At 47.5% G+C, this 57671-nt stretch carries 43 protein-coding genes and 1 tRNA gene (1 of these 44 cut by a window edge); 22 read left to right on the forward strand and 22 right to left on the reverse strand.

Features of this window, described 5'->3' with window-relative positions; genetic code table 11:
• Nucleotides 1-166 precede the first annotated feature (166 nt).
• From AC4BAP_RS09890 to AC4BAP_RS09905, 4 genes are all read right to left on the reverse strand, one after another.
• A complete protein-coding gene (locus tag AC4BAP_RS09890) occupies nt 167-622 on the reverse strand; it encodes a hypothetical protein (RefSeq protein ID WP_490582480.1) in 456 nt (151 codons plus the stop codon).
• Between the two features lie 420 nt (nt 623-1042).
• Nucleotides 1043-3094 (reverse strand): copper-translocating P-type ATPase, encoded by a 2052-nt coding sequence (locus AC4BAP_RS09895; protein ID WP_490582652.1) that lies wholly within the window; start codon nt 3092-3094, stop codon nt 1043-1045.
• A gap of 83 nt (nt 3095-3177) precedes the next feature.
• Entirely contained in the window at nt 3178-3336 is a 159-nt protein-coding gene (locus AC4BAP_RS09900) for a hypothetical protein (RefSeq protein WP_490582481.1), read from the reverse strand.
• Nucleotides 3337-3609: 273 nt separating this feature from the next.
• On the reverse strand, nt 3610-4329 hold the full coding sequence (locus tag AC4BAP_RS09905) for a DUF2231 domain-containing protein (RefSeq protein ID WP_490582482.1): 720 nt from the start codon (nt 4327-4329) through the stop codon (nt 3610-3612).
• A 187-nt stretch (nt 4330-4516) separates the two neighbouring features.
• On the opposite strand from AC4BAP_RS09905, the gene AC4BAP_RS09910 reads away from it, so the two are divergent.
• The 4 genes from AC4BAP_RS09910 (at nt 4517) to ppsA (ending at nt 10766) form a co-directional block, all read left to right on the forward strand.
• Nucleotides 4517-4993, forward strand: coding sequence for a DUF305 domain-containing protein (locus tag AC4BAP_RS09910; protein WP_490582483.1), 477 nt, complete (start codon nt 4517-4519; stop codon nt 4991-4993).
• Between the two features lie 296 nt (nt 4994-5289).
• Nucleotides 5290-6813, forward strand: a complete 1524-nt coding sequence (locus AC4BAP_RS09915) for a vitamin K epoxide reductase family protein (RefSeq protein ID WP_490582484.1) — start codon at nt 5290-5292, stop codon at nt 6811-6813.
• A complete protein-coding gene (locus AC4BAP_RS09920) occupies nt 6803-8101 on the forward strand; it encodes an amylo-alpha-1,6-glucosidase (RefSeq protein ID WP_490582485.1) in 1299 nt (432 codons plus the stop codon). The genes AC4BAP_RS09915 and AC4BAP_RS09920 overlap by 11 nt, the downstream gene beginning before the upstream one ends.
• A gap of 259 nt (nt 8102-8360) precedes the next feature.
• Nucleotides 8361-10766, forward strand: coding sequence for a phosphoenolpyruvate synthase (gene ppsA, locus AC4BAP_RS09925; RefSeq protein WP_490582486.1), 2406 nt, complete (start codon nt 8361-8363; stop codon nt 10764-10766).
• Nucleotides 10767-11175: 409 nt separating this feature from the next.
• On the opposite strand, the gene AC4BAP_RS09930 is transcribed toward ppsA, so the two are convergent.
• Genes AC4BAP_RS09930 through AC4BAP_RS09940 form a run of 3 tightly spaced genes read right to left on the reverse strand, consistent with a single transcriptional unit; the run spans nt 11176 to nt 14430 of the window.
• Nucleotides 11176-12072, reverse strand: coding sequence for a ribose-phosphate pyrophosphokinase (locus AC4BAP_RS09930; RefSeq protein ID WP_490582487.1), 897 nt, complete (start codon nt 12070-12072; stop codon nt 11176-11178).
• On the reverse strand, nt 12069-13580 hold the full coding sequence (locus AC4BAP_RS09935) for a thymidine phosphorylase family protein (protein ID WP_490582488.1): 1512 nt from the start codon (nt 13578-13580) through the stop codon (nt 12069-12071). The genes AC4BAP_RS09930 and AC4BAP_RS09935 overlap by 4 nt, the downstream gene beginning before the upstream one ends.
• 1 nt (nt 13581) lies before the next feature.
• A complete protein-coding gene (locus AC4BAP_RS09940) occupies nt 13582-14430 on the reverse strand; it encodes a restriction endonuclease (protein WP_490582489.1) in 849 nt (282 codons plus the stop codon).
• A 572-nt stretch (nt 14431-15002) separates the two neighbouring features.
• Here AC4BAP_RS09940 and AC4BAP_RS09945 point away from each other — a divergent pair.
• Together AC4BAP_RS09945 and AC4BAP_RS09950 are read left to right on the forward strand one after the other, a co-directional pair.
• Nucleotides 15003-16496 carry a trypsin-like peptidase domain-containing protein gene (locus tag AC4BAP_RS09945; RefSeq protein WP_490582490.1) on the forward strand — a complete coding sequence of 498 codons (1494 nt, stop codon included), beginning with the start codon at nt 15003-15005 and terminating at the stop codon, nt 16494-16496.
• 247 nt (nt 16497-16743) lie between these two features.
• Nucleotides 16744-17211, forward strand: a complete 468-nt coding sequence (locus AC4BAP_RS09950; protein ID WP_490582491.1) for an Hsp20/alpha crystallin family protein — start codon at nt 16744-16746, stop codon at nt 17209-17211.
• Between the two features lie 316 nt (nt 17212-17527).
• Here AC4BAP_RS09950 and AC4BAP_RS09955 read toward each other — a convergent pair whose 3' ends face one another.
• The 4 genes from AC4BAP_RS09955 to AC4BAP_RS09970 all read right to left on the reverse strand — a co-directional run bounded on the left by AC4BAP_RS09955 (nt 17528) and on the right by AC4BAP_RS09970 (nt 24482).
• Nucleotides 17528-18475, reverse strand: coding sequence for a hypothetical protein (locus AC4BAP_RS09955; protein ID WP_490582492.1), 948 nt, complete (start codon nt 18473-18475; stop codon nt 17528-17530).
• A 393-nt stretch (nt 18476-18868) separates the two neighbouring features.
• Nucleotides 18869-20212 (reverse strand): TolC family protein, encoded by a 1344-nt coding sequence (locus AC4BAP_RS09960; protein ID WP_490582493.1) that lies wholly within the window; start codon nt 20210-20212, stop codon nt 18869-18871.
• On the reverse strand, nt 20199-23366 hold the full coding sequence (locus AC4BAP_RS09965) for an efflux RND transporter permease subunit (RefSeq protein WP_490582494.1): 3168 nt from the start codon (nt 23364-23366) through the stop codon (nt 20199-20201). Before AC4BAP_RS09965 ends, AC4BAP_RS09960 begins: the two co-directional genes overlap by 14 nt.
• Before the next feature lie 3 nt (nt 23367-23369).
• Complete coding sequence (locus tag AC4BAP_RS09970) at nt 23370-24482, reverse strand: efflux RND transporter periplasmic adaptor subunit (RefSeq protein WP_490582495.1); 1113 nt, start codon at nt 24480-24482, stop codon at nt 23370-23372.
• 417 nt (nt 24483-24899) lie between these two features.
• Here AC4BAP_RS09970 and AC4BAP_RS09975 point away from each other — a divergent pair, with 417 nt between their 5' ends.
• The gene (locus AC4BAP_RS09975; RefSeq protein WP_490582496.1) at nt 24900-25085 is read left to right on the forward strand and encodes a hypothetical protein; all 186 of its coding nucleotides are present in this window, start codon (nt 24900-24902) and stop codon (nt 25083-25085) included.
• A 33-nt stretch (nt 25086-25118) separates the two neighbouring features.
• Here the strand turns inward: AC4BAP_RS09975 and AC4BAP_RS09980 are convergent, their stop codons facing one another.
• A complete protein-coding gene (locus AC4BAP_RS09980) occupies nt 25119-25973 on the reverse strand; it encodes a metallophosphoesterase (protein WP_490582497.1) in 855 nt (284 codons plus the stop codon).
• A 126-nt stretch (nt 25974-26099) separates the two neighbouring features.
• On the opposite strand from AC4BAP_RS09980, the gene AC4BAP_RS09985 reads away from it, so the two are divergent.
• The 6 genes from AC4BAP_RS09985 (at nt 26100) to AC4BAP_RS10010 (ending at nt 31186) form a co-directional block, all read left to right on the forward strand.
• Nucleotides 26100-26951, forward strand: a complete 852-nt coding sequence (locus AC4BAP_RS09985) for a TIGR02587 family membrane protein (protein WP_490582498.1) — start codon at nt 26100-26102, stop codon at nt 26949-26951.
• Between the two features lie 12 nt (nt 26952-26963).
• Nucleotides 26964-27380, forward strand: coding sequence for a hypothetical protein (locus AC4BAP_RS09990; protein ID WP_490582499.1), 417 nt, complete (start codon nt 26964-26966; stop codon nt 27378-27380).
• Nucleotides 27381-27502: 122 nt separating this feature from the next.
• Nucleotides 27503-27808 carry a hypothetical protein gene (locus AC4BAP_RS09995; RefSeq protein ID WP_490582500.1) on the forward strand — a complete coding sequence of 102 codons (306 nt, stop codon included), beginning with the start codon at nt 27503-27505 and terminating at the stop codon, nt 27806-27808.
• An 88-nt stretch (nt 27809-27896) separates the two neighbouring features.
• Nucleotides 27897-28712, forward strand: a complete 816-nt coding sequence (locus AC4BAP_RS10000; RefSeq protein ID WP_490582501.1) for a formate/nitrite transporter family protein — start codon at nt 27897-27899, stop codon at nt 28710-28712.
• Nucleotides 28713-28816: 104 nt separating this feature from the next.
• Nucleotides 28817-29626, forward strand: a complete 810-nt coding sequence (locus tag AC4BAP_RS10005; protein ID WP_490582502.1) for a helix-turn-helix domain-containing protein — start codon at nt 28817-28819, stop codon at nt 29624-29626.
• A gap of 81 nt (nt 29627-29707) precedes the next feature.
• Nucleotides 29708-31186 (forward strand): serine hydrolase domain-containing protein, encoded by a 1479-nt coding sequence (locus AC4BAP_RS10010; RefSeq protein WP_490582503.1) that lies wholly within the window; start codon nt 29708-29710, stop codon nt 31184-31186.
• A 134-nt stretch (nt 31187-31320) separates the two neighbouring features.
• Here the strand turns inward: AC4BAP_RS10010 and AC4BAP_RS10015 are convergent, their stop codons facing one another.
• Nucleotides 31321-31800: a hypothetical protein gene (locus tag AC4BAP_RS10015; RefSeq protein ID WP_490582504.1), complete on the reverse strand. Its 480-nt coding sequence runs from the start codon at nt 31798-31800 to the stop codon at nt 31321-31323.
• 263 nt (nt 31801-32063) lie between these two features.
• On the opposite strand from AC4BAP_RS10015, the gene AC4BAP_RS10020 reads away from it, so the two are divergent.
• Nucleotides 32064-32966: an alpha/beta fold hydrolase gene (locus tag AC4BAP_RS10020; RefSeq protein WP_490582505.1), complete on the forward strand. Its 903-nt coding sequence runs from the start codon at nt 32064-32066 to the stop codon at nt 32964-32966.
• A 104-nt stretch (nt 32967-33070) separates the two neighbouring features.
• The gene (locus AC4BAP_RS10025) at nt 33071-34033 is read left to right on the forward strand and encodes a DUF3179 domain-containing protein (RefSeq protein WP_490582506.1); all 963 of its coding nucleotides are present in this window, start codon (nt 33071-33073) and stop codon (nt 34031-34033) included.
• Between the two features lie 44 nt (nt 34034-34077).
• Here the strand turns inward: AC4BAP_RS10025 and AC4BAP_RS10030 are convergent, their stop codons facing one another.
• The gene (locus AC4BAP_RS10030; protein ID WP_490582507.1) at nt 34078-34404 is read right to left on the reverse strand and encodes a 4a-hydroxytetrahydrobiopterin dehydratase; all 327 of its coding nucleotides are present in this window, start codon (nt 34402-34404) and stop codon (nt 34078-34080) included.
• Between the two features lie 408 nt (nt 34405-34812).
• Here AC4BAP_RS10030 and AC4BAP_RS10035 point away from each other — a divergent pair, with 408 nt between their 5' ends.
• The 5 genes from AC4BAP_RS10035 (at nt 34813) to AC4BAP_RS10055 (ending at nt 43477) form a co-directional block, all read left to right on the forward strand.
• On the forward strand, nt 34813-36201 hold the full coding sequence (locus AC4BAP_RS10035; RefSeq protein ID WP_490582508.1) for an NAD(P)/FAD-dependent oxidoreductase: 1389 nt from the start codon (nt 34813-34815) through the stop codon (nt 36199-36201).
• 4 nt (nt 36202-36205) lie between these two features.
• Nucleotides 36206-37750 (forward strand): 4Fe-4S binding protein, encoded by a 1545-nt coding sequence (locus AC4BAP_RS10040; RefSeq protein WP_490582509.1) that lies wholly within the window; start codon nt 36206-36208, stop codon nt 37748-37750.
• Between the two features lie 466 nt (nt 37751-38216).
• The gene (gene katG, locus AC4BAP_RS10045) at nt 38217-40472 is read left to right on the forward strand and encodes a catalase/peroxidase HPI (RefSeq protein WP_490582510.1); all 2256 of its coding nucleotides are present in this window, start codon (nt 38217-38219) and stop codon (nt 40470-40472) included.
• 511 nt (nt 40473-40983) lie between these two features.
• On the forward strand, nt 40984-41994 hold the full coding sequence (locus tag AC4BAP_RS10050; protein WP_490582511.1) for a right-handed parallel beta-helix repeat-containing protein: 1011 nt from the start codon (nt 40984-40986) through the stop codon (nt 41992-41994).
• Between the two features lie 7 nt (nt 41995-42001).
• Nucleotides 42002-43477: a T9SS type A sorting domain-containing protein gene (locus tag AC4BAP_RS10055; protein WP_490582512.1), complete on the forward strand. Its 1476-nt coding sequence runs from the start codon at nt 42002-42004 to the stop codon at nt 43475-43477.
• Nucleotides 43478-44198: 721 nt separating this feature from the next.
• Here the strand turns inward: AC4BAP_RS10055 and AC4BAP_RS10060 are convergent.
• The 6 genes from AC4BAP_RS10060 to AC4BAP_RS10085 form a co-directional block, all read right to left on the reverse strand.
• Complete coding sequence (locus tag AC4BAP_RS10060; RefSeq protein WP_490582513.1) at nt 44199-47567, reverse strand: type I restriction endonuclease subunit R; 3369 nt, start codon at nt 47565-47567, stop codon at nt 44199-44201.
• Nucleotides 47548-48747, reverse strand: a complete 1200-nt coding sequence (locus AC4BAP_RS10065; RefSeq protein ID WP_490582514.1) for a restriction endonuclease subunit S — start codon at nt 48745-48747, stop codon at nt 47548-47550. The genes AC4BAP_RS10060 and AC4BAP_RS10065 overlap by 20 nt, the downstream gene beginning before the upstream one ends.
• 61 nt (nt 48748-48808) lie before the next feature.
• Nucleotides 48809-49702, reverse strand: a complete 894-nt coding sequence (locus AC4BAP_RS10070; RefSeq protein ID WP_490582515.1) for a TIR domain-containing protein — start codon at nt 49700-49702, stop codon at nt 48809-48811.
• Nucleotides 49699-50349: an SEC-C domain-containing protein gene (locus tag AC4BAP_RS10075; RefSeq protein WP_490582516.1), complete on the reverse strand. Its 651-nt coding sequence runs from the start codon at nt 50347-50349 to the stop codon at nt 49699-49701. The genes AC4BAP_RS10070 and AC4BAP_RS10075 overlap by 4 nt, the downstream gene beginning before the upstream one ends.
• Complete coding sequence (locus AC4BAP_RS10080; protein WP_490582517.1) at nt 50339-51298, reverse strand: CBASS cGAMP synthase; 960 nt, start codon at nt 51296-51298, stop codon at nt 50339-50341. Before AC4BAP_RS10080 ends, AC4BAP_RS10075 begins: the two co-directional genes overlap by 11 nt.
• A 123-nt stretch (nt 51299-51421) precedes the next feature.
• The gene (locus AC4BAP_RS10085; RefSeq protein WP_490582518.1) at nt 51422-53059 is read right to left on the reverse strand and encodes a type I restriction-modification system subunit M; all 1638 of its coding nucleotides are present in this window, start codon (nt 53057-53059) and stop codon (nt 51422-51424) included.
• 430 nt (nt 53060-53489) lie between these two features.
• Here AC4BAP_RS10085 and AC4BAP_RS10090 point away from each other — a divergent pair, with 430 nt between their 5' ends.
• Entirely contained in the window at nt 53490-54035 is a 546-nt protein-coding gene (locus AC4BAP_RS10090; RefSeq protein WP_490582519.1) for a transposase, read from the forward strand.
• Nucleotides 54036-54654: 619 nt separating this feature from the next.
• Here AC4BAP_RS10090 and AC4BAP_RS10095 read toward each other — a convergent pair.
• Together AC4BAP_RS10095 and topA are read right to left on the reverse strand one after the other, a co-directional pair.
• Nucleotides 54655-54729: transfer RNA gene (locus AC4BAP_RS10095), tRNA-Glu, on the reverse strand.
• A 137-nt stretch (nt 54730-54866) separates the two neighbouring features.
• A complete protein-coding gene (gene topA / locus AC4BAP_RS10100) occupies nt 54867-57290 on the reverse strand; it encodes a type I DNA topoisomerase (protein WP_490582520.1) in 2424 nt (807 codons plus the stop codon).
• 169 nt (nt 57291-57459) lie between these two features.
• Between topA and AC4BAP_RS10105 the strand changes: the two genes are divergently transcribed.
• On the forward strand, nt 57460-57671 hold the 5' portion of the coding sequence (locus tag AC4BAP_RS10105; protein WP_490582521.1) for a SixA phosphatase family protein. 280 nt of this gene lie beyond the right edge of the window; only the first 212 of its 492 coding nucleotides appear in the window; the start codon lies at nt 57460-57462; its stop codon lies beyond the right edge, outside the window.

Raw genomic sequence — 57671 nt, forward strand, 5'->3', positions numbered from 1 at the left:
TTTTGTTTTAGGAGCTGTACAAAAGTTTACTTAAAATGTAGTACCTAATTCTGCCATTGGTACTGTTTTTTACCAACAATTAAACGGCAATGGCTGCTTTTCCTGTGGCAGTCAAAGGTCATTTTATAAGCGCTTCACAGACTCTTTATTACAAAGTATAAGTTAGCTACTTACGGGGCATTTTTTGCTTCATGCGTTGCATACATGCATCGTCCATCATGCCCTGTTGGTGCATCTGTTGCATCATCTGCATCATCATAGGTCGGTTTTGCATCATCATATTGGCCATCATGTTGCATTTAGCTGAGTCTGCGGCGCAGGCAGCCATCATTTGCTGCATCATGCTCTGCATCTTATTAGGGTCCATGCCACCTTGCATGTGCATGGCACTATCGCCAACCATCATCTGGTGATCTCTGCCCATCATACCATCGGCTCCCATCATGCCGTCCATGTTATGCTCACGCATCACCTGCATCATTTCCTTGTGCATCTCCGGGTTCTCCATGATCATGTTATAGACCTCACGGCGTTGGACCTCATTGTCCATAACCTCTTGCACGGTTGCCTCACGCTGGCAACTTAACAGGCCTACCACCAGGCAAGCGGAAAAAATTTGCATCACTTTTTTCATAGTAGTTATTATTTAGATGTATTGATTTTAATACTTCTGTTTCAGGGTGATTTATGCAGAGTTGATCTACTAAAGTTTTACCAACCACAGCCCCTCCGAGGAGGGGAATTGAGAACGATTAACACCCCCCCTACCCCCTTCGAATCAAGTCCGGGATCTGCGACTTCAAAGGGGGACAGTCATGCACGAGAGCTCCCCTCCTGTTATTAGGAGGGGCTGGGGGAGGTGAATTTCCCCTCCTCGGAGGGGCTGGGGTGGGTAAATACTCAATGGTATTTGTCAGCGAAGGCTATACTTTACAGCTACTCCGACATTTTCTGGCTAGTTTCTCTATTTTACTTGTTGTCAACCAGCATTTTTAATTTAAGTCTTGAATCGATTTAGAATCACCACTTCCTCACTCAACTACTACTTTATCTGCTTGCGTAGCAACTGGGCATTAATAGCCACTATTACAGTACTCAAACTCATTAAGGCAGCCCCAACAGCCGGCGAAACCATGATGCCCTGCTTGTACAGCACACCTGCAGCCAGGGGCAATGCAACTACGTTGTAAGCCGTGGCCCAGATCAGGTTCTGGATCATTTTGCGGTACGTGGCTTTACCAAAAAGTATAAGTGAGCTGATGTCCTGTGGGTTGCTGTTCACCAGTATGATGTCTGCGGTTTCGGCTGCCACGTCGGTGCCTGAGCCAACCGCAATCCCGACCTCGGCCTGGGCAAGGGCAGGGGCATCGTTCACGCCGTCACCGGTCATGGCCACAAATTCTCCCTTAGCCTGCAGCTCTTTCACTTTCTCCTGCTTTTCATGCGGAAGCACATTGGCCAGGTAGCCATCCATGCCCAGTTTATCGCTCACACTTTTGGCTACACGCTCATTATCGCCTGTTAGCAACAGGTTCTTGATACCGTTCTCTTTCAGTATTCTGATCGCTTCTTCTGACTCAGGCCGTATCTGGTCTTTCAATGTGATAAAGCCTGCCACCTGCTGGTCTATCATGATATAAACCACAGTTTCCACGCCTTCTTCTGCATCGTTTTCGGGAACTTGTATGTTGTACTCCTTAATGTAGTTTGGCCCAACTACCTTTACATCATTTCCTTCAACGGTTCCCTCCAAACCCTTGCCGGGCAGGTAATGAAAGTCAGAGGATGCAGGTATGGCAATACCTTCTGCCTCGACCTTGCGCAACACGCCCTGCGAAATGTAGTGCTCCGAGTTTTGCTCGACTCCGGCTGCTAACCTTAGTAATTCCTGCTCTGAGTAGGCCGGGTTCATCGATACCACCCTTGCCACTTCATGCGAGCCTTGGGTAAGGGTACCTGTTTTGTCGAAGATGATGGTGGTGATGTTGCGGGAGTTCTCAAAAGCGGTACGGTTCCGGATCAGGAGGCCATTGTTTGCAGATACAGCTGTAGAGATAGCCACCACTAACGGTATAGCCAAACCCAGCGCATGCGGACAAGAAATAACCATAACAGTAACCATACGCTCCAGGGCAAAGCCAAACTCAGCACCTGCAATTAGCCAGGCAACTAAGGTTAAAGTACCGGCAGTAAGGGCAATGTAAGTCAGCCATTTTGCAGCTTTGTCAGCCAGACGTTGCGTATCAGATTTTGTTTTCTGGGCCTCCTGCACTAAGGTAATTACCTTATTCAGGTAACTGTCTTTTCCGGTGCTTTGCACGCGCACCTGCAGCGAGCCGTTTCCGTTTATGGAGCCACCAATCACCTTGTCTCCTGGTTTTTTCTGTACCGGCTTGCTCTCACCGGTCAGCATGCTCTCGTTCAGGTAGCTGTCTCCTTGCACCACCTCGCCATCGGCAGGTACTTTCTCTCCGGGCTTTATCAGGATAAGGTCATCGGCTTTTAGCTCTTCCACCTTCACTTTTATGGTTTGCCCGTCTTTAATAAGTGCAGCTTCGGCAGGCATCATACTTACCAGTAGCTCAAGGGCTTTGGAGGCACCCAACACGGATCGCATCTCAATCCAGTGGCCCAGCAGCATTACTACGATCAGGGTGGCAAGCTCCCAGAAAAAATCCATGCCTTTTAGCCCGAAAGCCACTGCCGTGCTGTAAACATAGGCCACGGTAATAGCCACCCCGATCAGCGTCATCATGCCCGGAGTCTTTTTCTTAACCTCCTCGGCAAGTCCTGTTAAAAATGGCCAACCCCCATAAAAGTAGATGATGCTGGAAAGCACAAAGGAGATCATCATGTTGTAGGGGATATTCAAGGAATAGCCCAAGATATCCTGTATCATAGGGCTGATGATAATAACCGGAACTGATAGCGCAAGTGAAACCCAGAAGCGCTTCTTAAAGTCCTCGATCATCATGCGGTGATGGTCGTGGTGGCCCTCATGCTCGCCATGTTCCGCATGCTCATCGTGGGGAGGGTGGTGCCGGGTGTCGCTGTGCATGGCTTCCGAGTGGCCGTGCAGTGTTTTCTCCTCCAGCCTTTCTTCTATGCCTCTTACTTCCTCTTTTTTATGTTCTTTATGCTCTGAGTGATGCTGGTGTTTAGGATCTCCTTTCATGCTTAATGGTCTTCTGAACGATAGTCTGCTTTAAGTTTCTGTGCCATTTCTGGGGTGACAGATGTGGCGTCAGCCCCGTAGGCATCTACGAGCACGCCATTAATACCGTGCTTTTCTGAAGTGATGGCATACACCACAGAGTTGTCTGAGGGGTTGGTCATCCCCTCAAACCGGTATACTTCATCTATTTCAAAGTCTTCAGGGTGTAGGGTAAGTTGTTGGCCGGGACACTCCAGGCAGTCAGATTTCAGGTTCAGGTCTTCGGTGTAACCTTTCTTTCTGAGTGCGTTAAGCGTTTCACTTAAGGTTTCGTAGTTGTTTTAGTGTATGTGCATTTTGCTTTCTCTTTGATTATCTAACAAGACACACCTACCTAAACGAAAAGCGGCACAGTATGGGTTACTGTGCCGCTTTTCGTTATGCTCTGGTTATACTTAGTGGGAGTGCCCTGTGTCGAGGTACTTGCCTTGTGGGCCAACGCCCTCGATAAACACCAGTTGCGCACCGTAATGCCCGGCCATGGCCACGCTGTAAGCAGCACCTGCAAGTATAAGTGCCACCACAGCCACGCTCCAGCGCTTACCTTTAAACGGGAACTGGTTCAGCACCTGTGCCACCAATGCGATACCAGCCAGCCAAATGGTCCAGATTGCGTAAAGGTCGTGTTGCTCCAATACAAGTTTGGCATGAGCCGTCAGGCCTTCGGTGTGCGGGTGGTCAATTTCAGTTACATAGTAGGCAAACACGAAGCTTACCAATACGCCCACTGTCACCACCCAGTCCAGGGACTTGCGCAGGAAGAAGATGTTAGCTAGTTGCACACCTGCTGCTGCCAGCAAAAGCACGATCGGGAAGTGTACAAATAGCGGGTGGCGGTTCGGGAAGTCGTCTAAAGAAGCGTGAACTGAAGACGGGTTTTGCTCGTGCCCTGCGTGCTCTTCTTCCGTTACTGTTGCATGCTCATCGTGTTGTGCAGCTGCCTCCTGTGGTTTTGCCTCATACTTTACGGTGTCATGCGGAGCTTCAACTGCAGCCTCTGTTTTTGTTTTCTCTTTTTTGTCCCCGTGCTTCTCACCGCCATGTGCCAAGGCAGTAAAGGCCGTAGCAAACGACAGCAAAAGTATAAATAAGATACAAGAAGGGTGCTTTTTCATGAATACAATAGAACTAATTTGGAATGTTTTAAACGCGTAGTAAATAAACAACAATTACTTATGCCGTTCAAGAAGATGCCAAATCATTATGTTAAATGTAGGTGTACTGTGCTGTAACAGGCTTAGATAAACACACGTTTTAGGGTAGCGTTTAAACTACTATATAGAAATTTTAAATTGATCAACCATGATGCAATTTGACCATAAATCCAGCAAAGGAAGCTATAACAGATTCTTGTTGATGCTTCTTTTTTCCTTTTTAGCCATGTACTTTACTATGTACCTCAATACCTATACATTCGATCATGTATATTTCAGTATGACACGATTTTACATGGCATGCCTAGGAATTTCTGCAATGGCTATTATCATGTTCTTGTTCATGAGGCACATGTATCAGAATAAAAAGAAAAATATGGCCATTGTACTAGGTAGTATCGCCTTGTTTTTCAGTGCTTTGATTCTTGTAAGAGCTCAAGAGCCTATTGGTGATGTACTTTGGATGAAAGCCATGATCCCGCACCACTCTATTGCAATTTTGGCAAGTGAGCGAGCTGACATAAAAGACCCAGAGGTAAAAAAACTATCTGAAGAAATTATTAAAGCTCAGAAAAAAGAAATTGTGGAAATGAAAGCAATGCTTGACAGGTTAAGCAAGGAATAAATCCTCATAGGGTCATTGCTATCAACCTGTATGCTATGCCAGAACTGAGCTATGATTTTACTTAATCCTGAACCAGGATAAACATGGACTCAACGCTATCTGATTTAAAAGGATAAGAAGAAATATGTAGTATATTGCATTTTGGCCTCCGGATCTACTTCTTGTTCATTTTCAATCCTTTAGTATGTATTGGCTTCTGTCAATAAGCTGTTTTATAACCCTTTTAGTTTCTGCTTGGTAAACCTATTAATACAATAGGAAATCGAGTTGCTGCATCAATTATATTGTATTAAACTATGGTTAATAAAAAGCATCAAGACAATAACATGGGCATGCGCGGTGTAACCAGGCCCATGGCCGAAAAGCAGGTGCGCGAGCATAACCAGCAAATGCACGAAGGAAACGGGGAAATGAAGATGGACCCTGAGATGCGTGAGAAAATGCTGCACATGCACCATATGCAAACGCTTTGGGTGTACTGGATGATCGTCATTCTCGGCTTTTGGGTACTGCTGTCACCGCTGACGTTTAGTTATAGTATAGGAACGGTAGCGCCTTCCGGGGGGCGCGAAGTATGGCTGTCGCTGGAGCAGCGCATCCAGTTTATGAAGTGGAGCGATATCATCAGCGGTGCCCTGCTTATATTTTTTGGCTGGCGCGGACTTACGCCCAACCGCCCTGTCAGCCTCTGGATCTGTTGTTTTGTGGGCATCTGGCTTACCATGGCACCCATACTTTTCTGGTCTCCATCAGCAGTGGCCTACCTAAACGATACCATGGTGGGAGCCCTTATTATTGCATTAACCATACTTATCCCGGGCATGCCCAATATGCTCATGTACATGGAGATGGGGCCAAAGGTACCACCGGGATGGAGTTATAACCCTAGCAGCTGGCCACAGCGCTGGATCATGATGGTGCTGGGCTTCTTTGGGTGGGTGGTGTCGCGTTACCTGACAGCCTTCCAACTGGGCTATATCGACTCGGTCTGGGACCCTTTCTTCGGTTCGCAAAGTGAGCAGGTGCTTAACTCTAAAATGTCGCACTCACTGCCCATATCCGATGCCGGCCTTGGGGCAATTGCTTATACTTTTGAGTTTTTGATGGGCTGGATGGGTAGCCCGGCCCGCTGGCGCACCATGCCCTGGATGGTAGCTGTGTTTGGTATACTGGTCATTCCGCTGGGGCTGGTGCACATCTTTCTCGTTATTTCGCAGCCAATTGTGGTGGGTGCCTGGTGTACGTTCTGCCTGCTGGCAGCCGCCATTATGTTACCCATGATTCCGCTGGAAGTGGATGAGGTGATCGCCATGATACAGTTTGTGAAAAAGAAAATGAAGCAAGGCGAAGGCTTCTGGAAACTGTTCTGGAAAGGTGGTACCATAGAGGGTGGCGAAAAAGAAGAGCATGCCCCGGAGCTTATGAAGCTTCCGCAGGAGCCTGCCAAAGTATACTTAGCCTCTGTGTGGGGCGTAAGTGTGCCCTGGTCGCTTGCCGTGGCTACATTGCTGGGTGTGGCTATGGTATTTGCGCCTGGCATTTTTGGGGTGCCGATTGAGGATACGGTTGCAGACGTGCTGCACCTGACAGGCTCTTTAGTGGTGGTCGTGTCTGTTATCTGCATGGGTGAGCCGCTGCGCCTGGGCCGTTATCTGAACGTGTTGCTGGGCCTGATCGCTGCCGGTGTACCATGGTTTGTAGGTGGCGATACCATGTTGAACATTACGTCGCTTATACTTGGCCTGGCGGTGGCAGCCCTTGCCATACCCTTAGGTCCGGTTAAGCAGCATTATGCCGGTTGGGATGAGTATGTCAAGTAATGTTGCAGCAGATAGTTTGCTCTCGGATGAGGAACTGACAAACAGGGTGCGCGACCTGCTGCACCGCAATATGATCAGTGGGGAACGAGCCGGATTTGATTACCATTTCACCAAGCCCTCACCGGGTACTTACCCTTTCCAGTTTTTCTGGGATACCTGCTTTCATGTGTTTTCGCTGGTAGCTTTAGGCGAAGTAGACATGGCCAAGAAACACATGCGGAGCCTTTTTGAGATGCAGCGCCCAGATGGCTTTGTTGGCCACATCAGCTACTGGAAGCGGCTCTGGCCGGGCCGGGTCACAGACCTGCTGCAACTGTTGCCCCGCGATGCGATACGGCTTCACAAACCACACATGTCGGCACTGGTGCAGCCGCCGCTGGCTGCGCAGGCAGTATTGTGCATTTACAAGGGCGATCAGGATCAGGCATTTGTACAGGACATGCTGCCACGCCTGAAGCGCTTTTATACCTGGCTTAGTGAGCACCGCGATTTTGAAGGAGAGGGTCTGCTTAGTATCATTTCACCTTTTGAGTCGGGTATGGATTGGAAGGCCAGCTATGACCCCGTGCTTGGCTACGAAAAGGGCAAAGCAGGACCCTTGCTGTTCTGGAAAGTGCTGAAAGTGGATGCCTTTAATTTCTTTAAGAACTATAAGCTACTCGATATCTACAAGCATAATAAGTTTATTGTAAAAGATGTTGGCTTTAATACCATCTATGCCCAGAACCTGGAGGTAATGGCCCAGCTCTGCGCCATACTTGGCGATGCAGACGAGGCAAAGTATAAAGAGAAGGCGCGTTTTGTAGGGGAGAAAATAATGGAGCACATGTACGATGAGCAGGATGCAGCCTTCTACGACCTTGCAGGGCACCAGTTCGAAAAGCTAAGGGTGCGCACCGGAACCATCTTTTTTCCGGTAGTGCTAAAGGCTGTTAATCAAGAGGTTTGTCAGTGGGTTTTGGACAGGCACCTTTTCCACAGAGACGGTTTCCATGTACCTTATCCCATCCCGTCACTAGCCATAGATGAACCAGCCTTTGACCCTGATGAGTCGGTGTACATCTGGCGTGGGCCCACCTGGGTCATATTTAACTGGTATATGCAGGGCCACCTGCTGGAAAGAGGGTATACAAAAGAGGCTGATGAGTTGGTGGAAAGCATCCGGAAATTAATCAGTAAAAGTGGTTTCAGGGAGTATTACAACCCCTTTACCGGCGAAGGTCATGGTGCCGAGGACTTTACCTGGAGCGGTCTGGTGGTAGATATGATTCAAAGGCAGAAAGAATAGTTGAAAGTATAGAGCATTTATTAGGTGATGTACTACAAATTACCGCTTCGCTCAAACTTGCGGTATTATGTATAACACTCATCACTTTAATCTTCTCCATCCTAACCGCTTAATAACTAGAACCCATCCTCCGCGTTATTCTTAAAGTATACTTTATACTTCTGAATTTCAAAGTATAAACTTGCTACAATTGCGTACTCATACCTACGCCTATACTACACCCGCATAATTTTCATGTACTGCATTCAAACCAATGTGTATGGCTCCTTTCATTAAACTATTCAGCGATATAAGCTACAAAGACCTTAGTAAAGTGGGTGGCAAAAATGCCTCGCTGGGTGAAATGTACAACCAGTTAAACCCGGAAGGCATACATGTGCCCGACGGTTATGCTACTACCTCAGAAGCCTACTGGTTTTTTCTGGAGCAGAATGACCTGAAAGAGCAGCTAAGTACTATACTTGACAGCCTGGACACAGACCATTTCGTTAACCTGGCCGAAGTGGGCAACAAGGCCCGGCAGCTTATACTTTCAGCCAGGTTTCCGGATGAGTTGCGGAAGGAGATCGAGCAGGGATACGACTATCTGAAAGGGGAATATGGCGATAATATTTCTTTAGCTGTTAGGAGCAGCGCCACAGCCGAAGACCTGCCCACAGCCAGCTTTGCCGGTCAACTGGAAACCTTCCTCAATGTGCACGGACTTAATAATTTGATCAAAGCCTGCCACCATAGCTACGCTTCCTTGTTCACCGACAGAGCCATAAAGTATAGGGTTGACAATAACTTTGAACACATGCAGGTGGCGCTTTCGGTGGGGGTGCAGGTGATGGTGCGCTCCGACAAAGCCTGTTCGGGTGTGATGTTTACACTAGACCCTGATACAGGTTTTGATAAAGTAGTGGTGATTTCCGGATCATGGGGCCTGGGAGAGAACATTGTACAGGGTGCTGTAAACACGGATGAGTATGTAGTGTTTGAGCCTATGCTTGGCAAGGCAAAACAGCCGATCATATCACGCAAGCTAGGCAGCAAGGCCAAAACCATGGTGTATGCTGAGAAGCAGGAAAACGAACTGCAATCACCCACAGATGCCATTGTGAACCAGGATACGCCGCCTGAGATGCAGGAAGAGTTTGTGCTGAATGACGACGAGGTGGTGCAGCTGGCCAGATGGGGCAAACGCATTGAGGAGCATTACAAGCAACCCATGGATATTGAGTGGGCAAAGGACGGGGACTCTGGAGAGCTATTTATTGTGCAGGCCAGACCCGAGACTGTGCAAAGTCAGCATAAAGACCAATCGTTTTTTACGGCCTATACTTTAAAAGAAGAAGGGAAGGTGCTGTGCTCTGGCATCGGACTAAGTAACCGTATTGTGTGTGGCGTTGCCCGCATACTTCACTCACCCTCCGAGATTGATAAACTGCAGGAAGGCGAGGTGCTGGTTACCCGCAAAACAGACCCCGACTGGGACCCGATTTTAAAGAAGGCAGTGGCCATTGTAACAGAGCAGGGTGGCCGCACCAGCCATGCGGCCATCGTGGCCCGCGAAGTGGGCGCTGTAGCGGTGCTGGGCACTGACAATGCGACCCAGACCATACAGGATGGTCAGGTGGTAACTGTGTCCACGGCTGGAGGTGAAACAGGATATGTGTATGAGGGGGAGCTGGAGTGGGAAGAAACCAAGACAGACATGAGCAAGCTGGAAAAGCCCAGAACCAAAGCCATGCTTATACTCGGTGACCCGGAGCAGGCTTTTAAGTACTCGTTTCTGCCAAACGATGGGGTAGGGCTTATGCGCATGGAGTTTATCATCAACAACTCGATACAGGTACACCCCATGGCCCTGAAGCATTTTGAGAAAGTGGAGGATAAAGAGGCGCGGGAGAAAATCGAGCAACTCACCCACCATTACCAGGACAAGGAATCATACTTTGTAGACAAGCTGGCAGAGGCCACGGCGATAATTGCGGCAGCTTTTTACCCAAAAGATGTGATCGTGCGCATGAGCGATTTTAAATCGAATGAGTATGCCAACCTGGTTGGGGGGAAGCAGTTCGAACCCGAAGAGTCGAACCCGATGATCGGCTTGCGTGGAGCTTCGCGGTATTACCATCCGCTTTACCAGGAAGGCTTTGAGCTGGAGTGCCGCGCCATGAAAAAAGTGCGCGAGGAAATGGGTTTGACCAACGTGAAGCTTATGATCCCGTTCTGCAGAACTGTTGATGAAGGCAAGAAAGTAATTGACCTCATGGAAAAGTATGGCCTGAAGCGTGGCGACAATGGCCTGGAAGTATACGTGATGGTGGAGATACCCAGCAATGCACTACTGGCAGAGGAATTTGCAGCGCTATTCGACGGCTTCTCCATTGGGTCTAACGACCTAACGCAGCTGACACTGGGTGCAGACAGAGATTCAGGTTTCTTAAGCGACATCTTCGATCCCTTTGACCCGGCAGTGCGGCAACTGATTGTTATGACCTTGCAAAAGGCAAAGAAGACCGGCACCAAAACCGGCCTTTGCGGTCAGGCCCCCAGCGACTACCCAGCGTTTGCCGCTTTCCTGGTAGAAAACGGTATAGACAGTATTTCCTTTAACCCAGACGCGTTCTTTGTAGGGCTCCAGAATATGTTAGAAGCAGAACGGAGAATTAGTTATTAGTTGATAGTTATTAGTTGATAGTTGTTCGTTATTAGAAATGACTTCTGCCATTGTTGGTGTTTTTCACCAACAATTAAAGGGCACTGGCAAATAAACCAGGCAAGTGTGTTTTAATCGTTCACCCAGAAATTCACCTCCTCGGAAGGGCTACGATTAGGACACAAGTTTGCATTCGCTGTTATTCCTGCCGCGAGTTTTCAACTCGTGGCTTATTATGTGGCAAGCTTTCAGCTTGCGTAGGTATGCAGAAGTACAAAAGCGACTCACGCAAGCTGAAAGCTTGCCCGCATGGATAACCATGAGTTGAAAACTCGCGGTAGAAAAGCATTTTATACTTATGTCCTAAGCGTAGCCTCGGAGGGGTTAGGGGTGGGTTAATCGTAACTTGAGTTCATTCATAATTCATCACTCATAATTCATCATTCAGCATTCCCATCAACCCTTCTGCCAGCAGTTCTTCTATACCGATGCCATTAGACGCATGTGCTATGGTGTTGCAGGTGATAACCTGAGCTGCGCCGGCTTGTAAAAGTTCTTGGTAAGCATTGCCGGCAAAAATGGCATGTACCCCAATGCAAACAGGTTTATGGCTACTCAGCTTTTTCAGGTGCAGCACAGTTTCAATCATAGTATGCGCCGTGGATATAATGTCATCAACCAGAACGGGAGTATGGCTGTGATACTGGTCCATGTGGGGGTTGCTTACCTGTACTTCCGTATCGCTGAGGCGAGTTTTTGAAAGTATGATGTAAGGTGCATCTGCCAGGTCTGCCACTTCCTTTACCCACTGCATGCTTTCCTCATCCGGTCCGATGAGCAGGGGCTGGGGCAGGTGCTTTTTTATCCAGGAGGCAACTAAAGGGGCTGCATGCAGCGCAAGCGCCGGTATAGTATAGAGTTCGTGCATATGATGGAACCGGTGCAGGTGCGGATCGATAGTAACCAGGCTGTCAACGGTAGTGGAAAGCAGTGCTGCAAAATGCCTGGTCGTAACGGCCTCGCCGGGGTTAAACTGTTTGTCCTGGCGCATGTAGGACAGGTAGGGCGCCGCCAGGCAAATATGTGCGGCGCCCTGTTCGCGTGCGGCACAAGCCAGGAAGTATAAAGGCAGTAGCTTTGCATCAGGCTGGTACAGTGTGCAGACAAGTATAACCTTTTTGCGTTGCACATCGGAGAGTATACGCACATAAGTTTCTCCATCCGGAAAACTCCTGATCGTGAGTTCTCCTGCCTCGGCATGCAACAAGGTGACAAGCGAAGCTGCAAGTTTTTCGTTGCCGGGCAGGGCAAAAAGTATGGTGCTCATAATGTTGCTAGTTCTACTATGTTGCCTGCGCTGTGCAGGTAGGTTACGGCATAACTTAACTCGCCCTGAGAAGCCGCGAATATCGTGAACAGGGGTTCTCCCTTTTTAACGTGCTTGCCAATCGGGGCTCTGAAAAGTATACCAGCCCCAGGCGCTCTCGGGGCTCCTGCCAGCTTTCCAACCTTTGCCAGTTTTCTGTTATCGATGCTGCGCACAATACCATCTGTAACAGCCAGTATATCATGTTGCAGCGGAGCAGGCACCGGCTCTGTAAATCCTCCCTGCGCTTCGCAGATGCGGTAAAACTTTTCCAGTGCCTGGCCGCTTTCCACTATTTCCAGCGCACGGGCTTTGCCATTGCCGGCGGGTTCAGCCCCGGCTTTCTCCAGCATAAGGCCTGCCAGCTGCACAGCGCGTTCTTTCAGGTCGGCTGGGGCATCGGGTTCGTTTCGCAGCACCGAAAGCACATCTATTGCCTCCAGGGCAGGGCCGATACCACGGCCGACTGGCTGTGAGCCGTCCGTGATCAGCACCTCAACCTCCATCCTGATCGCCAGGCCAACAGCCCGCAGGTAATATTCAAGTAAAAATGCCTCCTCTCTTGTTCTGACCTTGGCTGTTTCGCCCACCGGTATATCAATTACAACGTGCGTGGAGCCGGCCGCCGCCTTTTTAGATAAAACTGAGGCTATCATCTGGCCAGCGCTGTCAACGTCCAAGGCCTTTTCCACGGATATGATCACGTCGTCCACGGGGCTGAGTTTTACGGCACCGCCCCAGGCCATGCAGCCCCCTTCTTTCTGTACTACTTCCTGTATCTTTTCAAGGGAAAGGTTCACCGGGGTCATGGTCTCGATCACATCGGCGGTACCTGCCGGAGAAGTAATGGCCCTGGAGGAAGTTTTGGGTATGATCAGGCCTGCAGCTGCCACGATGGGGACTACAATGGGTGTTGTACGGTTGCCAGGGAGCCCGCCCACGCAATGCTTGTCCACGATCAGAGGGGCATCCCAATGCAGGGTTGCCCCTGAGTTTATCATGGCCTGTGTCAGGTAAATTACCTCATCAAGAGCCAGGTTGTCTCCGGAGCAGACCGTTACAAATGCGGCTATCTCTATTTTAGAGTAGAGGCCACGGCGAATGTCGGTGATGATGCGCTGAATAGCTGGCTCATTTAATTTTCTGCCAAACATCTTGGCCCGTACCTCACTAAACGAAAGTATAGGCTGTACATGGGTCACGGTGATCAGGTCGCCTTCCTGTGCGGCGAGGTTCTGAAAGCCGGCTTCCGATAAACCGGCCTCGCCTTCGTCGATCAGGTCAGAGGTGATGACGTTGAGGGTGGCGATTATACTATTGGCACCATAATTCACAGCTACCCGGGTATTAGCAGTAAAGCCCTCTGAGCGGCATACAGGGGAGTCGGACCGCATAAAAATGATGTTCTCGGTATGCGTGTCGATGCCGAGCCTCCTAAGCCGAACTATGTTGCTGTCTGGTTTGAGCATCTTAATTACCGCATAGTCTTTCTACTTCCTGTAATACCTCTTCAGCTTTATGGTCCCGTATGCCGGCTTGCTCTAACAGGACCCTGTTTTGCAGCAGCTCTTTGCACAGCACAATGTTCTGGTTAAGCAGGTGTTGCTTTTCTGATTTGCTAAGGGTAGTAAGGCATGTAAGCGGGTAAAGCGCAAAGCTGTCCACCATGTCTTTGATGCCTCCATTGCGGGGGTAATCCCAGCCCACGAGGCGCAGGTTCATGCAGCTGGCATAACGCACTGCATCGTCAGTAAAGCGGGTGTTGGTAACCACCCACGCCTGATGAAAGCGGATCTCATACTCCTGTTCTGTGGGCCATACTTTCTCAACATCCTTAAACCTCGACTGGATGTACATGGGCACTTTTACATCGGATTTGTTATGGTGCATGTTGTGATACTTACACTCGATCATATAACGTTCGCCATCTTTTATCGCTACCACGTCTATCTCATGCCGCACACATTGCCCGTCCACAAACACCCCGATCTCAGTGGCATAACCTTGCACTTTCAGAAGCTCTGCTACAAACTTTTCGAAGGGAAATCCGGAGGGGCCCAGTTTCATGATCCCCTGTTTCAGGCTATACCTGGCCGCCGTGGTTTTTGACAGTTTCTTAAGTATGGAAAAAGCATGCTTGTAGATTTTCCTGGTGGTGATGCCTTCGTAAAGTATAGGCTCCAGTTGTGCCATCACCTCCTGCACTAGTTCATCGCTGGCACCAGCCCGGAGCAGTGAGAGCCTTAGCTTACCCGCAGAAAAAAGTGCCTGCTCTCCGGACGATTTCGTTACGATCAACTTCTCCAGGGTTTGGGTCATATATCTGGTCTTTTTTGTCCTCTGAAATATAGCTTTTTAAGCCCTCAGTATAAGAGCCTGTTTAGCGTTTATTAAAATCCATACTGCCTGCCCTTGCTGCGTGTTTTCACCAGCAAGTATAATAGCCAGTGATTTATATTATTGGTGAAAAACACCAACAATGGCGGGTTCGATTTCTTTTAGCCAAAACCCTAAACAGCTTCTAATCTATACTTCAGACTTCCTTATCTAAACCTGCAGCAATTTTACATTACCGGTCCTTTAATTCTGAGTAGCTATCCAGCTTATACTTTACAGGTAATGAGTCCCAGCTGAGTCTTTCACTGATAGTACGTTAGCGGAACATGAACTTGTTCAGGTAGTCCCTAAAAGAAGGAGTATAGGTGCCATGTAAAACTACTGGAGACATTGGTTTTGAAAACCTCACCGACCAGTAAGCGTTGATTTCTAAGAAGTGTTTACACCATTCCGGAGATGTGCGTAAGAAGTATAAACCCATCTTTTGAAGTATAAATTGTTAACTCTATTCGCAGCTGAAAATGGAGGTTAGAAGTATACATAACCACACAAGCATGAAAAGTACAGTTACTATTCTGATTATTGCGGTACTCTCGGCAGCACTGGCCATTGCCGGTTACAGATTTTTTGATGAAAGGCAGAATATTACGCCGCCGGAGGGGCAGCAGGTTTTGTTTACAGGCAGGTCGGTGGCAAGCAGTTCTTCTGCAGGAAACCCTGATTTTGTACGTGCCGCGGCCATGGTTACGCCGGCTGTTGTGCACATAAACACCACTTTTGCCGGCACTGGTAACAACATTGTGTACGACTTTTTCGGAAATGCCCAGCGTGTTCCTCCATCCCGCGGTTCGGGTTCAGGTGTGCTTATTTCTCAGGACGGCTATATTGTAACCAATAACCACGTGATAGAGAATGCTTCGGCAATTGAAGTGGTGCTACCCGACAAGCGCAGCTTTGAAGGTAAGCTTATCGGCAGGGACCCCAGTACAGACCTGGCGCTGATAAAAGTGGAGGGCAAGAACCTGCCGGTGGTTCCGCTAGGCGACTCAGACAGTGTACAGGTAGGAGAGTGGGTACTGGCGGTTGGGTATCCTTATTCACTCAATTCTACAGTTACGGCTGGTATTATAAGCGCCAAAGGCAGGAGCATTGGTATACTTAACCAACCCAGCCAGGATTATTATACCGACCCCGACGAAGTGAGTGCCAACACGGCCATCGAATCTTTTTTGCAGACTGACGCCGCCATTAACCCCGGAAACAGTGGTGGTGCGCTGGTAAACTCCGATGGTTTGCTTATCGGTATTAACGCTGCCATTGCCTCACGCACGGGCAGCTATGCCGGATACGGTTTTGCCATACCCGTTAACCTGATGCGAAAGATCGTGTCGGACTTCAGAAAGTATGGCGAAGTTAGGCGTGGCTACCTTGGGGTAAGTTTTCCGTCGCCAGCGGTGGAAGATGAAATACTGAAACAGCGCGGCATTGATCCGGCTAATATTAAAGGCGTTTACATTATCGGGGTACAACCAGGCAGCGGTGCAGCTGCAGCAGGCCTGAAAGAAGGCGATGTGATACAAAGTATAAATGGTGTCAAGGTTGGTTCTTCTTCAGAGCTTTCGGAAAGGATAGCCCGCTACAATCCCGGTGATAAGGTGCGGTTATCGTACATGCGTGATGGCAAAGAGCGTAAAGCCAATGTTGAGCTAAAAGGAGAGGAAAGTGAAAGTGCCGTGGCTGCCGGAGAGGACTCCGAAAGTGCCCTGGCCGCGAAGCTGGGAGCCTCGTTTGCTCCTGTTCCAAATGCTATTAAACAACGTTACCGCCTGCGTGGTGGGGTGTATGTAACTCAAGTGCAGCGTGGTGGTTTCTTCGAGATGGCAGGTATACCAAAGGGCTCTATTATTACAAGTATAAACGGCGTATCGGTAAGCAGCCTTGCGGACATGAACAAAGCGTTAAAGGCCTCCCGTAACAACATGGTTCGCGTGGTTGGGGTAACACCGGATGGCACTGGATTTGTGTTTAGCTTTCCGCTGGGTGCATAAGTAGTTCGAGGCTTAGTAAAGACTCGACATTACTTGTTAGTCACGAATCTGGAGATTTGCGCCAGGATAAGTTACAACTTAACAATCCTAGATTTGGCTTACCCGGGCAAAGCACAAGCCTGAAGCCAAACACAGGAGGCCCTATAAACCCTATACTTTTGAGTCCGTAAAAAATACTGGACCATAATTATTTGATGATTGTGGTTGTATATCAGTTACTTATGTTTAACTTTAAAACTATGAAGTCATGGCAAACTTAACTAGAAGAAATCAGGGTTCGTCTTCGCCATCGAGATCCGATTTTGGCGATTTCTTCTCTGATATCGATCGCTTCTTTAACAACGACTTCTTCCTGATGCCAATGCAGATGCGCAGACAAATGGAAAGCAGTATGCCTGCCGTTAACATCCGCGACAAGGAGAAAGAATACCTCATCGAGGTGGCTGCTCCGGGCATGAAAAAGGAAGACTTTAACATTGATATGGAAGAAGGCATGCTGACCATAAGCAGCCAGAAAGAGGAGGAAAAGTCCGAGGACAAGGACGATTTCAAAAGACGTGAGTATAACTACAGCTCTTTCAGCCGCTCCTTCAGCCTGCCAGACAATGTGAAGCCTGAGGATATAAAAGCACGTTACGAAGATGGTGTGCTGAAACTAACTGTTCCAAAGAGAGAACAACAGGATAAGCCCAAAAAGAAAATAAAGATAGACTGAGTGAAAGAGATAAGCCGTAACACGCGCTGGTATTACGGCTTATCATACTTTCCGCAGACAGAATTAGCGATGATTCAGGGCTTTTAAAAGTTATGTTCTGCTGTTCGGGATATCAAGATTTAAAAAACCTTTACCATGGAAACGCTAGTAATCTTGTCTGTTTTGGCCTTGTATGGCCTTGGCTATATGTTATACTACATGTATGCCAAAAAATCCTTTTAACCCGGGATAACTTACCATTGCTTACAAAACATGAGGTTTAAAGTATAAACCTCCTGCCATTATTCTCCTTTTACTGTATGCGCACTCTGGCTTTTTACGAAGCCTGATTTGGTTGGTGCCTCAGCAGCAGCCACTCCAAAGCCTCCTCCTCCGAGAAGAAATAGTTCGGCATGTACAGTTTGCTGTTCTCTTTAATTTTCTGGTCTATGGTTTCGGTAACCAATTGCTGCAGGGTGTTCTCTGATGACACAACGGCTATTCTGCTGAGATTCGTCTCAGTGATTATACTGCACATTTGCTGCATTACCCAGCCTTGGTCCTGCACCGATAGCACACCCAGGTTCTGATTGTTTACCATAAATTTATCGAGGTGCTGCTCTCTTATAAGCTGACCCACTTTCTCTATGCCATACCTGAACTCAGGGCTATTAACCTGCTTTAACCAGCGCAGCGAGATCAAGCCATTGCAGCTGTCTACGCTTATCCGCAGATAATCCGTTTCGCAAATTAGCACCGGTGATCCCTCAGTGGCATTATCCATACTTTCAGGTTCAGCGGTTTTAGTTGTATTTGTTTTAACAGCGACTATCTGCTGCATCAGTCCCCGCAGATACTGCATGTCTGTATCAAGGCTGATATCGCACAGGTGATGTGCGTTAGTAGATTCCTGGTACGCATCTTCAAACAGCCATTCCTGTGCCGCAGGTGCGGTGGTAAACATGCTTATCTGGTAGGGCATGTCCTGGGCGCTTTGTATTATTTGTTCATAGGCCTCCGTTTGCCCAAAATCAGCTGGGAATATTCTGGCGCACCGTTGTAGTGCAGTGTTTTTCAATGCCTTTTTAAGGAAATTGGCGGTACACATCTGGTCCTGTAGGGGAAGAGTGCCCACTTTAGAAAAATCTGTTAAAGCATACTGAACATGCAGGGTAGTTATGCTTAGCGCAATCATCCGGATACCGTGGCGGTACTCGTTGCTACTGACCGGGCGCAGCCAATTTGCATGTAGTAGTTTCTTAGCTGGGTTAAAACTAAGAGCCAAAAAGTTTTTGCTCGACATGAGAATCAATTAAGGTTGTTTTCGTTTGCCTGTATCCAGATGATAGCCTTTACATCTGAGTGTGGCATTTATTAAGGTGGGCGCTGTAAAGTTTTGTTTCTGGAACTGTTACATATAATGTTTATGCATAGATAATTCGGTGATTATACTTTACAATATAAGTCAGTTGCAATGCCTGATATCAGAATATAACAATTATATATACTTGTCCGGCTTCACTACTGTTTACAAACTCTCATATATCTTCTTGAGTTCAAGATAATTAAAAAAACTTTACGATGCTGTGAAATTTGGTTTTATTTTTTGGAAGAGAGATAGTTATTGTATTTTACCGGTGCAGGCGGTATGTGTTGTAATTGCCCCCGCGTTAAGGTGTTATTTGCTGGAGCTCTCCAGAAGCAGCCTGCCGGCTAAACGGTAAAGTTCTATTTCGGAGCTTTTAGCCATGATGCGCAGGTTGTTGATGCGGTTTTGCGAGTTGATCAGGTTTAGCTGTGCTGTTCGTAGGTCGGTGCTGTTTATCAAACCGGTTGCGTATGCCTCCTGGCTGCGTTCAAAATTAAGCCTGGACGTTGTAAGGTCATCCTGTGCCAGTTGCAGCAAGTATAAGTTATTGCGGTAGATCTCGTAGGCGTTTCTTACATCCCGCTTCACCTGGTCTACGGCAAGGTCAAGTGCTTCGTCGGAGGCTGCCAGGGCCATGCGTGCGTTCTCTACCTGGGTGCGCTGCTGAAATCCGTTAAACAGGTTGTAGCTAAGCGTAATGGTACCCGAAAAGCCGTCGGTGCGGGAAAGGTTCAGGAAACTGGCTTCGTCTTTAATACGGTTGTAATTGTAGGCTGCATTAACATCTACACGCGGGTAATAGCCGGATCGGGCTATGTTAAGGTTAAGCCGGGCATCCTGCCGCAGGTACTCTGCCAACAGCAGGTTGCTGTTAACGGCCATGGCTTCTGCGAGTAATACTTCCAGTTGCAGGTCACGGTTCAGCGCTATTTCTTCTTCCACTGCCATACTTGCCTCTGGTTCACGGCCAAGCAACAGGTTCAGGTTTCGGAGTGCGTTCCGGTAATCTGCCACAGTGCTCAGGTAAAGGGTGCTGTCGGCATTCAGGTCTACTTTTGCGTTGAGTACGTCCAGTTTGGTGATGGTCCCGAATTCATACTTTATATTCACCCGGTTGTAGCGCTCCCTGCTAATTTCCATGGCCTCACGGTTTATTTCCAGCAACTGCTGCAGGCGTGCGGCCTCCAGGTACTGAATAACTGCCTGTAGCAGGGTGTTTTCGATGGTAAGCCTGGCCTGTACATTACCGATCCGGCTCAGGTTCTGGAGTGAGTTGAACTGGTAGTAACTGCCAAGCCCGTTAAAGACGTTGTAGCTAAGCACCACTGCCCCGTTTAAAGTAGATGAGGCTGCGTTTTGCCTGTTGATGGACTCGATCTGTGGATTGATGAAAGAAGTCTTTACATCGCGGATACTTTTAGTATAACTACCCTGCAGCGAGAGGGAAGGCAGCAAACCGGCATTGCCCAGCGTAACGTTGTTCTCGCTTAAGGCAGCTTCTATGCGAGATACCCGGATGTTGTGGTTCTTCTCCAGGGCAGTAAGTATGGCTTCTTCTAAGGTAAGTACCTGCACCGTATCCTGCACCTGCGCAATGGCCACGTTGCTGCATAGCCAAAGTATAAAACCGGTCAGAATGCTATGCTTTTTCATACTTCTCCCTGTTTCGTTTGTCTTTTACGGCGCGCTCCACGTCTTCCGGCTCAGGTTTATGGCCTGTCCAGAGGTAGGTGGCGTATACTTTGGCCCTGTTTGTAGCTATCAGGAACACAGGCAGGATGGTGGCAATAAAAAAAGACCCGACCAGCAATCCGTAGGCCACGGTGGCTGCCATCGGTATCAGGAACTGCGCCTGAAAACTTGTCTCAAATATTAGCGGTCCCAGGCCGGCGGCGGTTGTGATGGTAGTTAATACCAATGGCCTGAACCTGGATAAACCTGTTTCTTTGAGCGCCTGCTCATACTTTACCCCGTTCCGCAGCTTGTCATTAAGGGTGTTGGTAAATACAAGCCCGTCGTTCAGCAAAATGCCTATCAGCGCCACAAATCCAAGTATGGAAAGCACGCTTACAGGCAGGCCGTGGATATAGTGGCCCCAAATGGCACCAATTAGACCGAAGGGCAGCATCAGTATAAGTGATATAGCCTGAGCATACGATTTGAATGTGAAAATGAGCATGGCCAGCATCAGCAGCAGAATGGGCGGACCGACCAGGCTGGCAGAATTCCCGAGCTTGGCTGTTTCACGCACCTGCCCCTCCAATGTGTAGTCTATACTTGGGTGCCTGGAAAGTATGCCGGGCAGCACGTCCCGGGTCACTTCCGAGATCACATCCACAGACGATACCTCAAGGCTTGCCACATCCGCATCCACGCGTATCTCACGGCGTCCGTCTCGGTGGTTAATGGCGATCGGCCCCTGCTGTTCCTCAATATCAACGAGTTGCTCGAGTGGGAGAGACCTGCCATCGGGTGTGCGTATGCGCATTTCCCGTAGCTGTTCCCTGTTTGCCCGGTCCTGGAGGTCGTAGCGTACCCATACTTTCACCTCATCGTCGCCACGCTGTAGCCGCTGCGCCTCCTGCCCGAAGAAACCGTTGCGCACCTGCGCTATTACCTGCAACGGGTTCAGGCCCAATAATTTTGCCTGCTCGTTCAGGGTTATACTTACTTCCGGTTGGCTCTCCTGGAAATTGTCCACCACGTCTTTCACGGTTTCCATGTTGCGCAGGGATGTCTTCAATTCCTCAGAGGCAAGCCGCAGTTCTTCGTAATTGCTGGATGAAAGTGAAATGGAGATGGGCTTGCCAAAGGCGGACGTAGTCTCGAAGGCGAGTTTGCGGGCACTTGGTACCGGGCCAACTTTTTCGCGCAGGTCGCTGGCAATCTTAAAGCTCCGTAAGGTTCTGTTTTCGGCGGGTGTTAAGTATACAATGGCAGAGGCCGTGTTGCGGGTAGGGCCAACGGTTATCTCCACGTCCTCGATCACGTCCTTCACCTCAGCTTCCTCGTCCTGCTTAAACTGCTGCCGGTAATCCTGGTTTAAGTCCCTTGCCGCAACGGCTATTCTCTTAATGGTGTTTTCCGTGATCGTGTCGTTGGTGCCGGCTGGCAGTTCCAGTACCACGTTTATGGAGTTGGTCTCGATGTTGGGGAAGAAAACTGTGCGCACCACTTTAGAGCGTACGGCCCCGATCGTGAAAATAAACAGGCCGAGGACTACCAGGAAATAAAAGATCTTGTGCCTGATGATAAAATTTAGCAGGGGTTTATACCCGTTGTCGCGCACCCAGAACATGACGTTAGCCACCTTTTCCTTCACCGCGTTTGGTTTGTAGTTCCGGTCCAGGTCTTTGCTGTGGGCAAGGTGTGCAGGCAGAAAAAACATCACCTCCACCAGCGATACCCCCAGTGCACTGATCACCACAAACGATACATCGGAGAAGTACTCACCCAACTGCCCTTCAATAAAAAAGAAAAAGGCAAACCCGATAGAGGTGGTGGTAAGCGCCGATAAGATGGATGGCAGTACCTCCAGGGTACCGTTCACGGCGGCTTTTAAGGGTGGTTCCCCGTCTTCATAGTGCTGGAAGATATTCTCACCTACCACAATGCCGTCATCCACCAGTATACCGATCACCAGTATCATCCCGAAAAGCGAAAGTACATTGATGGTAATGCCAGCCAGGTTTGCCAGAATGATCATCCCCAGAAAGGAGATGGGTATGCCGATGGCCACCCAGAACGCAAGCCGAAGGCGCAGGAACATACCCAACAACAGCACCACCAGAAAGCCACCGATCAAACCATTCTTTTCGAGGAGCCCGATACGCTCGCGCAGGTTTACGGTAGCGTCATCAACGAGTGTGGCTTTTACTTGTTCGTTGCGTGCGTTAAAAACTTCGATGTAGTTGCGGACAAAGGCGGCGGCTTGCAGTATGTCTTCCTGGTTCAGGGTACTGATGGTAAGCAGCACGGCGGGTTTTCCGTTAAAGAACGCCCTGTTTGTGGTTTCCTCGAATTTGTCTTTTACCTCGGCCACATCGCGCAGCCGCACCAGGCGCCCATCGGGCAGCCCCTTCACTACAATGTCCTCCAGTTTCTGGGCGTAGTATGCTTTGTTATCCACCCTGATGATGACATCTTTCTCAGCCCCTTTTATAGTGCCACCGGTTACCTCGATGTTGGCAGCCCTTACAGCGTTTGCCAGGTCTTCGAAGGAGAGGCCGTAGCTACGGAGCAGGTCTTCGCGTGCGGCCACTTCTATCTCTTCGGGTGTGTAACCGGTTATGGCGATCTTTGAAATTTCGTCGGAGGTTCGCAGGTCGTCTTCTGCCTGTTGTGCTTTCTCTTTTAGCGCCTGAAGGGGCACATTACCGCTCAGGGCTACTTTGGCTGTAAAATTCAGGATCTCCTGCTTGTACACTACTACACGCTCCATACCCTGCGGGAAAGAGCTGATCTGGTCCACGGCGTTTTTTACATCCTGCAGCACAATGTCGGGGTCGGCGGTGGAGAGCAATTCTAACTGTATGCTGGCGGCGTTCTCCGAGGAAGTAGACGTAACCCTGTCGATGCCGCTGACACCCTGCAGGTTTTCCTCAATTTTAAGCGTGATGCCTTCTTCTACTTCTTCAGGGGATGCACCTGGGTAGACAGCCTCTACGATAATGAACTTTGTTTTTTGCTTGGGAAAGAAGGAGGAGGTAAGGTTAAGCGCGCTCAGGTACCCGAAGATCACGATGAGCAGGATCGTCAGGTTGATCAGGACTTCGTTGCGTATGAAAAAAGCGATGATCCGGCGCATAGGTTATTGCTTTAGCTGGTATGTAACTTTTGTGCCATTGAACGCTGCGTTCTCATTTGTCTGCATTATCAGAGCGCCTTCGGGCAAACCACCAAGTATAACTTCATCGGATGAGAACTTTAGCACTTCTGCGGGTTTCAGTAAAGCTGTGCTATCCTGTATCACATAAATGCTGCTACCGTTTACCAACACATCCCTTGGCAGCTTGACGGCGTTGTCAAACTCCTGCGCTTTTATCTTTCCCCTCAGGTACATGCCGGCTTTCAGGTCGGGGTGGCTTACCTGTATGTACACCAGCACGGTTTGGGTTTCGTTGTCGATGCTTGCGTTTATGCGGCTAATGCGGCCGGTATAGGTTACTTCGGAGTTAGGCACCTGCAACTGCACCTGGTCTCCTTTTTTAATATACTGTAGTTCCGAGGGGCTTATGGCAGCTTCAAGTTCGTAGACATCAGTCTTAATGAATTCCCCCAGTTTCTGGCCTACACGTACCAGGGTACCTTCGTTGATCAGGGCCTCAGTTAAAGTGCCGTCAAACGGTGCCCGGATAATGTAGTTGCGCAGTTGGGTTTCCTGTTCTTTTAAAGCGTAGTACTGGCTGTACACGTTTCGTCCCGTCAGAAAAAGCTGCTGCCGGTCTGTTGTAACTTTTGGCAGTGGCGGCAGCGGCCTGTTCACATTAAAGTTCACCAGATAGTCACGCCATGGCTCATAAATCTCAGGAAAATCGATCTTCAGGTCCGGCACCACCTGCGCCAGAACATTCAGGAAAGCACTTTTACTACTGATCAGGCGCTGCTGGGCTTCGTCTGCGTCGATCTGCACCAGCACTTCGCCCTTTCGGTAATCGTATCCTACTTTAAAGGGGGTGCCCCTGTCTATAAAAATACCACCCACCTCGGCAAAAATCTCGATCCTGTCTTTGGGGATGACCCGGCCTGTAAGCGTTACATAACTCTGAACTGTACCTGGGGTTACCTGCTGTACCTCCACGTATACTTTCTCCTGCCGTGGCGGACCTTCTTCCTGTTCCTCTTCGCCTAGCCTTGAAGAGAGAAATATAGCCAGTGCCAGAATAACAAATCCCGCTACAATATAAATTTGCCTGCGCTTCATACAACATAAAACGATTTAATGCCTTCATTGTTAAGTAACAATACTAATTGTGAGTTAAGGGCAATGCTGGCTGGATGAAGTATGAATTATAATTCATGGAATAGGGTTAGTACCTTAGTATAAAATTCAAGTTGTGTTTTATGATAAACCAGGCAGGTGTAAACCCAATGCCGTCAATTTAAGAGCTTTGTAATGCTGGTTCGGACATCCTTGTCCGAATCTTTTTCTGCTGCGGACTTCCTAGTCCGCGCATTACAGTAACACGGGGATTAGGAAATCCCCGTCAGAAAGCTTCCGGACTGAGAAGTCCGAAAGAGCTGTTTCCTAAAATTGACGGCATTGGGAGTAAAGCCACCCCTGCACCCCTCCAAGGAGGGGTGAGTAAATCGCAACTTGAATTAAAAAATATACTTTAGTATGGACCTGACAGAAAAAGAATTTGACCAGAAGTTTGCGGAAACACTGGATGCTTTGTTGCAAGCTATGGCAGACAACGAAGAGGTAGACGTGAACAAATTTTACAGCATGGCCTGCATTTTGGAGAACATCAGGTTCTTTAGTCCGGTGCTGTATGGGGTGCTGCTTGTCTCGAAGAAGAACTAGCTATACTTTGTGCTGTATAGTGATAGTGTACTCTTACACAAAGTAATTAAACACAGTAAGCTCTGAACGTGCAAAAAAGCGGAAGGGCAGCGTAGAGGTTCCAAAGCCTCTGGACACATACAGGTAAGGTGGTTTGTCGTTGTACCAGCCGTTTACATAGTTGCCGGATCTGGGTGGCAAAACCGGCACGTAACCCGGTAACCTGACCTGCCCGCCGTGCGTGTGGCCGGCAAAAACATAATCTATACTTAGCCTGTTGTCCTGGTTTCTTTTACTGTTTATTTTCTCCAGTTCTTCTATCGCATGCTCGTGGTGTAGCGGGTTATGCACCAGCAGTATGTGGTTTTCTTCTGCGGGAATGTCATCTACGGCTTTGCTCAGGTTGCTCTGTCCTCTCATTAAATCATCCAGGCCGGTTACCATCAGGCGGGTGTCTCTTATTTCGTATACTTTCGATTCGTTCACCAGCAAGTTGCAGTTATACTTTTCCAGCATTTTCCGGAGCTGGCTTATACTTGTCTCAGCCTCGTAATCGTTGTTCCCCGGCACGGCCACTTTCCGTATACTTTGCTGCAGCATTTCAAAAAAACGGCGGGCTGTTTCCAGCTTTCCACCAGAGTCCAGAATATCGCCGGTGATGAGCAGGAGGTCAGGGTGCAGTTCGTTTATTGTACCAGCCAGCTTTTCATACTGTGGTAGGACCCTGTGCTTAAAGTGCAGGTCGGTTACCAGTGCCAGTTTCATGCTTTTGCCGCCATCTTTCCTGCCAATGTCAAATTGCTTTATCTCAAAAAAGTATTTCTCCAGAAACAGGGCATCCAGCAATACGCCTAATGCCGCCGCCGATGCCAGTGTTGCTCCCAGGTAGAGTAGGTTCTTTTGCTTCATGTGTTTGGGTGCTTCATTCGTGCTATTATACTTTGCTACCATTTTACATGTTTCTAACGTACATGGTCTGGTTACGCAACAAGTGTATACGTTACCTTGATAATCGTTTAACCCTAAGCAGGTGTAATGACAAGTAAGATCAAAGCGAATAGTCGGCCCCTAAATAAATCCTTGAAAGAGTATGCCCGTGGCATTGCCGGGGGTCTGCTCTTCAGCTTTCCGCTTTTATATACCATGGAAGTATGGTGGGCCGGTTTTATTGCAGCGCCATCAGACCTGATGCTCCTCATCCTGTTCACGTATCTTCTTTTACTGGGTTATAACCGTTTTGCTGGCATGCACCCGGATGTTTCATGGGTAAGCGTGTTTGTTGATTCGGTAGAGGAGTTGGGGATAGGTTTTCTGGTATCGTCGGCTATACTTTTCATGCTGGGCAGGCTGGAGCCAGCCACTATGTCTGTTGATGAGATGATGGGGAAGATAATTATTGCGGCGATGGCGGTGTCCATAGGTGTGTCCATTGGTACCGCTCAACTGGGCACTGAGGACGACGACGATAAAGATAGCAGGCAAAGCAAAGAACGCAGGTCTAAGACGGGTGTCTTTATACTGGCGGTATGCGGTGCAGTTATAGTTGGCAGTAACGTGGCGCCCACCGAAGAGATCGTGCTCATTGCCATTGGTGCCAGCCCATTACAGGTGCTGTTAATGGCGGTTGCATCGCTGGGCCTGAGTGTTCTGGTGGTTTTCTTTAGCAACTTTAAAGGTTCCGCGGGCAGTTACAGTGGCAATCTGGTGTTTGACATCACATTTGATACGTGTATCAGTTACCTGTCAGCCCTGGCTGCCTCGGTATTCATACTTTGGTTCTTTGGCCGTTTCGATGGCGTGAGTTTCTGGATCGGCTTTGCTCAGGTAATTGTGTTGGGTGTGGTTGCCATACTTGGTGCCTCTGCAGGCCGGCTTCTAATTAAATAAGTGCGTTCTAAAATGGATAACACATCAGAGAATAAAAAAGACAAACACAAGGATGAGAAGAATTGGCTGGAGTGGCTGGTGTTTTCTGTTTGCCTGACACTGGTTCTGGCTATACTTGGCTACCTGGTATATAAAACCTACACACACCAGCCTACACCGCCAGACCTGGTCATTCACAGTAAATTTGACCCGGCACCCAATGCACCAAACCGCTATCATGTGCAACTAGACAACAAGGGGGGGACGACTGCGGAGGAAGTTATCGTGGAGTTAAGCTTAATAAAGGATGGGGAGCAACTGGAACACGCCCAGCTTGAGATCCCGTTCGCTCCTCAGGCTTCGCAACGGGAAGGTTGGGTAGGCTTCCGGAGTGCACCTGCCGCCTCAGACTCAGTAGTGACCCGTGTTGTAAGCTACAAAAAGCCATAGTTATTCAAAGCGAATATCTGATCAAAAGTATTTTTTACCATTCATTCTGGATAAACGTACATCTATTTTTAAAATATTCTTCCGGTTCTTTAAAGTTGTCTAATCAAGGTTAAAAGATATCTATGAAATCTATTCAAATGACTCAATCAAACTCTATTTTGAGAGTGGCAGGCAGCGATACTACCAGAAGTATGGATTTGAAAGATGTCAGGGTGACCTACTGGCCTGCTTCTGGCAAGCCCATCATACTAACTGTGTTTGATGAAAAAGATATACCTATTTATACAACAGAACTTGGCCGTGATATTGCAGAAAAAGATGGCTCCATTAAGATAGGAGAGAAGTTCGTTTTCTATGATCACATATCCATACATCTAAAATCTCAAAATGAAGATGATGCTTTCAGTTTACACTTGAATTTTGAATGAGTTATACATTTTCATTTATTAAACAGGAGCATGCCCTTAGAATATCTTGTCGCTGTAAAGAGCCATCATCACAAAGAAACTTGACTAAATGAGAGAGGGCAAAGAGCAAAACAAGGATGCTGAAAGAGAGGAAGTAGTTGGATCGCCATCTGCCAGGGCTATACATGATGTTATTTACAGAGAAGCTGAATCTGAGTTAGAGCGGCCTACTGGCAATTTGTTCTGGTCCGGGCTTGCGGCAGGTCTGTCAATGAGTTTATCGATGCTGGTAGAAGGTGTACTGGAGGCGTATCTACCGGATTCGGAGTGGTCTGTGCTGGTTTCTAGCTTTGGGTACTGTATGGGTTTTGTGATTGTGATACTTGGGAAGCAGCAGCTTTTTACTGAGAACACACTTACCCCGATTCTACCACTTCTGCACCATAAATCCATGCTCAAATTCTGGGGGGTGATTCGATTGTGGGGTGTCGTGTTGTTCTCCAATCTGCTGGGAACGTTTCTCGTAGTTCTGGTTGTTGCGCATTCCTCAGCTTTCAGCAAAGAAGCACTGCATGAGTTTGAGAAACTCGGGCTCATGGCAATGGAACCAGGTTTTGGTACCGTTTTACTAAGAGGTATTTTCGCAGGCTGGCTGATTGCCCTGATGGCTTGGTTGATGCCGCATGCAGGCTCCGCGCGTGTCTGGATCATCATACTCGTAACTTATATTGTGGCTATCGGGCATTTCAGTCACGTAATTGCCGGTTCCATGGAAACGTTCACGCTTGCTGCCATGGAGTTGGTACCCTGGAGTGAGGTCCTGATCAACTATACTTTGCCTGCTTTGGTCGGAAATATACTGGGTGGCGTTGTGCTGGTTGCCGCTATCAATCACGCCCAGTCAACAAGTAATAAGAGCGCTTAAAATACCTTAAATCAACTTTCTCAGAAGTTGTTAAGTAGAAATTAACTTTCAATACTCTTGTGAATTGTTTAACTTAAAGCATCAGGAACCATCCAGAAGAGTTAATGCTGCAGTATAGAGAGCACAAAGTTGAAGGGTTTCTTGCTGAACACATCAAAAAGCTGTGGGTACTCGATAACAGTGCCGGCAACCTGCCTGAGAACGGGAAAGCCGTATTGCCGAATGGCTGCTTTAACCTGGCGATCGTCGACGGTAACGGGGCCAGGATCGAGACCTGTGTCGCACGCTTTGATCTGGTGAATGGCGCCTACTTTTGTGGTCAGATGACAAAAGCAGTGCAGGTAAATGTAAAGCCACACACTAAGATCACCATCATTCAACTGTTGCCCTGGGTGCCTTCTCTAATAACAGACACCGACCTGAGTTCCCTGAAAGATCGTATCGTATCGCTACCGGATGTTGCCGACCAAGTAAGGACTCTAAGAAGAAAGGGAACCTACACAGATGAACAGGCGCTGATCAGCAAACTTCAGGAAAAGGCTCTTTTAATGTTGCAGGGCGCTGACGAGAAAGCAACTCTGAAAGACATCTTCAGCTTTATACTTACTTCCGAAGCCAGCATCACTGTAAAGGACCTGGCATTGCAGGCTGGAATCTCGGAAAGGCTGCTGCAGAAAAGATTTAAGCAGGCAACAGGGTTAAGCCCGAAAGAATACCTTAAGATTATTAAGTTGCGGGCTACCGTTGACATGCTGGCCTACCCGGACAAGGAGCCTCAAACCGGTACCACAGTTGCGCACAACAGCGACTATTACGACCAGGCGCATTTTATAAATGTTTTCCGAAACATCACCAGCACCACACCCAAAAAGTTCTGCCCCTCAGATTATTACCTCACATTAAAAGAGGATTGACCGTGTTCGGGTTTTTACAATTTATTTGATCCGGGGGCTTATACTTTTGTGTTTTTAATTCTAAAAAGTAAAGGCATACTTATGAATACCAGTTGCAGATCGGTTCTCTTTTTCATCGCCATATTCTTTTCCTCAGGCATTTTACAGGCGCAAAGTATAAATGGCAATACGCTGTACCAAACCCTTAAAACCAACGACAGCCTGATGTTTGAAGTGGGCTTTAATACATGCGACATTTCTCAATTTGAAAAATTACTCAGCAATGATTTTGAGTTTTACCATGATATTTCCGGTACGATCACGTCGAAGCGGAATTTTGTGGAAGATCTCAGGAACGGGCTTTGTAAACTGGATTACAGGCCGCGCAGAGAGCTTGTAAAAGGCTCTTTGGAAGTATACCCACTCAAAAAGAATGGCGAATTATATGGGGCTATACAATCGGGGAAGCACCGGTTTTTTGCTAAAGAAGAAGGTAAGCCGGAATACTTTACAAGTATAGCCAGGTTTACGCATGTTTGGTTGCTGGAAAACGGAGAATGGAAATTCGCACGTGGTCTGAGTTACGACCACCAAACAAAAGATGAGACTGCTGCTGCGATGGGTATACCTGATGCGGAGATGGTGAGATGGCTGCAGGAGAACAATGTGCCAGCGCTGGGTTTGGGCATCATCAGGGATGGTGTACTAAAGCAGGTGAAAGTATACGGTGAACTAGAAAAGGGCAAGCCGGCTCCTTACAATACCATCTTTAATGTGGCATCGCTTGCAAAGCCTGTCACGGCGATGGTGGCGCTAAAACTGGCTAGCCAGGGCCAATGGAAACTGGATGAGCCACTGTCCAAATACTGGACTGACCCGGATGTAAAAAAAGACTCCAGGTCTAAAAAGCTAACCACAAGGCATGTGCTAAGCCAGCAGTCAGGATTTCCGAACTGGCGCAGCGGAAAGCTGACCTTTGAGTTTGAGCCTGGCACCCGCTACCAGTATTCCGGTGAGGGAATGGAGTACTTGCAAAAAACCCTGGAGAAGAAGTTTAACACGACCTTAGGCAAGCTTGCTGATACTCTTGTTTTTAAACCCCTTGACATGAGGGACACCCGCTATACTTGGGATAACAGTGTGGATGAAAACCGCTTTGCCAGGTGGCATGATACCAAAGGCAAAGTATACCCAACCACCAAAAACACCAAAGCGACTGCCGCAGACGACCTGCTGACCACTGTAGAGGACTACGGCAGGTTTGTAGTAGCGGCCATGAACGGTACCGGGCTGTCTGATGAGATTTTCGGGGAGATGACAGGGCACCAGGTGCAGACCAAAAAGCAAAAGTATTTCGGGCTTGGCTGGGAGCTATACGACTTTGGGGCTGGTGACTACGCCTTGTCGCATGGTGGTGCGGATAAAGGGGTGCAGGCACAGGTGTTTGCTATACCAAATTCCGGGCGTGGCATGATAATCTTTACCAATGTAGAAGATGGGTATAAATTGTATGAGCGCCTGATAAAAACTTACCTCGGCGAGGAAGGCAATGAGATCATTAAGATTGAGATGGGAAAGTAGGCAGCTTTTTACCTAGGGAGTTTCAGATGAATACAGTGGCTTACATGAGTGCTTTTGTAAGCTTTAAATATGTTTGCCTTACCTCAGCACGGTATTATTAACTAAATTGTGGGGTAAGGCAAACTTTATGTTACTTAAACAGAAGTCGTAGTATGGGTATGGGTAAAATGCGTTTGCAAGGCTTTATATGCCCATGCAGCGCCTATACCAAAACTGACGTGGGCAAATGCCGATACCCAGTTTCTGGCCATGGCAAACCATGGGAAGATTCCAGTCATTACATAGAAGTTGACAAAGTATATCAACAGCCCGATGACGGCACCTACCAACAAGGCTTTTCCGAAGGTCATTCTGTTAATGATTGCTGCAATAATAGCCGCATAAATCACAGATAAAATCAGGTGCAGTATCAGTGCAACCATCACAACGCCAAAATCAAATGTAGCAGGTGGTGGCAACACATCTTTACCCAAAACTATGGCCCCGATCATACGTGGCGGTGCCCAGGCTGCACCACCCAAAAACAGCGGCACCATTACCATTTCTAATACCAGGAATATAAGTCCGGCGATAATACCGGCCCAAATTGCAGCTTTCCAATTTATTGTTCCCATAGTTTTACATGTTTCGTGATACATCAATTTAACCCTTACTGTCCGATTAGGAAAGTATAATTGCTGAAGTAATCAATGTTATGTTTTGATTATTAATTAGTTATAGTGTAATAACTGCAAAGATGTTTTAAGAAAACACAATTTTCTAGAGTGGGAATCTGGTAAAGTACACATCTGTATAATACAGCACACCCTAAAGAGATACTTTACACTTTTACAAAGTAGGTCCGTATGAAAATTTATTACAAGACATTCAATCAATTATGGGAAGTAACCGAACAGTAGAGCAAATAATAGAACAGCATAAGGATGCGGGTAGATTTATAGATGTAGATGGGATAAGGACATTTGTACTGGACCGAGGTGAAGGGGAAGTAGTTTTCTGTATACATGGTGTACCAACATCATCTTACCTGTACCGAAAGGTTATTCCTGGTTTAGTCTCAAGAGGCTTACGTGGAGTTGCTATCGATCTGCCGGGACTCGGGTTTTCAGACAGGCCGGAAGATTTTGAATACACATTTCACAATTTTGCCCGTTTCTGTGCCCGAACCATAGAACTGCTGGGTATAAAAAAATATCACTTGCTAGTGCATGATATTGGCGGCCCCATAGGCTTTGCTTTAGCGGCAGAGAATGAAGATAAGGTACGCTCGCTAACAATCCTGAACACATGGATAGAGGTTGATAAGTTTAAGAAGCCACTGCCAATGCGTCCCTTTGAGATGCCATTGCTTGGTGAGGCGGAGCTTAAAATAATTACCCATACATCATGGTACCTTCTCTTCTCGCAATTGGGTGTTAATAACATAGAAGCTTTACCAAAAGAAGAGGTATATGCCTACGTTGACTTGCTAAAGCGCGATGACGGCGGAAAAGCGTTTCTAAAGATCATGCGACACTTCCAGAAATCTGAAGAGTTTAGACGACTTTGTTACGAAGCTGTGCAGCAGGTGCCTTACCCTATACAAGCGATATGGGGCGCAGATGATCCGGCTCTGGATTACGATCATTTTGGTAAAGAGATAGAGCAGGCTGCAAACTTAACAGGTATGTATAAGCTCAGCGCCAAACACTTTCTGCAGGAGGAAAAACCCGATGAGATTGCAACCTTAGTTGCGCAACTTGCAAGTGCTGCCGCAAAACATCCTTTCTTAAGAATGTAGCCATATTATAGACGATCTTATATTTTCATGCTGCTTATGCGGTTTGAAACAGCTAGGCGAGAGCAGTATATGTTGATCAGTCATAAACTTAATGGAGAGAGTCAATGATGAGGCAGTTATTTTTAGTTATGGTGGTTTTGGTGCTGGTGGGTTGTAATACACAAAGTAATAGTATAAAGCAGACCCTACAAGAGGTGCGGGTAATGAATGGGTTTGAGATAAAATCACCCACTGTGCCCATAAAGGAAATCTATGAAGGCACACCAAACCGTGATAACATTCCGTCTATTTCAGACCCTAAATTTGTAACTTCCTCAGAGGCGGACTTTATGCGTCCGGAAGATCCTATAATTGGACTAAACCTCAACAATGATGTAAGGGCATACCCGATAAAGATACTTACCTGGCACGAGATCGTGAACGATGAAGTAGGAGGGAAGCCGATCGTGGTCAGTTATTGTCCGCTATGCCACAGTGCTTATGTATTTTCAAGAGAGATAAAAGGCAAGGTTTATACTTTTGGGGTAAGCGGGTTGCTTTACAACAGCAACGTGATCATGTACGACCATCAAACAGAGTCATTGTGGTCGCAGGTAAAGGCGGAAGCCATAAGTGGAGCTCTGAAAGGTACTGAAATGCCACAGGTGGTGGCCACAGCCACTACATGGCAAGGTTGGCTTGCGCAATACCCCGAAACAAAAGTGCTTTCCACTAAAACAGGCCACCGCCGCGACTACAATAGAAGCCCCTACGGCGATTATGCCTTCAGCAGAGAGCTTATGTTTCCGGTTCAGGTTACCAGCGACAGGTATCAACCGAAAACACTTGTGGCAGGCATCGAAATAAATGGTAATTTTAAAGCATACCCGTTTCCAGAGCTCAAAAAAGCGAACCGCGAGACCATTAATGATACATTTGAAGGGGAAGAACTAACGATTAGGTTTGATAAGAAAGGGGAGAGTGTGCGGGTCACAAATGCCAAAGGGGAAGAGCTAGTAGTTAACCAACTGTATTGGTTTGCCTGGTATGCCTTTCACCCGGAAACAGCCGTATACGAGGATAAGTAGATTTAGCTTTTTTAAGAAGATATCTGAATTTATACTTTAGCACCTCATTTCAGATCATCTATCTTAGCTGCCAGTATAAAATCATTCTCCGACAAGCCATTGATAGCGTGTGTCCAGAGCTCGATAATGACTTTGCCGTAAGAAATGTGCAGGTCAGGGTGGTGTTGCTCTGCCTCTGCTATGGCAGCAACTTTATTAGCAAAGGCCATAGCGGTTTTAAAGTCCGGGAAAGTGATCTCTCTCCGGATCTTCTTTTCATCCAACACCTCCCACCAATCCTGTATCTGATGCGAGAATCCTTCAATTTCCTTGCCCTGCAGTTTAGGAATTCCGCCTTCGCAGGGTACACACTTTTTATCTGATAGCGCCATTTGCAAAAGGTATATTTAACTCAAGTTGCGATTAACCCATCTCTAAAGAGCTGTGCTTGCTAGCTCAAAACACTCGTTTTGGCTAGTCTTCAAGAAGGGAATTTCATGCACGAGCAAAATTCCCCTTCATAGAGGGGTTAGGGGTGGGTTAATCGCAACTTGAATTCATTTTTATTCAGGCTGCTTGTTTAATGCCTTGATCATCATACTTTGTTTCCGGAATAATGGTTAGAGATTGATATTCTCGTTTAATAAAGCCACAGGCAGTAAACTACTGTAGTGAAGCATAGTATGACTGCGTATAGTTAATCACGGTGGTGCAGTGTGGCGCTTTATTTCCTGCTGGTTTGGGTTGGCTTTGCAAATAGAGCTTGCTGTTTTTTAAAATTAGCAGTATAATAAGCCTGGATGGAAAACAATAAGCATACGGCAGAATACTGCAACCGCTCCAAAGGGCGCAGGGTAGTGGTCATTGGCAATGGCATATCGGGTATAACCTGTGCCCGCCACCTGCGCAAGCGCGACAGTTCTGCCCGTATCACGATCATCTCCGGAGAATCCGAGCATTTCTTTTCCCGCACAGCCCTGATGTACATTTACATGGGGCACATGACCTATGGCCACACCAAACCCTACGAGGACTGGTTCTGGGAGAAAAACCGTTTGGAGCTGGTGCACGACTGGGTGCAAAGTATAAATTTTGAGCAGAAGCAATTGCAGCTGGCAAAAGGCAATCCGGTTTCATATGATATCCTGGTACTGGCATTGGGGTCTAAATCGAATATGTTTGGCTGGGAGGGGCAGGACCTGCAAGGGGTGCAGGGACTCTACAGTTTGCAGGACGTGGAGCAGATGGAGCTAAACACCAAAGAATGCCGGCAAGCTGTTGTAGTAGGAGGAGGCCTTATCGGGATAGAAATGGCCGAGATGCTGCGCAGCCGCCGCATACCCGTTTCGTTTCTGGTGCGCGAAAATGAGTTCTGGGGCAAGGTACTTCCCCACGAAGAAGCGCAACTGGTAGGTCGTCACATCCGCGAGCACCACATCGACCTGCGTCTGGATACTGAACTGGACAAAATACTGGATGATGGCAATGGCTCGGTGAGGGCCATACTTACTAAATCCGGTGAAGAGATTCCCTGCCAGTTTGTGGGTATTGCCGTAGGTGTGAGCCCAAACATCGACCTGGTGCGTGACACAGATCTAGAGACAAACAAAGGCATACTTGTAGATGAATATTTCGCCACCAACATACCCAACGTATTTGCCATCGGCGACTGTGTAGAGTACCGCACGCCGCCACCATACAGAAGGCCGGTAGAGCAGGTATGGTATACAGGCCGCATGCACGGCGAAACGCTGGCACACAACCTTAGCCACGAGCCTGTAAAGTATAACCCGGGTCCTTGGTTCAACTCAGCCAAGTTCCTGGATATCGAGTATCAAACCTACGGGCAGGTACCTGGCAACATCGAAGCGCCTCTTACCACTTTTTACTGGGAGCACCCCGAGGGCCGAAAATGCTTACGCCTGGTTTTTGACAAAGAAACACGACAGCTGCGGGGAGTAAACACCTTAGGCATACGGTTGCGACATAACTTTTTTCACGATGCCCTGCTGGCTAAAAGCTCCGTGGAGGACGTGATGGAGAAACTGCACCTGGCTGATTTTGAGCCTGAGTTTTACGAACGACACTATGCCGACATGCTGGCAAAGTATAACCGTGATCTTGGTACCAACCTGCAGCCACAAAATAAGAAAAAGAAGAAAGGCCTGCTTTCGATTTTAGGGCTATAAAACGATGAAACTGCTACAAAACATAGGCTTGGGTTTATTCTTTGCCGCACTTATACTCTTTAATGTGTTGCTTTTTTGGGGCAAGTTTGAGCTTACGGAGCAAAAACTGCGCAGCGCAACCAGTGAGCAGCATTACGCCATTCTGAGGCAAGAGCTCCAGCCCATGCTGGGCAAGTCCTATGGCAGCATTTTTAGTTTTGCCCGGGCCTTTAACGGTTACCTGGATGAGTATAACCAACGGCAGCAGTTAAACGAGCAATGGGACCGCGTGATCTGGGACGATTATACTTTTGCCGTTGCCAGGGCAGCTAGCGAGGGATTTGTGAATAACAACAAGCTGCTTCTGCTACTGCTTACCATCGGGTTAGGCTCCATCGGTGCCCTGCTGTACATACTTCCAAAGTATAGAAACCAGCCTCCCGGCATTAAGCACGATGGTGTTATGTTCTCGTCAAACAAGGCCAGGGGCGTGGTGGGGATCACGGTTGGCGTTTACCTGATAGGCATTTATGTGCTCTTATACTGGTTTCCGGAATACATCGTAAACTGGGCCTTACTAACCGATCCGCTTAGCAGGCTGCTTTCCGGTGAACCTGCCAGCCAGTGGTTCCTGTATGGCACCATTTATACCTTAGCCATACTTGTGATGGGAGTCCGGATGTTTCGTAAGTACAGGGGCAATAATTACCAAATGCTGCGTACCGCCTCTGTCATGTTTTTCCAGCTGAGCTTTGCTTTTATTATACCTGAGATTCTGGTACTGCTAAACAAACCCTGGCACGACTTCAAAAACATCTGGCCCCTGGATTATACTTTCTTTTATGAGTACCGTGTAGAGAGCATGCTAAGCAGCGGAAGTATAGGCTTGTTCATGCTGGTATGGGGTATACTTCTGATCTTGATTGGAGTGCCGCTTTTCACCTACTTTTATGGAAAGCGCTGGTACTGTAGTTGGGTGTGTGGCTGCGGCGGCCTTGCCGAAACTGCCGGAGATTCTTACCGTCAGCTGTCAGACAAATCTTTGAAGGCCTGGCGCATTGAACGCTGGATGGTGCACGGGGTACTGGTGTTTGCCGTTGTGATGACGGCTGTAACCATAGCCAATTATTTTTCGGGCTTTGCGCTGCTGGGGCAGTGGACAAATACATTGCACGAATGGTATGGCTTTGCCATAGGCGCTGCTTTTGCCGGTGTGGTAGGGGTAGGCTTTTACCCATTTATGGGTAATCGTGTATGGTGCCGTTTCGGCTGCCCGCTGGCGGCTTACATTGGCATTGTGCAGCGTTTCAAATCCAGGTTTCGCATTACCACCAACGGCGGGCAGTGTATATCCTGTGGCAATTGCTCTACCTACTGCGAAATGGGAATCGATGTGCGTTGGTATGCGCAGCGTGGTCAGAATATCGTGCGGGCTTCCTGCGTAGGCTGCGGGGTATGTGCCGCAGTTTGCCCGAGAGGTGTCCTGCGCCTGGAAAACGGCCCCGAGCAAGGCCGTATCAACGACATTCCCATACTTACCGGAAACGAGTCGGTAAAAATGTTAAGCTAAGTTTACCGGTAAGTATAAATCCTTGATCCTGTGTGTCCTTTTTCAGGTATTTTTATACTTAATTATAGCTTTCCCGTACTCCCTCTTTAAAGCTTGTTTTATCTGAGTCGGCTTATTAGAACAGGCACAGCTAAGGTATTTAAGTGTATTTGCTGCCAGCGTAGTTGGCCTTTGGTTTACATGATCTGCTCGTGTGTTTACTTTTGCTAAGGCTGAAGCATGGCTTTGCTTTGAACAGCCCAGATCTTTTTCAAAAAATATTAGCTGCATGCTGCTTTGAGATAGGGTAATAAATCAGCCAAATTTATATGATATGCAGCATTATAGAGTATGTCTATTTGCTGATAAGTAATATCGAATGGTTGCAAGTGGCCTAACAGTTTGTAAATAAGTATATTTGATCATTGTAAGGTGCTATCACCGCTCTACTTCTGTAATCAAAATAAAAATTTATACAACCTACACTATGGAACACAAAAAAGACAGACATGTAGCCCCCAATACTCCCGTATGGGATACCAATGAGTCCAGGAGATGCCCTTTCCTGGGCGGCGCCATGAAGTTCACGGCCGGCAGTGGAAGGTCTAACCGCGATTGGTGGCCTGAAATGCTGAACTTGAGGATCCTGCATCAACATTCATCCAAGTCAAACCCGATGGGGGATGATTTTAACTATGCGGAGGAGTTCAAGAGCCTTGATCTGGCGGCTGTGAAGCAGGATATATTTAACCTGATGACTGAGTCTCAGGATTGGTGGCCAGCAGATTATGGGCACTATGGTCCGTTTTTCATACGTATGGCCTGGCACAGTGCAGGTACCTACCGCATTATGGATGGTAGAGGAGGGGCAAGCTCCGGCTCACAGCGTTTTGCGCCGCTAAACAGCTGGCCCGACAATGCCAACCTCGACAAGGCGCGTTTGCTGCTGTGGCCTGTTAAGCAGAAGTATGGCAGAAAGATATCATGGGCCGACCTGATGATACTGGCCGGTAACTGCGCACTGGAGTCCATGGGCTTTAAGACCTTTGGCTTTGGCGGCGGCAGGGAAGATGTTTGGGAGCCAGAAGAAGACATTTACTGGGGCTCAGAAGGCGAATGGCTGGGCAACAAGGAACGCCATGAAGGTGGTGTACTGGAGAGTCCGCTGGCAGCCTCGCACATGGGCCTTATCTATGTAAACCCAGAGGGGCCAAACGGAAACCCGGACCCGATCGCGGCAGCGCAGGACATACGGGAAACTTTTGGTCGTATGGCCATGGACGATTACGAAACTGTTGCCCTGATAGCGGGTGGCCATACGTTTGGTAAAACGCACGGTGCCGGCGACCCACGTGAGTACGTTGGCGTAGAGCCAGCCGGTGCCGACATCGCAGAGATGGGAATGGGTTGGAGAAACACCCTGGGCAAAGGACACTCGGAGCACACCATTACCAGTGGTCTGGAAGGTGCCTGGACCACCACACCTACCCAATGGAGCAATAACTTCTTCGAGAACCTGTTTGGTTTCGATTGGGAACTGACTAAGAGTCCTGCCGGTGCTCACCAATGGAAGCCTATCGGCGATGCTGGTGCCGGTACTGTTCCGGATGCACACGACCCGGAGAAAAAGCATGCACCATTCATGCTCACCACGGACCTGGCCCTGAAAATGGACCCGTCTTATGGTAAGATCTCTAAACACTTCCTGGAGAACCCGGATGAGTTTGCAGATGCCTTTGCCAGAGCCTGGTTTAAGCTTACGCACCGCGACATGGGACCGAAATCACGCTATCTGGGTTCTGAGGTGCCTGAAGAAGATCTGCTGTGGCAAGACCCGATTCCTGCAGTGGAGCATGAACTGATCAATGAAAATGACATCAGTAATCTGAAGGATAAAATATTAAACTCGGGCCTTTCTGTTTCGCAGCTTGTAACAACAGCCTGGGCATCTGCCTCTACGTTCCGTAATTCCGATAAGAGGGGAGGAGCCAACGGTGCGCGCATCCGACTGGCACCGCAGCGTTACTGGGAAGTAAACAACCCTGTGGAACTGGAAAAGGTGCTGAAGGTATACGATGGCATTCAACAGGATTTCAACAAGGCGCAGTCGGGCAACAAGCAGGCTTCTATAGCCGACCTGATCGTATTGGGTGGTACTGTCGGAATTGAGAAGGCCGCCAAAGACGCCGGACATGATATATCGGTGCCATTTACGCCGGGCCGTACCGACGCCACACAGGAGCAGACGGACGTGGAGCTGTTCTCGATCCTGGAGCCAAACGCAGACGGTTTCCGAAATTACTATGGCAACCACGACCACATTAAGTCATCGGCGGAAGAGATGCTGATAGACCGTGCCCAGCTTATGAACCTGAGCGCTCCGGAGATGACCGTGCTGGTTGGGGGCATGCGTGTGCTGAACACCAATTTTGACCATTCCGACCTTGGCGTGTTTACCCAAAATCCTGAAAAACTTACCAACGATTTCTTCGTGAACCTGCTGGACATGGGCACTACCTGGCGAGCCAGCGCTAAAGGTCAGCGTGAGTTTGAAGGCCTGGACCGCAAAACCGGAGATGTAAAATGGAAAGGCAGCCGCGTAGACCTGATTTTCGGGTCAAACTCAGAGCTGCGCGCCATAGCCGAAGTGTATGCCACTTCCGACGGGCAGGAACGCTTTGTTAAAGACTTCGTGAAAGCCTGGACTAAAGTAATGAACGCGGATCGCTATGATCTGAGATAAATATCATCTTCTCAAAGTATAAAAACAGGACACCTGGTTTTCCGGGTGTCCTGTTTTGTTTTGGTGGGTATTGCTTAGACCTCAGCGGATTTTAGAAATGAACTTTTATTTTGTTTAGATCAACTGATATGTAAGTACTCCATCAGTTCAGAAGTCTAAAATTTTAAGTGCCATAACTAAAAAAATAGGCTTATTGGCTTAAATAGTATTATAAATTATTGTTAAAACACAACCATTGAGATGGTGTGGTGTAAATTATATAGTAGATGTTTAAACATTGTAAATGGTGTCCGTCTACATATTCTTTGAAATAAAACCTATCTTAAGTATTACTCACCCTAAATATAGATCACCCTTAATTTACTGTTTGGTCTCTGGTTAGTCATGGTTTAATAATGAAATGACTATACTGAAAGTACTATTTCTCCTGCGCTGTGTAGGAGCTGGAAATGTATTGCCAGATACATACTATTTAAGACAGACTTTTTTAAAAACTTAAATACAACACGCTATGAAACGACTATTACTATTTGTCTGCTTACTAATTGCGGGTAATTCGTTCGCAAAAATTATCAGGGTTAATAATCAAGAACCTACAAACCCACAGCAAAGTACCTATGCCAGTTTACAAGATGCCTATGATAACGCGCAGGCAGGGGATACGCTTTATATCGAGGGGTCGACTTTAAGCTATGGGAGTTTGGAGATTTCGAAAAGAGTTACCTTAATCGGGCCAGGTTACTTTCTAACGGAAAATAATGAAACACAGGTAAATGCACAGCCAGCCACCTTACGATCAATAACTTTCGAACCAGGATCAGAAGGAGCCAAACTTCTTGGCTTATCAATTAATTTTAGTCAAACAAATAATGTTTCTTTGGAAACTGACAATATAGAGATTTCTAAATGCTATTTCGGACCATCAACAATGTTGTATTATTATCAGGGGGAGATAGAAAACATTAGTGTTCACGGAAACTATTTTGCTTCCAAACCTATTAGATGGCATCCAAACGTTACTCCATTACGCAATTTATATTTTGCTAATAATATTGTATTAGGCGAGTTTGCTTTACAAGATAACACAACCGGTACCTTAATCAATAATGTTTTTGTCAACAGTACCTTCAATGTAGGCCCTAATTCTGTGCTGAGTATTCATAACAACATCCTTCTAGGCACCAATACATCAGAAGTAGTACTACCAGCCCCACAGTCAAGTATAACTCATAACATTGCAGCGCTTAGCCAGTTTGGTACCGACAACAACAACCAGGCAAATGTGGCGCCTACGGATATCTTTGTGGGTGGCGAGTCGCCTGATGGTAAGTACCAGATAAAGGAAAATGGACCAGCTGATAATACCGGAAGAAACGGTGTAGACATTGGTGCTTTTGGCGGGCCTGCACCATACCGTCTTTCCGGCATTCCGGACATCCCGCATATTTACGAGCTCACTACAGATGGCTTTGCCACCGACGGAAATGAGCTGAAAGTTGAAATTAAAGTTACCGCTAACTAATATGGCTATGAAAGGATTATTTATTACACTCGTTATAAGTGTCCTTTGCCATTGTATCGCCTTAGCGCAGCCCAACATAGTTAGTGGTGAGTACTTTATTGATCAATATGTTGATTTTGGCAAAGGACAGCAGCTGCAGCTAACGCCGCAGCAAAACCTGACTCTTAATACTACCATAGATGTATCAGGACTTGAGCCTGGTATACACAACCTATACCTGCGTTTTAAAAACAGTGAGGGACACTGGTCGCAGGCTAGCTCTGCTGTGTTCTACAAACCTATAGTGCAACAAGATGCAGATGTAATTGGCTATGAATATTTCTTCGACCAGTACGTAGATTTTGGCAAAGGGAATTTTCTGGCTTTGAAAGAAGGAGAGCAGGTTTACACCATCTCCACAGAAGGACTTGAACCCGGGCTTCATATTCTTAATGTGCGGGCCAGATCTTCTGAAAGCAAATGGTCTCATGTAAGTCAGTCTGTATTTTATGTGCCAGAAGATGATGAGATCGTGAATATCGTCAGGCTGGAGTATTTCTTTAAAGATGCTTCCGGAAATACAACGCAGACTTATGCTTTCAACGGTTTTACTCCGGCACCCACTGTAGAACTATCCGGAAACGACTTTAAGGCAAACACATCTGGCCTTACTGACGGACAGGCTTATACTTTGTATGTGCGGGCATTCGCCGATAATGGCAGATCAAGTATGGCCAGTACTACCACCTTTACCTTAAAAGCTGTTACAGCCATAAACATAGTTGCTATTGAAACAACCGACGTAGGTTGCGATGAAGAGGCGACCGGTAAAATTGTGGTTGACGCATCAGGTGGTGAGGGCACGCTTCAGTATAGCCTGGATGGTGTAAACTACTCGGACTCGGACACATTTGAAGGTCTGGAGCCCGGTGACTATATGGTGTATATAAAAGGCAGCGAAGAAGGCTATGTAGAGACAAGAGAAGTGGAAGTTTCTGCCAAAGAAATGCCCGATAAACCTTCGATTGACTCCCGTGAAGAGAAAACCGGCCTGATCTTGTTTGTTGCCAACCCGGATGGTAGTGTGCAATGGTACAAGGACGGCCAAATGATAGAGGGAGCCACTTCCAGCGAGATCGAGGTAAAAGGCGACGGGTCCTACCATGTTGTTGTGACAAGCACTGATGGCTGCACAGTTCGTTCAGAGGCTTTCAGCGTTACAGCAGCGGATGACGATTTGCTTGCCAAAGGAATAATGGTATATCCTAATCCAGCCTCAGGTAAACTCAATATCGACGTGCCGGATAACTTGAGGGCAAAAGGAGTTTCAACAATTTACTTGTATGACCTGAAGGGAGCCTTAGTGGCAAAGTATAACCTAGGTACAAACCTGCAGGAAACTGTAAGTATAAAATTACCCGCAACAAAGGACGGTATGTACCTGCTTATGTTAAAAGGAGAGGGCTTCCTTTACCAGAAGAAAGTTATACTCAAGGGTAAATGATATTTATTACTTCAGGCAGACACAAAAAAGTATGAAATTCATTTGACAAATAAACTGAAGCACAGAAGTTGTTCCTGTTCAGGTACGATTTGAAATAGGAGGCCGCTTCAATAATAACTGAAGCGGCTTTCCTTTATTACTAAAAATTAGATCATAGTACCCCCTCAGCCAGATTTACCCATACTTTTCATGTGTCTATAAATAAGGTCTTAAAGTCAGGCCCGTCTGTTGCCAGGTTGCTAACCAGTGCCTTAAATATAAGGTTTAAGCACTTTCTGATTTTCAATCCGTGAGCAGATTAGTATCAGGATTTGCAATCCGCTTTCATACTTTAAAGCTTGCTGTAACGATACCAGTCATCGTCGGATTTCAAATTCTAATAATTTATACTTGGTATTGCAAATCCCTATGAGTGGTTGATTAGAAATCCGAAAGTGATTGTGGGTAAAGCCCCTTGGAAGATTTTAATAAACTGCTTGTGTATGATTCGGACAGGTCGCGACCCAATGCCGTCAACTTAAGGCAAAAGCTTTTTCGGACTTCCTTTTGCTCTTCGGGATTTGCAATCCCGAAGTACATACTACCAGGATTTGTAATCCGACTTACCATCCGTTTCTTTCTAGCAACTTAAAATAGTCAAAGCGGATTGCAAATCCGATAGAGCTTATGTTCATCGACAGGCCATTGGACGGGCAGGTCGCGACCTGTCCCTACGAAGCTGTTACGCCACACTCATCCCATACTCCTTGTACCTCGCCTCGGCCTGTTCCATCACTTCATCCAGAATCTCCTGCAGCTCGGCTTTTACTTTAAAGCGCAGGACCTTTTTAACGGCTAGTTGCAGCTGTGCTTTGGTGTCGTCTTTTTTGTACCAGTCGGGTTGCTGAGCGCTTTTCTTTACCTCGGCCAGAATCTTCTGCACCAGTTCTTTGATCAGGTCGAAGTCCTGCACGGCGTTGGGGTGCTTGGCGACTATCTCATAGAAGGCTTCTTCCTCATCGGTAAGGCCCAGCTGGTTGCGGCGCTGGTCTTCTTCCTGCATGTGCCGGGCAACCTCGCGTAGCTTTTCCATGGCCACCAGGCTGTCGAAAAAGTGGTTGTGGTAGTCGGCAATGATCTTCTCTACCTCTTCCTTCAGCTTTCTGTACTTCACCAGGTTTTTGGCGGAACGCACTTTTATCTCGTCGTTCATGATCTGGCGAAGCAGCTCCAGCTTCAGTTCGTTGCCGGTCTTCTGCTCCTTTGCAGTAGCCAGGAAATCGTCGTTGATGATGGAGATGTCGAAGCGCTCGATGCCAGCCATCTGGAACACATCCACCACGTCATCGCTTTCTATACTTCTATGGATGAGGTCTTTTACCTGTGTGGCTGCTTTTTTAACGTTGCGGTCCGGGTTTTTGGCTTTGCGCAGGGCCGCACCTACGTGCTGCAGGTAGATAATGTCTGCAGCGAGCAGATTTATACTTTCGTGGCTCTTGATGATAGGGGCCAGACTGCTGAGTTTCTTCTCGTTCAGCAGGAAGGCTTTGCTTAGTTCGTCGTCTTTTACCAGGTGGTTGATGGCGTGCTGTACCAATTTGAGCCTTTCTGTTTTAGGTAAAGATGAGAAGTATGGGATAGCCTGATGTAGAGACGCAATATTTTGCGTCTCAATCGTTCCCGAATGTACATTCTCGGATGGTGCAGCACTACAGTTGCCGGACAGATCGTTATGTCTGTTTGCTCGCTTCGTGGTAAAGGTTCCAGCGTCTTCGGCGGCTAATGAAGACGCAAAATATTGCGTCTCTACGTTATCAGAACTGGCGCAAGTGTTCAGCGCAGCGTCACTTGTGTCTTGTAATGCTGGCAAGTCTTCAGACTTGCTTGAACCGTTCTCTGGCTTTCGCAAGTCTGAAGACTTGCCCCATGATTCAGTACAAGTGACGCTATGCTGAACACTTGCACCAGAAGTAGTAGTTGCAACTTCAACCGGACCACCCGGCAGCATTTCCTTCAGCGTAGCAATCGTCTCCTTCGCCAGCTCAAACGCCTCTTCGATATCAAAAGCAACCTTGCCTTCACCACCTGCCGAGGTATACTTCTTCGTAGCATCTCTTAACCTGTCGCCAATGCCGATATAATCCACGATCAGGCCGCTGGGCTTGTCGCGGAAGACGGTGGCGACGCGGTTGACGGCTTGTATCAGGTTGTGGCCGCTCATTACTTTGTCTAAATACAGCGTGTGCATGGCGGGGTTGTCGAACCCAGTCAGCCACATGTCGCGCACGATCACGAGTTTTAGCGGATCGTCGGGGTCTTTGAAGCGGCTTTTGATGGCCTCCATCTGCTCTTTGGTGCGCACGTGCGGGTTCCAGGCGATGGGGTCTTTGGCGATGTTGGTGGTCATGATCACGGCTACTTCGGGGCAGCCTTCCAACGCGGTGAGGGCATCGTAGAGCTTCACGCAATTGCGACGGCTCATGCACACGATCATGGCCTTGCCGCTCAGGCTGGCGTTGCGGTTGGTATAGTGCTGCAGCATGTCTTTGGCGATGGCCTCAACGCGCGCGGCAGATCCGGCTGCGTCTTCCATAGCAGCCCAAAGAATGCGGTTCTTCTCGTTCTCTTCCAGACCGCCGGTTATCTCTTCCGCTTCTTCTTCGAGCTGCTCATTGCCCAGGTGAAGCTTGGCCAGGCGCGGCTCGTAGTAGATCGGCACAACGGCTTTGTCTTCGGTGGCCTGGCGGATGTCGTAGGTGTGGATGATTTCCCCGAACACGGCTACTGTGTCGGCGTCTTTGCTGTCGACGGGCGTGCCGGTGAAGCCGATGAAACTAGCCTGTGGCAGGGCGCGGCGCAGGTTGTTGGCAAAGCCCTGGATAAGGCCGTACTGGGTGCGGTGGCACTCGTCGGCAATCACGATGATGTTGTCGCGGGTGCTCAGCACGGGGTGCTCCAGCTCGCGGCCGTTGGCGTTATCCTTCAGATTGAACTTCTGCACGGTGCTGAACACCACGCCGCCGCCTTCGCCGCTCAAGAGGGCGCGGAGTTCGTCGGTGGTGTTGGCTATACTTACATCGCCCACCAGGTCTTTGGCGGCCACGAAATCGTCGAAGAGCTGGCGGTTGAGGTCGAAGCGGTCTACCTGCACCACAATGGTCGGGTTCTTGAGCTCGGGCAGCTGGCGCAGGATGCCGGTATAAATAGCCATGGTAATGCTTTTGCCGGAGCGGGTGGTGTGCCATACCACGCCAATGCGGCCGTCGCCGTTGGGCTTCACCGACTTCATGGTTTGCTGCAGGGCGTACTGTATGCCGAAGAACTGGTGGTATTTGGCGCCTTTTTTTACCAGCTGGCCCTTGTCGAGCTCGTGGAAGATGTAGTGGCGCACGTATTGCAACAGGCGCCCGGGCACGAGCAGGCCTTTGATGAGCGTTTCCAGGGCAAAGCCGTTGTTTACTACTTCGCGGCCGTCTATGCTTTTCCAGGCGGCGAACCACTCCAGGCCGCTGCTGTACATGCCGTGCAGGGTGGTCTGGCCATCGCTGACGATGGTGAGGGCGTTGTACTCGAAGAGCTGCGGAATCTGGTAGGTATAGTGCTGCACCTGGTTGTAGGCGGCTTCTACGGTGGCGTCTTGGCTGAAGAGGTTCTTGAACTCGAAGAGCACCAGCGGCAAGCCATTCACGAAAATGATCAGGTCGGGGATGCGCTTGCTTTTGCCGATGATCGTGAACTGGTTGACCACCCGGAACTCGTTTTGGTGCACATCTTCGTAGGCGATGGGGTAGAAGTGGCCGAAGTGCTGCTTGCCGGTGTCGTCTTTCCAGGTTTTGCTGATGCCTTTGCTGAGCTTGAGGTGGAAGGCGTGGTTGCGCTGGTGCAGATCGGTGCCGCTGTTAAACAGGAACTCCTGCTTCAGCTCGGCCAGCACCTTACCTGGCACCTGCGGGTAGCGGCGCTGCAGAAAGGCCCCGAACACATCTTCGAGTACGGCCTTGCTCAGGTCGCGCTTTATCTCGGAGCCGTGTTGGTAGGTATAGGGCTCCTGCCCGCGCAGCCAGTCAATGGCCGCTGCCTCTATGTCGCTCTCAGCTAAGTACTGGCTCATGCAGCTCTTCCGGTTTCGTTTGCATTACATCAATTTCTCCCGACATGAGTTTGGGAAGAAGGGAATCTCTTGTTTTTGTTAAAGTGGCAACCTCCAGAAGATTTTGGTGCTTCTTCTGTAGAAGTGGTCGTAGTTTGGTTTCAAACTCAGCTACTGCTTCTTTAGTTGGAATTATACTTCCTATTTCTAAAATTTCACTTGGTTTTACCCTTTGATGACTACCACTTGTACCAGTTGCTTTACCAACTAAATCGTTCTTTACTTCTTCGCTGCTTAGAAGGAGGTAAGCAAAGCTGTACCACTCTGGAGCCTTAGGTATAAATACTAAAAGTTCAGTTGAACATATTGCTCTTGATTCATCAACTTCTTCGATATTCCATACCCTCGGAAACCGCGGATTGAGTTTTGAGAACAAAATTGAGTTTGACTTAACTATAAATTTGCTACTAAGTATAGTATGGCCGAGCTCTTCATTGGGTCTTTGCGTACTATCGTATGCAGGTATGCTATAGTGTAAGTATACTTTATCAGGCTCTTTCGATGGATTAACTGAGTTCTTTGATTGAAGAATAACATCACCTAATTTCCCAATTTTCCAACCCTCCGGCAGATTCTCTTCATCAATTCCATCCAAGAAATACTGCCGGAAGAGCGTTTGCGCCATTTGCTCCAGCGTTTGGTTCATGCGGCGGTTCAGCTCTATTTTGTCATCCAGCGCAGATAAGATTTCGGCTATGCGGTGTTGGGTTGGGAGGTCGGGAAAACTAAACTCTTTACCCTTTAACACATTCCAGTCAGCTCTAGGCATACGCGTACCGCTACTGCCTTGCATAGTCAAATCAATAAACTCTTGGCTTGCCAAGAAGTAAAACAAGAAGCCTTGATCGAAATTATTCTTTGCACGGACTACCCAAATATCTGTTGAGCATACGCCATCAAATTGCGGTCTGTATACTTTCCTAAAGTATGGACGCAGTTTTCCAAACAGTATATCACCAGCATTAAACTTATACTTACCGCTTGTAACGTCTGATGATTTACCAATTCCACCAAGTCTTAAGCTTTGCTGCTCAATATGCTCTAAGCCAATGTAGTGCAGTTCATCTTCAGCAGAAGGTTTATAACCATCTTTAACGATTTGTGCTACCTCTGATAATTTATGGGGCACCCAACTGGTCATTATTGTATATGTATAATAAGTATTAATGATTAACTTCTATAGATAAAAATGTAAAGAAAAATCAAGTGTATACAACTTGTACTCTCGAATTACATGCGTCACATTGTTCAGCAAGAATTTCAATTGTACCCTTAAAGTTTCTCAATTCATGCTTTATCCACTCCTGCTTATCTTGGTCGAAACCAATCTCGCTGGATGGGCTAATTAAATTCATTAATTTATTTAGGGTAGAAAGAGTTGTAGGTATATCCCAAAAGGAGTTCTCATCATTTTCATAATGATAAACTATAGGTCTTTTGCCATCGCCATAGAGGCTTATTTCTTTGCTCTTATTTTTAAACTTATAAGAATTAGTAGTAGTCTCTATGTCATTTATATTTTCAGGAATTACTACTTTTAGAGAAAAGTCTGTTCCATCTCCTAATTTCTTTTTCGCTAATTTTTGAACAAAACTTTCGAAGTATCCTAAAGCTAAAGCAGCTGACGGTACAGGTCTTATGTTATAACTATTTCTTGTTTTGACAATTGCTTCAGTTATTTTAGAAATAGCATCGTTCAAGCTTCCATCTTTGTCTCTATCAAAATAAGGAACAGTAACGCCATTATAGTCAGTTGGGAGTTTATTATGTTCTTCAACTAATAAGAATGCTCTTGTAAGTCCAAGACTACCAAGAAACATTCCCATCTCAAGCATTATGTTATCTCTTGGCACGGAGTATTCAACCTTTCTTATCTTAGCTACATCATCTTTTGTAGCAACTAGTACTCCATAATCGAATTTTCTAGCTGCGATCATTAATGAATCTAAAGTACCTTTATTAAGTGAAAAGATCCCTCCGTCATTCCATTTTTCAACAGTCAGGAAATCTCCGACCTCAGCTTCCAATCTTAATTTAAGCTTCTCTGCTACATCATTACCTTCTGAAGAAGAGCCAATAAATAATTTTCTTTTCATTTTATAATTGCACTAAAATCTTTTAAAACTTGCCTTTCACCGAGAACTCTAAGTACATCAAATATTAACATGTGACATTTTTTATACTTTACATTACTTCCGCAGAAACAAGGCTTATTCCTTGCATTTTTAAACTTCTCATTTTTGAAAGTGTACCTAAAATAAGTTATCCATAATGCTTTGTCATCTGTCTTTAGAAGATCAGTATAAAATTCCTCAAGACCAGGTAATCCATGACTGTATTCTCCATTTTTGTATTTGCCTGTAGCTTTGCGGTAAATATAATTTGCTAAAAATGCTATTACATGTTTATTGATAAATACAAGAACAGAAATACCGTATTTGCACTTAAATTTTTCGTCGGGTTCAACAGTAATACAACAGCTACCATTGCTATACTTATGCCAGTCAGGGTTATTCGGTATGGAACCACCAACCTCATATAGAATTGGAAACCTAAAAGGGAACCCCTTAGCAAAATGAACTTCAATTAAGAAGCTATCTACAACTTCTTTAGAATCATTTCGAACATCAAGTATTCCCTTTAGGTACTTTTTTCCGTTTTTATCTTTTATAGTTAAATTAGGATAATGCTGTAGTACTTCTTGCAGCTGTTCCTCGAACAGCTTTTGCCTATTAATTTCCAAAGTAAGGTCTAGCACTTCCTATAGTTGAACTTAAAAGAGCAGCATTGGTAGACTTTTCTTCTGTGTCTTCACCGTCTGGAAAGCGATCTCCTAAATGCTTTTGCCACAGCTTACTTGCTTTTAACTGGTTCTTCTCCTCATCAACGGCTTTTTTTGCATCCCTTATAAAATCGGCCAGGTTGTTTAGGAAATTGTTTTTGCGAGTCGTGTCATAATCCGCAAACAGGTCATCATTGGGCGTAGTTGGCATTTCACATTTAAACTGACCTGCCGGCTTTAGTTCATTCTCAATTTCAATTAAAGTATATTTTAGAGCAACATCATCTCTATTATTTTTTTGTAAATGGTTCATTGCAAGAACTGTCATTGCTAAACCACTTGGCATTTTATGTCTTTTATGATCGCACCAAGCCTTCAAGTACCTTGTTAATCTAACTAGTTGTCCTTCCGAATCCTTCTGGCTATCAAGTTCATCTTTAAACTCTTTCGGGTCATCAATTTGCCAATCAGAATCCTTTACGGCTAAATTTGGATGATCATCTTTGTCTTTATCAAACAAAAAAACCGGCAGGTCAATATTATATCCTGCTTTAAAGTCAACAGTTATACACTTTTTCCTATGAGAAGGCGTAGAATCAGTTATGTCTTCAACAGATTCCTTTACCCATCTCTGAAGCGTGGTTCCTGATACATTATCTGGGTTGCTTTTAAAATATACTCCATCATCCATATCACAAGTATCATCTTTTGTTCTGATTGTTGTACCAGTAATGTAAGATCCTTGTGTATAAAATCTTGGTTTATATTTAGGATGGTTTTCTTCGAAGTGGTCACGTATAGTGTCTCTGATGTTTTTACGTGATCTCTTCATCTGATCATCCTTAGTGTCTGTAATCTGCAAGCAACCCTTGCCGTTAAATTTTTTAAACAAATTGTCGCAATTGGCCATAGTTGAAATTGGTTAAATGATATATATACCAAATATAATCATTTAAAAACAAATGTTTATGGGTGTTGCTAAAAAAATTAACTTTGTGCAAATAAAATTAGCAATGGTGTTTGTTGGTACTCTTTATAACCCAAACCCAATCCCCTCCAGATTCTCCCGAATCCGCTTCTCCAGCAGGGCGCTTTCATCAAACTGAGCGGCCAGTTCGGTGGTCAGCAGCTTCATCTTCTCTTCAAACGGCACGCCATCATCTTCTTCGGCTTCGGAGCCCACGTAGCGGCCAGGCGAGAGCACGTAGTTGTTGGCGGCCACCTCGGGTAGGGTAGCGGCCTTGCAAAAGCCTTCCACATCGGTATAGCTGCCGCCGATGTTGCGCCAGGTATGGTAGGTGTCGGCAATGCGGGCCACATCGGCATCTTCGAACACGCGCAGGCGGCGGCTGGCCATGGTGCCCAATTTGCGGGCATCTATAAAGAGGATCTCGTTTTTGCGCTCGCGGTGCTCGCCGTCACGACCGTCTCGGTTCTTGCTTAGTATAAAGATACAGGCCGGTATGCCGGTGGTCAGGAACAGCTTGTCGGGCATCTGCACAATGCAGTCTACCATGCCTTGCTGTATCATGTGCTCGCGCACGTTCTTTTCGCCGGCGCTTCCGGTGGTCATGGCGCCGTTGGCCATCACCACGCCGGCAGTGCCACGCTCCGAGAGGTGGTGCCACAGCGTCTGGAACCACATGTAATTGGCGTTGCCGGGAGTGGTAAAGGTGTCTTTAGCCCCGAAGAGGCGCGGGTCCTTGTCGGGTAGCAGCTCTGGGTGCCAGTTCGAGATGTTGAACGGCGGGTTCATGAGGGCGTAGTCGGCCTTCAGATCGGGGAAGCGGTCCTGCAGCAGCGAGTCGCCCAGCTTCACGTCGAAGGAGAGGTTGCGCAGCAGCAGGTTCATTTTGCAGAGGCGCAGCGTGCCCTCGTAGCGCTCCTGCCCGTAAATGGAGATGTCGTTTTTGTCGCCGCCGTGCGCCTGCAGAAACTTCAGGCTTTGCACAAACATACCACCCGAACCGCAGGCCAGGTCCATGATGCGGCCCTTGAGCGGCTCGAGCATTTCCACGAGCAAACGCACCACCGAGCCCGGCGTAAAGAACTGCCCCGCACCGGAGCCTTCGGCCATGGCAAACTTGCCGATGTAATACTCATACACGCGGCCGTAGATGTCGGACTCGGGGTTGTTGATCTCGGAGAACTTCTCTTTGGAGAACAGGTTGATGAGCCCGGCCACCTGCGTAGGGGAGAGCTGGCTTTTGACGAAGATCGGCTCCAGCACGCCTTTGTAGTCGGGGTTGCGCTTGCTCAGGATCTCGTCGATCAGCACAAAGGCCTGGTCCACCTTCACCTTGATGTCGTCCTGCTCGGCGTTTTCGCGCAGGTAGGCCCAGGTTGCCTCACGGGGTAGGCAGAACACGTTCTTTACCTGGTACTCCAGCTCGTCTTCCAGCACCAGTGCCAGTTGCTGTTGCTGTTCTTCCTCGGGCAAAGACGCAAAATATTGCGTCTCTACGGGGTCTTCAAATAAGGATTGCTGCAGCTCCTGCTTGCGCAGTTCGTAACGCTCGGAAAGGTGCTTCAGGAACAGCAGCGAGAGCACATAGTCTTTGTACTGGTTCTCAGCCACGGCGCCGCGCAGTTCGTTGGCGGCATTCCAGAGTTCGTTTTCAAAATCTATATCCGCCTTAGGTGCGGTGGTAGGGGTATTCTTTTTGGCCATGTAATAGATCGGTATTAAAAGAAGTACAAGTTACAGAAAAGTATAGAAAATATATAGATGGAATATAATATTTCGCTTCGTAGGGACAGGTCGCGACCTGTCCGCGCAACGGCCTGTCGATGAAATTCGAAGAAAGGATAGCTATAAGCCTCAGCTATCGAATATTCTGGTATATTTTTTTCTGTAAATCATGATTCAGACAATTTATTTTGTGTGTTTCTTGGATCAGCCGTTGCTGCAGACAGGTTAGAACGATTGCCATTTGGTCTGTTGAGATTGTTTCATGGGTCAGCCGTTGCTGCGGACAGGTCTTTGTTGCGGACAGGTCGTTGCTGCGGACAGGTCGCGACCTGTCCCTACGAGGTACGTCCACCTGTGCTGTTTCATTGAAGGGCCTGTCCCTGCGAAGAGAATATTCGTATACTTTTTCATGGCTTTACCGAATCGAAAACGGAACAGGATGTTGGGGTATGATTACAGCAGGGAGGGGCTTTACTTTGTTACCTTATGTGTAGAGGACAAGGCTTGTGTGTTTGGGAAGATTGTGGAGGAAGTTATGGTGCTGAATGATTTTGGAAAGATCGCAGAAACACAATGGCGTTGGTTGGCCGAGCAATATCCGTACATTATTTTACACGTTTTCGTGGTGATGCCGAACCACGTACATGCCATAATTGAAATTGATCAGGCCTTCGTAGGGACAGGTCGCGACCTGTCCGAGCAACGGCTTTTCGATGTAACAGCAACCCATACGTTTCCATCGCGCAAAACAAAATCACTTTCGCAACTGATTGGGGCTTTTAAAACCACCACTTCCAAATTAATCCGACTTGCAGGTTTACCTAATTTTGCCTGGCAGCGGTCCTTTCACGACCATATCATCCGCCACGAAAGAGCGTTTCGCCACATAGAAAATTATATCCATAATAACCCCGCCCTCTGGCAGCAGGATGTATTTTACGACCCCCTCTCGTAGGGACAGGTCGCGACCTGTCCGAATCGTTCCCCGACCTGTCCGCATTGTTCCCCGACCTGTCCGAATCGTGCACAAACCTATCCGAATCGTGTACGGGTTAAATTGCCTGAAATAAGATTTGTGGGATCTCATGATGGCAAGATGTTCGGTAGCAGAGGCTTGTCGGTGCTTATACTTTTTGTTTCATGGGTCAGGCCTTCATAGGGGCAGGTGTAAACCCAATGCCGTCAATTTAAGGTTTTGTAAAGCTGATTCGGACATTCTTGTCCGCGTTGCGGAATACGGGGATAAGGATATCCCCTGGAAGTTTTACTTTCGGACAAAGAAGTCCGAAAGAGCGATTCCCTTAAGTTAACAGCATTTGGGTCGCAAGCTGTCCGAATAACAGCCTGTCGATGTAATTTAAAGAATGATAACCGTCAAGCCACTGCTATCGAACATCCTGTACATCATAAATTTAAATCTTGAAAATCCTGATTCAGACAAATTGCTCTGTGTATGTTTCAGGGGGCAGCCGTTGCTGCGGACAGGCCTTTGCTGCGGACAGGTCGCGACCTGTCCCTACGAAGTAAGGGGACATAAATGAAAAAAGCCGCTCTAGTTTCCTAAAGCGGCTTTCTGGTAGCCCGTAGGGGAATCGAACCCCTGTTACCAGAATGAAAATCTGGCGTCCTAACCCCTAGACGAACGGGCCGTTCTGTCTGATTGTGGTGCAAATATAGCGGGTGATTTTATATTGGCAAATAGCGAAGTATAAAATTTATACTTCAGAGACAAAAAGCTCAGGGAATCAGGAAGATATTTTTTCAGATTCCCTGAGCCTTACATTCACTATTTCTTTGCCTTTGTGCCTTTAGTCGTTTTGGCTGCAGGTTTTTTAGCAGTGGTTTTCTTGGCGGCCGCTTTTTTAGGGGCAGCTTCTGCGTCTGCTTTTTTCTTGAAACCGCCTCGGCCTTTCTTTTCTGGTGTGGCTTCGGCCAGGTCCAGGCATTCCTGCAGTGTAAGGTCTTTCGGTTCTTTGCCCTTTGGTATCTTTACATTCTTTTTGCCTACAACAATGTAAGGGCCATAGCGTCCGTTCAGTACCTGCACATCCGGGTTCTCCGGGAAGGTTTTGATCATCTTCTCCGCATCGGCTTTACGCTTGGCCTCGATCAGTTCAACAGCTTCCTGGGCAGTTACCTGAAGCGGGTCTATCGTTTTAGGCAGCGAGTAGAACTTTCCATCGTGGCGAATGTATGGACCAAAGCGGCCAATAGCGGCCACCATTTCCTTGTCCTCGAAAGTGCCTACAATTCTTGGCAGTTTAAACAGTTCCAGTGCGTCTTCCAGCGTTATCGTCTCAATAAACTGGCCTTTGCGCAGGCTAGCGTATAGTGGCTTTTCACCGGTTTCCAGGTTTTCCTCGCCTAGCTGTACGTAAGGACCAAACCTTCCGAGCTTTGCGAATATCTGTTTGCCGGTGTTAGGGTCTGTACCGATCTCACGTGCACCCGAAACGTCTGCCCTCGATATACTTTCGCTGGACTCGATGCGCTTATGGAATTTCTTGTAGAATTCTTCCAGCATGTTTTCCCATTCTTTCTGGCCATGAGCGATCTCGTCAAACTCCGCCTCAACACGTGCGGTAAAGGAGTAGTCAATCACGTTCGGGAAATGCTCTACCAGGAAGTCGTTCACCACCATAGCTGTGTCAGTAGGGAACAGCTTGGCTTTCTCTGCACCGGTTATCTCCGTTTTCTGCTGTGCACTGATCTGGTCTTTCTTTAAGGTCAGTACCTGGTAAGGACGTTCTTTACCCTCGCGGCTGTCTTTTTCGATGTAGCCGCGTTTCTGGATGGTTGAAATGGTAGGAGCGTAGGTTGATGGACGTCCTATACCCATTTCTTCCAGCTTCTTTACAAGGCTGGCTTCTGTGTAGCGTGCCGGCGGACGGCTGTAACGCTGCGTAGCCAGCATCTGGCGCAGGTCTATCTGCTGACCAATGGATAAGGGAGGCAACATGCCTTTTGTATCCTCGTCAGCACCTTCCTCATCGTCCTTCGACTCAATGTATACTTTCAGGAAGCCTTCAAACTTGATCACCTCACCGGTGGCCTGAAGTTTCTGGTCTTGCTGTGTAGAGATGCCAATAGTAGCAGTGGTCTTCTCGATCTCGGCGTCAGCCATTTGCGAGGCAATGGCACGTTTCCAGATAAGCTCGTACAAACGCTGTTCGTTGCGGTCTTCGCTTACCACCATTTTCGAGAAATCGGTAGGGCGGATGGCCTCGTGTGCTTCCTGTGCCGAGGCAGACTTGGTTTTAAAACGGCGCTGCTTCACAAATTTGTCACCGAAAGAGCTAGTGATCTCTCTGGTTGCGCCTTGTATGGCCTCATCCGACAGGTTTACCGAGTCGGTACGCATATAGGATATCTTACCTGACTCGTACAGGCGCTGGGCGATGGTCATGGTCTGGGCAACCGAGAAGTATAACTTGCGGCTGGCTTCCTGCTGTAGGGTAGAGGTGGTAAACGGCGGGGCGGGTGTACGCGTCAGCGGCTTTTTCTCCAGGTTCTCTATCGTATAATCAGCCCCGATGCACTTTTGCAGAAAGTTCTGCGCCTCTTCCTCTGTTTTAAACCTGGTAGGCAGTTCAGCCTCCAGTGTTTTGCCCTGCACATCGAACTGTGCGGTTATTTTAAAAGTAGCTTCAGCCTTAAAGCGCTCTATCTCTCTTTCACGCTCCACTACCAAACGCACGGCCACAGACTGCACGCGCCCTGCCGAAAGGCCTGTTTTGATCTTTTTCCAGAGTACCGGCGATAGCTCGAAACCCACAATGCGGTCAAGTATACGGCGGGCCTGCTGTGCATTTACCAGGTCCATGTCGATGCCGCGCGGTGAGTTGATCGCGTTAAGTATGGCATTTTTGGTGATCTCACGGAAAACGATTCGGCGGGTCTTGGCGTCGTTCAGGTTCAGCGCCTCTGTCAGGTGCCACGAAATGGCTTCTCCCTCGCGGTCATCGTCCGATGCCAGCCAAACCGTTTCGGCCTCTTTCGCCAGCTTTTTTAACTGCGACACCACTTCTCTCTTGTCACTGGACACCACGTAAGTCGGCTTGAAACCGTGCTCAATGTCAATGGCGTTGTTATCCTTAGGCAAGTCGCGCACGTGGCCAAAACTGGATTTCACCACGAAGTCTTTCCCTAAATACCCCTCAATCGTCTTAGCCTTTGCAGGCGACTCTACTATTACTAAATTTTTTATCATCCTAGTTTGTTACAGGCAAGTTTGGCCGAAATTTGCCCAAAGTTCAAATATTTTTTCAAACAATTACAACCTATGGCGTATAACATAGGTTAAGTCGAAGAATATTTTTACATTAATACCTCGTTAATTCGTACACATTTGCATCTATACGAACATATCTGCCTTTTATATGCAACGAAAAATACTCATTTGCAGACATGCCGAAGCACAAGAGCCTTTTCCACTGCAATCAGATTTTGAACGTGAACTGACTTCTCAAGGGGGGCAGCAGGCCCGCGAGACAGGTCTGTGGCTACGGGAGAATTTTGGTAAAGTTGACAGAATAGTGGCCAGTCCGGCCAAAAGGGCGGCCCAGACCGCTCGCGTAATTGCCGCAAAGTT

The organism is Pontibacter sp. GD7, from assembly GCF_058216375.1.

Coding starts and splice junctions, on each gene's coding strand:
- AC4BAP_RS09890 (WP_490582480.1), bottom strand. CDS start 622: ATGCAAATTTTTTCCGCTTGCCTGGTGGTAGGCCTGTTAAGTTGCCAG.
- AC4BAP_RS09900 (WP_490582481.1), bottom strand. CDS start 3,336: ATGACCAACCCCTCAGACAACTCTGTGGTGTATGCCATCACTTCAGAA.
- AC4BAP_RS09905 (WP_490582482.1), bottom strand. CDS start 4,329: ATGAAAAAGCACCCTTCTTGTATCTTATTTATACTTTTGCTGTCGTTT.
- AC4BAP_RS09910 (WP_490582483.1), top strand. CDS start 4,517: ATGATGCAATTTGACCATAAATCCAGCAAAGGAAGCTATAACAGATTC.
- AC4BAP_RS09915 (WP_490582484.1), top strand. CDS start 5,290: ATGGTTAATAAAAAGCATCAAGACAATAACATGGGCATGCGCGGTGTA.
- AC4BAP_RS09920 (WP_490582485.1), top strand. CDS start 6,803: ATGTCAAGTAATGTTGCAGCAGATAGTTTGCTCTCGGATGAGGAACTG.
- ppsA (WP_490582486.1), top strand. CDS start 8,361: ATGGCTCCTTTCATTAAACTATTCAGCGATATAAGCTACAAAGACCTT.
- AC4BAP_RS09930 (WP_490582487.1), bottom strand. CDS start 12,072: ATGAGCACCATACTTTTTGCCCTGCCCGGCAACGAAAAACTTGCAGCT.
- AC4BAP_RS09935 (WP_490582488.1), bottom strand. CDS start 13,580: ATGCTCAAACCAGACAGCAACATAGTTCGGCTTAGGAGGCTCGGCATC.
- AC4BAP_RS09940 (WP_490582489.1), bottom strand. CDS start 14,430: ATGACCCAAACCCTGGAGAAGTTGATCGTAACGAAATCGTCCGGAGAG.
- AC4BAP_RS09945 (WP_490582490.1), top strand. CDS start 15,003: ATGAAAAGTACAGTTACTATTCTGATTATTGCGGTACTCTCGGCAGCA.
- AC4BAP_RS09950 (WP_490582491.1), top strand. CDS start 16,744: ATGGCAAACTTAACTAGAAGAAATCAGGGTTCGTCTTCGCCATCGAGA.
- AC4BAP_RS09960 (WP_490582493.1), bottom strand. CDS start 20,212: ATGAAAAAGCATAGCATTCTGACCGGTTTTATACTTTGGCTATGCAGC.
- AC4BAP_RS09965 (WP_490582494.1), bottom strand. CDS start 23,366: ATGCGCCGGATCATCGCTTTTTTCATACGCAACGAAGTCCTGATCAAC.
- AC4BAP_RS09970 (WP_490582495.1), bottom strand. CDS start 24,482: ATGAAGCGCAGGCAAATTTATATTGTAGCGGGATTTGTTATTCTGGCA.
- AC4BAP_RS09975 (WP_490582496.1), top strand. CDS start 24,900: ATGGACCTGACAGAAAAAGAATTTGACCAGAAGTTTGCGGAAACACTG.
- AC4BAP_RS09980 (WP_490582497.1), bottom strand. CDS start 25,973: ATGAAGCAAAAGAACCTACTCTACCTGGGAGCAACACTGGCATCGGCG.
- AC4BAP_RS09985 (WP_490582498.1), top strand. CDS start 26,100: ATGACAAGTAAGATCAAAGCGAATAGTCGGCCCCTAAATAAATCCTTG.
- AC4BAP_RS09990 (WP_490582499.1), top strand. CDS start 26,964: ATGGATAACACATCAGAGAATAAAAAAGACAAACACAAGGATGAGAAG.
- AC4BAP_RS09995 (WP_490582500.1), top strand. CDS start 27,503: ATGAAATCTATTCAAATGACTCAATCAAACTCTATTTTGAGAGTGGCA.
- AC4BAP_RS10000 (WP_490582501.1), top strand. CDS start 27,897: ATGAGAGAGGGCAAAGAGCAAAACAAGGATGCTGAAAGAGAGGAAGTA.
- AC4BAP_RS10005 (WP_490582502.1), top strand. CDS start 28,817: ATGCTGCAGTATAGAGAGCACAAAGTTGAAGGGTTTCTTGCTGAACAC.
- AC4BAP_RS10010 (WP_490582503.1), top strand. CDS start 29,708: ATGAATACCAGTTGCAGATCGGTTCTCTTTTTCATCGCCATATTCTTT.
- AC4BAP_RS10015 (WP_490582504.1), bottom strand. CDS start 31,800: ATGGGAACAATAAATTGGAAAGCTGCAATTTGGGCCGGTATTATCGCC.
- AC4BAP_RS10020 (WP_490582505.1), top strand. CDS start 32,064: ATGGGAAGTAACCGAACAGTAGAGCAAATAATAGAACAGCATAAGGAT.
- AC4BAP_RS10025 (WP_490582506.1), top strand. CDS start 33,071: ATGATGAGGCAGTTATTTTTAGTTATGGTGGTTTTGGTGCTGGTGGGT.
- AC4BAP_RS10030 (WP_490582507.1), bottom strand. CDS start 34,404: ATGGCGCTATCAGATAAAAAGTGTGTACCCTGCGAAGGCGGAATTCCT.
- AC4BAP_RS10035 (WP_490582508.1), top strand. CDS start 34,813: ATGGAAAACAATAAGCATACGGCAGAATACTGCAACCGCTCCAAAGGG.
- AC4BAP_RS10040 (WP_490582509.1), top strand. CDS start 36,206: ATGAAACTGCTACAAAACATAGGCTTGGGTTTATTCTTTGCCGCACTT.
- katG (WP_490582510.1), top strand. CDS start 38,217: ATGGAACACAAAAAAGACAGACATGTAGCCCCCAATACTCCCGTATGG.
- AC4BAP_RS10050 (WP_490582511.1), top strand. CDS start 40,984: ATGAAACGACTATTACTATTTGTCTGCTTACTAATTGCGGGTAATTCG.
- AC4BAP_RS10055 (WP_490582512.1), top strand. CDS start 42,002: ATGAAAGGATTATTTATTACACTCGTTATAAGTGTCCTTTGCCATTGT.
- AC4BAP_RS10060 (WP_490582513.1), bottom strand. CDS start 47,567: ATGAGCCAGTACTTAGCTGAGAGCGACATAGAGGCAGCGGCCATTGAC.
- AC4BAP_RS10065 (WP_490582514.1), bottom strand. CDS start 48,747: ATGACCAGTTGGGTGCCCCATAAATTATCAGAGGTAGCACAAATCGTT.
- AC4BAP_RS10070 (WP_490582515.1), bottom strand. CDS start 49,702: ATGAAAAGAAAATTATTTATTGGCTCTTCTTCAGAAGGTAATGATGTA.
- AC4BAP_RS10080 (WP_490582517.1), bottom strand. CDS start 51,298: ATGGCCAATTGCGACAATTTGTTTAAAAAATTTAACGGCAAGGGTTGC.
- AC4BAP_RS10085 (WP_490582518.1), bottom strand. CDS start 53,059: ATGGCCAAAAAGAATACCCCTACCACCGCACCTAAGGCGGATATAGAT.
- AC4BAP_RS10090 (WP_490582519.1), top strand. CDS start 53,490: ATGGCTTTACCGAATCGAAAACGGAACAGGATGTTGGGGTATGATTAC.
- topA (WP_490582520.1), bottom strand. CDS start 57,290: ATGATAAAAAATTTAGTAATAGTAGAGTCGCCTGCAAAGGCTAAGACG.